The 56,937-nt window shown below is 69.6% G+C and carries 50 protein-coding genes, 2 tRNA genes, 1 pseudogene and 1 riboswitch (2 of these 54 cut by a window edge); of the genes and pseudogenes, 31 read left to right on the top strand and 22 right to left on the bottom strand.

All coding sequences use genetic code 11. The features are described 5' to 3' along the window. Window positions 1-610, bottom strand: partial view of an adenosylcobinamide-phosphate synthase CbiB gene (gene cbiB, locus PROPJV5_RS01770; RefSeq protein WP_119714598.1) — the 5' portion only. 443 nt of this gene lie to the left of the window's left edge; the window shows 610 of its 1,053 coding nt (coding positions 1-610); it begins with the start codon at window positions 608-610; its stop codon lies beyond the left edge, outside the window. 29 nt (window positions 611-639) lie between these two features. Here cbiB and PROPJV5_RS01765 point away from each other — a divergent pair, with 29 nt between their 5' ends. After that, a complete protein-coding gene (locus tag PROPJV5_RS01765) occupies window positions 640-1,221 on the top strand; it encodes a histidine phosphatase family protein (protein ID WP_119714597.1) in 582 nt (193 codons plus the stop codon). A 226-nt stretch (window positions 1,222-1,447) separates the two neighbouring features. Beyond that, window positions 1,448-1,506: riboswitch (cobalamin riboswitch) on the bottom strand. A gap of 140 nt (window positions 1,507-1,646) precedes the next feature. On the opposite strand, the gene PROPJV5_RS01760 is transcribed toward PROPJV5_RS01765, so the two are convergent. Then, the gene (locus PROPJV5_RS01760; protein ID WP_119714680.1) at window positions 1,647-3,056 is read right to left on the bottom strand and encodes an alpha,alpha-trehalose-phosphate synthase (UDP-forming); all 1,410 of its coding nucleotides are present in this window, start codon (window positions 3,054-3,056) and stop codon (window positions 1,647-1,649) included. A gap of 167 nt (window positions 3,057-3,223) precedes the next feature. Here PROPJV5_RS01760 and otsB point away from each other — a divergent pair, with 167 nt between their 5' ends. From otsB to lysX, 7 genes are all read left to right on the top strand, one after another. Further along, window positions 3,224-4,096, top strand: coding sequence for a trehalose-phosphatase (gene otsB / locus PROPJV5_RS01755; protein ID WP_119714596.1), 873 nt, complete (start codon window positions 3,224-3,226; stop codon window positions 4,094-4,096). Between the two features lie 47 nt (window positions 4,097-4,143). After that, window positions 4,144-4,220, top strand: a tRNA-Ile gene (locus PROPJV5_RS01750). Between the two features lie 448 nt (window positions 4,221-4,668). Then, window positions 4,669-5,334 (top strand): T6SS immunity protein Tdi1 domain-containing protein, encoded by a 666-nt coding sequence (locus PROPJV5_RS01745; RefSeq protein WP_119714595.1) that lies wholly within the window; start codon window positions 4,669-4,671, stop codon window positions 5,332-5,334. A 308-nt stretch (window positions 5,335-5,642) separates the two neighbouring features. Next, window positions 5,643-7,340, top strand: coding sequence for a ribulokinase (locus PROPJV5_RS01740; protein WP_119714594.1), 1,698 nt, complete (start codon window positions 5,643-5,645; stop codon window positions 7,338-7,340). 75 nt (window positions 7,341-7,415) lie between these two features. Continuing rightward, on the top strand, window positions 7,416-8,477 hold the full coding sequence (locus tag PROPJV5_RS01735) for an NAD(P)H-dependent glycerol-3-phosphate dehydrogenase (protein ID WP_119714593.1): 1,062 nt from the start codon (window positions 7,416-7,418) through the stop codon (window positions 8,475-8,477). Between the two features lie 547 nt (window positions 8,478-9,024). Continuing rightward, window positions 9,025-10,185 (top strand): alpha/beta hydrolase, encoded by a 1,161-nt coding sequence (locus tag PROPJV5_RS01730; protein WP_182858523.1) that lies wholly within the window; start codon window positions 9,025-9,027, stop codon window positions 10,183-10,185. Then, the gene (gene lysX, locus PROPJV5_RS01725) at window positions 10,182-13,490 is read left to right on the top strand and encodes a bifunctional lysylphosphatidylglycerol synthetase/lysine--tRNA ligase LysX (protein WP_119714591.1); all 3,309 of its coding nucleotides are present in this window, start codon (window positions 10,182-10,184) and stop codon (window positions 13,488-13,490) included. Before PROPJV5_RS01730 ends, lysX begins: the two co-directional genes overlap by 4 nt. A gap of 84 nt (window positions 13,491-13,574) precedes the next feature. Here the strand turns inward: lysX and PROPJV5_RS01720 are convergent, their stop codons facing one another. Then, complete coding sequence (locus tag PROPJV5_RS01720) at window positions 13,575-14,561, bottom strand: iron-siderophore ABC transporter substrate-binding protein (protein ID WP_119714590.1); 987 nt, start codon at window positions 14,559-14,561, stop codon at window positions 13,575-13,577. 234 nt (window positions 14,562-14,795) lie between these two features. Between PROPJV5_RS01720 and PROPJV5_RS01715 the strand changes: the two genes are divergently transcribed. Genes PROPJV5_RS01715 through PROPJV5_RS01705 form a run of 3 tightly spaced genes read left to right on the top strand, consistent with a single transcriptional unit; the run spans window position 14,796 to window position 17,634 of the window. Further along, on the top strand, window positions 14,796-15,860 hold the full coding sequence (locus PROPJV5_RS01715; protein WP_220474289.1) for an iron chelate uptake ABC transporter family permease subunit: 1,065 nt from the start codon (window positions 14,796-14,798) through the stop codon (window positions 15,858-15,860). Continuing rightward, the gene (locus PROPJV5_RS01710; RefSeq protein WP_239018349.1) at window positions 15,857-16,837 is read left to right on the top strand and encodes a FecCD family ABC transporter permease; all 981 of its coding nucleotides are present in this window, start codon (window positions 15,857-15,859) and stop codon (window positions 16,835-16,837) included. Before PROPJV5_RS01715 ends, PROPJV5_RS01710 begins: the two co-directional genes overlap by 4 nt. Further along, on the top strand, window positions 16,810-17,634 hold the full coding sequence (locus tag PROPJV5_RS01705) for an ABC transporter ATP-binding protein (protein ID WP_239018348.1): 825 nt from the start codon (window positions 16,810-16,812) through the stop codon (window positions 17,632-17,634). The genes PROPJV5_RS01710 and PROPJV5_RS01705 overlap by 28 nt, the downstream gene beginning before the upstream one ends. 52 nt (window positions 17,635-17,686) lie before the next feature. On the opposite strand, the gene PROPJV5_RS01700 is transcribed toward PROPJV5_RS01705, so the two are convergent. Continuing rightward, window positions 17,687-18,535: an HAD hydrolase family protein gene (locus PROPJV5_RS01700; RefSeq protein ID WP_119714588.1), complete on the bottom strand. Its 849-nt coding sequence runs from the start codon at window positions 18,533-18,535 to the stop codon at window positions 17,687-17,689. A 2-nt stretch (window positions 18,536-18,537) separates the two neighbouring features. Then, the gene (locus tag PROPJV5_RS01695) at window positions 18,538-19,515 is read right to left on the bottom strand and encodes a hypothetical protein (protein ID WP_420812705.1); all 978 of its coding nucleotides are present in this window, start codon (window positions 19,513-19,515) and stop codon (window positions 18,538-18,540) included. A gap of 172 nt (window positions 19,516-19,687) precedes the next feature. Here PROPJV5_RS01695 and PROPJV5_RS01690 point away from each other — a divergent pair. The 5 genes and pseudogenes from PROPJV5_RS01690 to PROPJV5_RS01670 all read left to right on the top strand — a co-directional run. Further along, window positions 19,688-20,734, top strand: a pseudogene (locus PROPJV5_RS01690) (AAA family ATPase); the annotation flags it as partial. Between the two features lie 51 nt (window positions 20,735-20,785). Beyond that, window positions 20,786-21,838: a DUF58 domain-containing protein gene (locus PROPJV5_RS01685; RefSeq protein WP_420812707.1), complete on the top strand. Its 1,053-nt coding sequence runs from the start codon at window positions 20,786-20,788 to the stop codon at window positions 21,836-21,838. After that, a complete protein-coding gene (locus PROPJV5_RS01680; protein WP_239018346.1) occupies window positions 21,835-22,806 on the top strand; it encodes a VWA domain-containing protein in 972 nt (323 codons plus the stop codon). The genes PROPJV5_RS01685 and PROPJV5_RS01680 overlap by 4 nt, the downstream gene beginning before the upstream one ends. Then, window positions 22,806-23,762 (top strand): VWA domain-containing protein, encoded by a 957-nt coding sequence (locus PROPJV5_RS01675; protein ID WP_119714675.1) that lies wholly within the window; start codon window positions 22,806-22,808, stop codon window positions 23,760-23,762. Before PROPJV5_RS01680 ends, PROPJV5_RS01675 begins: the two co-directional genes overlap by 1 nt. Before the next feature lie 6 nt (window positions 23,763-23,768). Next, entirely contained in the window at window positions 23,769-24,524 is a 756-nt protein-coding gene (locus tag PROPJV5_RS01670) for a YggS family pyridoxal phosphate-dependent enzyme (RefSeq protein ID WP_119714585.1), read from the top strand. Between the two features lie 10 nt (window positions 24,525-24,534). On the opposite strand, the gene PROPJV5_RS01665 is transcribed toward PROPJV5_RS01670, so the two are convergent. Beyond that, on the bottom strand, window positions 24,535-26,511 hold the full coding sequence (locus PROPJV5_RS01665; RefSeq protein WP_147385313.1) for a S9 family peptidase: 1,977 nt from the start codon (window positions 26,509-26,511) through the stop codon (window positions 24,535-24,537). 125 nt (window positions 26,512-26,636) lie between these two features. Between PROPJV5_RS01665 and PROPJV5_RS01660 the strand changes: the two genes are divergently transcribed. The 6 genes from PROPJV5_RS01660 to PROPJV5_RS01635 all read left to right on the top strand — a co-directional run bounded on the left by PROPJV5_RS01660 (window position 26,637) and on the right by PROPJV5_RS01635 (window position 31,321). Further along, entirely contained in the window at window positions 26,637-27,296 is a 660-nt protein-coding gene (locus tag PROPJV5_RS01660; RefSeq protein ID WP_220474288.1) for an ATP-binding cassette domain-containing protein, read from the top strand. Beyond that, window positions 27,293-28,081, top strand: coding sequence for an ABC transporter permease (locus tag PROPJV5_RS01655; protein ID WP_119714582.1), 789 nt, complete (start codon window positions 27,293-27,295; stop codon window positions 28,079-28,081). The genes PROPJV5_RS01660 and PROPJV5_RS01655 overlap by 4 nt, the downstream gene beginning before the upstream one ends. A 45-nt stretch (window positions 28,082-28,126) precedes the next feature. Then, complete coding sequence (locus tag PROPJV5_RS01650) at window positions 28,127-29,173, top strand: ABC transporter substrate-binding protein (RefSeq protein ID WP_119714581.1); 1,047 nt, start codon at window positions 28,127-28,129, stop codon at window positions 29,171-29,173. 70 nt (window positions 29,174-29,243) lie between these two features. Beyond that, entirely contained in the window at window positions 29,244-29,585 is a 342-nt protein-coding gene (locus PROPJV5_RS01645; protein ID WP_119714580.1) for a cupin domain-containing protein, read from the top strand. Window positions 29,586-29,753: 168 nt separating this feature from the next. Beyond that, on the top strand, window positions 29,754-30,254 hold the full coding sequence (locus PROPJV5_RS01640) for a DUF3145 domain-containing protein (RefSeq protein ID WP_119714579.1): 501 nt from the start codon (window positions 29,754-29,756) through the stop codon (window positions 30,252-30,254). A gap of 80 nt (window positions 30,255-30,334) precedes the next feature. Next, the gene (locus tag PROPJV5_RS01635) at window positions 30,335-31,321 is read left to right on the top strand and encodes an alpha/beta hydrolase (RefSeq protein ID WP_119714578.1); all 987 of its coding nucleotides are present in this window, start codon (window positions 30,335-30,337) and stop codon (window positions 31,319-31,321) included. A gap of 66 nt (window positions 31,322-31,387) precedes the next feature. Here the strand turns inward: PROPJV5_RS01635 and fabF are convergent, their stop codons facing one another. From fabF to PROPJV5_RS01600, 7 genes are all read right to left on the bottom strand, one after another. Continuing rightward, complete coding sequence (gene fabF / locus PROPJV5_RS01630; protein ID WP_119714577.1) at window positions 31,388-32,647, bottom strand: beta-ketoacyl-ACP synthase II; 1,260 nt, start codon at window positions 32,645-32,647, stop codon at window positions 31,388-31,390. 59 nt (window positions 32,648-32,706) lie between these two features. Beyond that, window positions 32,707-32,955: an acyl carrier protein gene (locus PROPJV5_RS01625; protein WP_275403686.1), complete on the bottom strand. Its 249-nt coding sequence runs from the start codon at window positions 32,953-32,955 to the stop codon at window positions 32,707-32,709. 68 nt (window positions 32,956-33,023) lie between these two features. Further along, window positions 33,024-34,028: a beta-ketoacyl-ACP synthase III gene (locus tag PROPJV5_RS01620; protein ID WP_119714576.1), complete on the bottom strand. Its 1,005-nt coding sequence runs from the start codon at window positions 34,026-34,028 to the stop codon at window positions 33,024-33,026. Between the two features lie 5 nt (window positions 34,029-34,033). Beyond that, window positions 34,034-34,984 (bottom strand): ACP S-malonyltransferase, encoded by a 951-nt coding sequence (locus tag PROPJV5_RS01615; protein WP_119714575.1) that lies wholly within the window; start codon window positions 34,982-34,984, stop codon window positions 34,034-34,036. A 147-nt stretch (window positions 34,985-35,131) separates the two neighbouring features. Next, a complete protein-coding gene (locus PROPJV5_RS01610) occupies window positions 35,132-36,328 on the bottom strand; it encodes a PucR family transcriptional regulator (protein WP_119714673.1) in 1,197 nt (398 codons plus the stop codon). Between the two features lie 67 nt (window positions 36,329-36,395). Then, a complete protein-coding gene (locus PROPJV5_RS01605; protein WP_119714574.1) occupies window positions 36,396-37,469 on the bottom strand; it encodes a sugar kinase in 1,074 nt (357 codons plus the stop codon). Between the two features lie 143 nt (window positions 37,470-37,612). After that, window positions 37,613-38,815: an amino acid aminotransferase gene (locus PROPJV5_RS01600; RefSeq protein WP_119714573.1), complete on the bottom strand. Its 1,203-nt coding sequence runs from the start codon at window positions 38,813-38,815 to the stop codon at window positions 37,613-37,615. Between the two features lie 368 nt (window positions 38,816-39,183). Between PROPJV5_RS01600 and aceE the strand changes: the two genes are divergently transcribed. The 3 genes from aceE to PROPJV5_RS01585 all read left to right on the top strand — a co-directional run bounded on the left by aceE (window position 39,184) and on the right by PROPJV5_RS01585 (window position 43,187). After that, window positions 39,184-41,937, top strand: coding sequence for a pyruvate dehydrogenase (acetyl-transferring), homodimeric type (gene aceE / locus PROPJV5_RS01595; RefSeq protein WP_119714572.1), 2,754 nt, complete (start codon window positions 39,184-39,186; stop codon window positions 41,935-41,937). A 125-nt stretch (window positions 41,938-42,062) separates the two neighbouring features. Next, complete coding sequence (locus PROPJV5_RS01590) at window positions 42,063-42,491, top strand: DUF3052 domain-containing protein (RefSeq protein ID WP_420812704.1); 429 nt, start codon at window positions 42,063-42,065, stop codon at window positions 42,489-42,491. A gap of 246 nt (window positions 42,492-42,737) precedes the next feature. Continuing rightward, window positions 42,738-43,187: an Hsp20/alpha crystallin family protein gene (locus tag PROPJV5_RS01585; RefSeq protein WP_119714570.1), complete on the top strand. Its 450-nt coding sequence runs from the start codon at window positions 42,738-42,740 to the stop codon at window positions 43,185-43,187. Window positions 43,188-43,516: 329 nt separating this feature from the next. Here the strand turns inward: PROPJV5_RS01585 and PROPJV5_RS01580 are convergent. From PROPJV5_RS01580 to PROPJV5_RS01560, 5 genes are all read right to left on the bottom strand, one after another. Beyond that, window positions 43,517-43,590, bottom strand: a tRNA-Val gene (locus PROPJV5_RS01580). Between the two features lie 185 nt (window positions 43,591-43,775). Continuing rightward, entirely contained in the window at window positions 43,776-44,717 is a 942-nt protein-coding gene (locus PROPJV5_RS01575) for an ABC transporter substrate-binding protein (protein WP_119714569.1), read from the bottom strand. A gap of 26 nt (window positions 44,718-44,743) precedes the next feature. Beyond that, window positions 44,744-45,430 carry an ABC transporter permease gene (locus PROPJV5_RS01570; protein WP_119714568.1) on the bottom strand — a complete coding sequence of 229 codons (687 nt, stop codon included), beginning with the start codon at window positions 45,428-45,430 and terminating at the stop codon, window positions 44,744-44,746. Next, a complete protein-coding gene (locus PROPJV5_RS01565) occupies window positions 45,427-46,092 on the bottom strand; it encodes an ABC transporter permease (protein ID WP_119714567.1) in 666 nt (221 codons plus the stop codon). Before PROPJV5_RS01565 ends, PROPJV5_RS01570 begins: the two co-directional genes overlap by 4 nt. Then, a complete protein-coding gene (locus tag PROPJV5_RS01560) occupies window positions 46,089-46,901 on the bottom strand; it encodes an ABC transporter ATP-binding protein (RefSeq protein WP_119714566.1) in 813 nt (270 codons plus the stop codon). The genes PROPJV5_RS01565 and PROPJV5_RS01560 overlap by 4 nt, the downstream gene beginning before the upstream one ends. Before the next feature lie 299 nt (window positions 46,902-47,200). Between PROPJV5_RS01560 and PROPJV5_RS01555 the strand changes: the two genes are divergently transcribed. Then, entirely contained in the window at window positions 47,201-48,184 is a 984-nt protein-coding gene (locus PROPJV5_RS01555; protein ID WP_119714565.1) for a zinc-binding alcohol dehydrogenase family protein, read from the top strand. Between the two features lie 40 nt (window positions 48,185-48,224). Here PROPJV5_RS01555 and PROPJV5_RS01550 read toward each other — a convergent pair whose 3' ends face one another. The 4 genes from PROPJV5_RS01550 to PROPJV5_RS01535 all read right to left on the bottom strand — a co-directional run bounded on the left by PROPJV5_RS01550 (window position 48,225) and on the right by PROPJV5_RS01535 (window position 51,503). Further along, window positions 48,225-48,992 (bottom strand): amino acid ABC transporter ATP-binding protein, encoded by a 768-nt coding sequence (locus PROPJV5_RS01550; protein WP_147385318.1) that lies wholly within the window; start codon window positions 48,990-48,992, stop codon window positions 48,225-48,227. A gap of 18 nt (window positions 48,993-49,010) precedes the next feature. Continuing rightward, window positions 49,011-49,817 (bottom strand): amino acid ABC transporter permease, encoded by an 807-nt coding sequence (locus PROPJV5_RS01545; protein ID WP_275403690.1) that lies wholly within the window; start codon window positions 49,815-49,817, stop codon window positions 49,011-49,013. Window positions 49,818-49,999: 182 nt separating this feature from the next. Further along, window positions 50,000-50,899 carry a transporter substrate-binding domain-containing protein gene (locus PROPJV5_RS01540; protein WP_220474287.1) on the bottom strand — a complete coding sequence of 300 codons (900 nt, stop codon included), beginning with the start codon at window positions 50,897-50,899 and terminating at the stop codon, window positions 50,000-50,002. 142 nt (window positions 50,900-51,041) lie between these two features. Beyond that, window positions 51,042-51,503, bottom strand: a complete 462-nt coding sequence (locus tag PROPJV5_RS01535; protein ID WP_119714562.1) for a GatB/YqeY domain-containing protein — start codon at window positions 51,501-51,503, stop codon at window positions 51,042-51,044. A gap of 163 nt (window positions 51,504-51,666) precedes the next feature. Here PROPJV5_RS01535 and prfB point away from each other — a divergent pair, with 163 nt between their 5' ends. The 5 genes from prfB to PROPJV5_RS01510 form a co-directional block, all read left to right on the top strand. Further along, window positions 51,667-52,782 carry a peptide chain release factor 2 gene (prfB, locus tag PROPJV5_RS01530; protein WP_119714671.1) on the top strand — a complete coding sequence of 372 codons (1,116 nt, stop codon included), beginning with the start codon at window positions 51,667-51,669 and terminating at the stop codon, window positions 52,780-52,782. Window positions 52,783-52,935: 153 nt separating this feature from the next. Next, window positions 52,936-53,622 (top strand): cell division ATP-binding protein FtsE, encoded by a 687-nt coding sequence (ftsE, locus tag PROPJV5_RS01525; RefSeq protein WP_119714561.1) that lies wholly within the window; start codon window positions 52,936-52,938, stop codon window positions 53,620-53,622. Window positions 53,623-53,667: 45 nt separating this feature from the next. Continuing rightward, complete coding sequence (gene ftsX / locus PROPJV5_RS01520) at window positions 53,668-54,585, top strand: permease-like cell division protein FtsX (RefSeq protein ID WP_119714560.1); 918 nt, start codon at window positions 53,668-53,670, stop codon at window positions 54,583-54,585. A 162-nt stretch (window positions 54,586-54,747) separates the two neighbouring features. Next, complete coding sequence (smpB, locus tag PROPJV5_RS01515; protein WP_119714559.1) at window positions 54,748-55,227, top strand: SsrA-binding protein SmpB; 480 nt, start codon at window positions 54,748-54,750, stop codon at window positions 55,225-55,227. Next, window positions 55,224-56,937, top strand: partial view of a DUF2207 domain-containing protein gene (locus PROPJV5_RS01510; protein WP_119714558.1) — the 5' portion only. It continues 233 nt past the right edge of the window; 1,714 of the gene's 1,947 nt are visible here — the first part of the coding sequence; its start codon is at window positions 55,224-55,226; its stop codon lies beyond the right edge, outside the window. Before smpB ends, PROPJV5_RS01510 begins: the two co-directional genes overlap by 4 nt.

Below are 56,937 nucleotides of genomic sequence, written 5' to 3'. Positions count from 1 at the left end.
CGTTGTGGTGGCCGACCATGGCGTCGAGCGTGTTGACGGCACGGTGAACGAGCATCGCCGGGACGCCGCCGACGGCGCCCCAGAACAGTGAGGCGACGGCCGAGTCGGCGGTGTTCTCGGCCATCGACTCGACGGTGGCGCGGGCCAGCTCCGGTTCGTCCAGCCCGGCCGCGAGTCGCCCGCACAGGTGCGGGAGCTGCTCGCGGGCGCCGTCGAGGTCGCCGTAGACGAGCTGGTCGGCCATCGTGAGGCCCTCGCGGGCCAGCGAGCCGGCGCCGAGCACCACCCACGTGGCGGCACCCGTGGTGACGATGCGTGCGACGAGGCCGCGCCGCCCGGCCGCCTCCAGCAAGAGTCCGGCGGCCGCGGCGGGGGCGCCGGCGATGAGGCAGTAGGCGGCGCCGCGGGGCGCCGTGTCGGCCCACATGCGTTGCTCCAACCAGCCGGCCCACCGGCCGAACCAGGCCACCGGGTGGGCGGCGTTCGGCGGGTCGAGCAGAACACGGTCCGCGAGCAGCCCGGCGACGAGACCCAGGCCCCTGCCCAGTCCTTCGGTCGTGCGACCCGGGTGACCGGCCACGTGCCCGCTGGGGTGTATGCGCTGCCTCATGATCGTCCGGCCCCCACTAGTCTGCTGACATGAGGCAGGCCCGTATCGAATTCGCACTGGTGCGTCACGGGGAGTCCGAGGGGAACCTCGGAGGGCGCGTCCTCGGCGGGCAGATGAACCCCGATCTCACCGCGCGCGGCCGCGCGCAGGCCAAGGCCGCCGCCAGGCAGCTCGCGGGCTGGGGCGCCGACGCCCTGTGGAGTTCCGACATGGTGCGCGCCCGCCGCACCGCCGAGCAGATCGCCCTCGTCACCGGCCTGCCGGTGAAGACCACGGCCCTGCTGCGCGAGCAGAATCACGGTCGCCTCGACGGCGCCGAGGCGGGAGAGCTCGCCGCCGAGTCCACCCCGCCGGGCCTGGACGTCACCGAGGTGCGCTGGGGCGGCGGCGAGTCGGTCGTCGACGTCTACGCCCGCCTTCGTGTCTTCCTCGGACAGGTCGCCGCCGGCGTGAACAGCCGTGTCATCGTCGTCGGCCACTCCGACATGGGCTGCTGCTTCACGTCGATGCTCGGCGGGCTGGGCCACCGCCGGGTGCGCTGGGACCGGCTGCGTCACGGCCAGGTGGCCTACCTGACCTGGATGCCCGGGCAGCAGAAGCTGCCCGCCTGAGGGATTCGCCGGCAGAGGCCGCCCCGAGGGGGCCACCGGCAGGGACCGCCCGTCGGCCGTGGAGGATTCCCCGGCGCCTGGACCGAGGGCGGACGGCGCGCGGAGTGCAGCCGCACCGCAGGAGCGAGAGCCGATCACCGGGCCGTCCTTCACCGAATGGGGTCAAGGGGACACGGCCGGGGCCGTTCTCCTCAACCGGGAGCCGATTACCGCCACGTTCAGGCGACCGGGCTCGGGGCCCATGGCCCCATCACCGTTGCGGGACAGCGCCGGATTCGCACCGGCTTCGCTGAGAACGCGGCATCAGCCGTGGCCGGCTGACCCCGTAGACCCTAGTACACGCGCGGGAAGAATCCAGCATGGAGCCGGTTCGGTCCGCCTGGGAGGCCGGAATCGTGCAACTGCCTCCCCGGGGCGTTCAGCAGTCACCCCTGCTGGGTGGGGACGCCCAGGTCGCGGAGGAAGTTGGCCGCCCACTCGTCGATGTCGTGCCGGAACACGTGCTTGCGCATGGCCCTCATCCGGCGCGCGTGGTTGGCGTGGTCGTCGCCGCTGGCGCGCAGCAGCTGGTTCTTCAAGCCGTTGAGGTCGTAGGGGTTGACCAGGTAGGCCTGTTTGAGTTCGATGGCCGCGCCCGCGAACTCGCTGAGCACGAGCGAGCCGTCGTCGGAGTCGTGCGCGGCGATGTACTCCTTGGCCACCAGGTTCATGCCGTCGCGCAGCGGCGTGATGACCGCCACGTCGGCGGCTCGGTACATGGCGGCCAGGGCGGTCTTCGGGTAGCTGGAGTGCCGGTACTCGATGGCACTGCGCCCGATCCGTCCCACCGAGGAGTTGATGCGCCCGACCATCTCGTCGAGCTGGGAGCGAAGCTCCTTGTACTGCTCGACGTTCTCCCTGGTCGGCGTGGCGACCTGCAGGTAGACGTTGCGTTCGGGGTCGAGCTGGCCGGAGGTGAACAGCTCGCCGAAGGCCCGCACCCGGTGCCGCAGCCCCTTGGTGTAGTCGAGTCGGTCCACACCCAGGAAGATGTGGTCGGGGTCGCCGAGATCGCGGCGCAGCTGGGCGGCGGCCTCCCGCACCTGGGGGGTACGGGACATGTCGAGCATCTCCTGCGCGTCGATGGAGATCGGGTAGTCGCGGGCGATGACGGTGCGTCCGTCGGGCAGGTGGATCTCGCCTCGCCGCGGCCGCCCGCTGGTGATGAGACGGGACAGGCTCGCGAAGTTGTGGGCCGAGCCCGGGTCCTGGAAGCCGACGAGATCGGCGCCGAGCAGTCCCTGGATGACCTGGGTCCGCCAGGGCAGCTGCCGGAACAGCTCCGGCGGGGGGAAGGGGATGTGCAGGAAGAAGCCGATGCGCAGGTCCGGGCGCATCTCGCGCAGCAGCTCCGGGACGTTCTGCAGCTGGTAGTCCTGCACCCACACGGTCGCGCCGGGGGCCGCGACCTCGGCGGCGGCGTTGGCGAAGCGCTCGTTGACCCGCAGGTACGAGTCCCACCACTCGCGGTGGTATTCGGGGTGGGCGACGCAGTCGTGGTAGAGCGGCCAGAAGGTGGTGTTCGACATGCCCTCGTAGTACTCGGCGACCTCCTGGCTGCTGAGCGGCACGGGCTGCACGCCGAAACCGTCGAAGGTGAAGGGCTCGATGTCCTCGTCGGCCGAGCCGCCCCAGCCCACCCAGGTGCCGCCTTGCTCCTTCATCACCGGGATGAGGGCGGTGACGAGACCGCCGGGGGAGGCCTGCCAGCCCTGCGTGCCGTCGTCCTCGGTCGTGCGGTCGACCGGCAGACGGTTCGCCACGACGACGAACTGGGCGTCGCCGCGGGTGCCCATGTCGGCGGGTCCGACGGGTGAGGGCGCATCCGAGGGCGCGGGTTCGGGTGAACTGCTCGCTGGGTCGAGTGACATGGGCGAAGACCCCCTTGACTTCGACTGATTTTCCTCAAGGCTACCAAGGCGGGTCCGCGCCGGGTGTGCACGCCTTCTGGCACAGTGAACCCATGAGCAGTTCACACGTCCCGCAGCACCCGGCCGCGCGGCCCATGACACGCTGGGCCCGGAGCGTCCAGCAGGCGGTCATCGACAGGCCCGAACGGGCCGTGGTCTGCCTCGACTTCGACGGCACGCTGGCACCGATCGTCGAACGGCCCGAGGACGCCCGGCCCCTGCCCGCCGCCCTGGACGCCGTGGACGCCCTGGCCGGGCGGATCCGGTGCGTCGCCGTCGTCACCGGCCGCCCCGTGCGCACGGTGCTCGACCTGGGCGGCCTCGACCGTCTTGCGCACGCCAAGCGGCTGCGCATCTTCGGCCAGTACGGCGCGGAGCGCTGGGACGGCGCCACCGGCGAGGTCACCGTACCCCCCGTTCCCGAGGCCGTGCGGGCGGCGAGGCGCCGGATCCCCGAACTCGTCGACCGCGCGGCGGCCGCGGGCCGCCAGGTCGAGGGGGTGCGGCTGGAGGACAAGGGCCTGGCGATCGGCGTGCACACCCGCTCGTGCACCGACCCCGATGCCGCGCTCGCCGCGCTCGAACCGGGGCTGCGTGCCCTGGCGAGCGAACTCCGTCTGGGTGTCGAACCGGGGCGCGACGTCATCGAGCTGCGCGCCAGCGCCCTGACGAAGGGCGACGTGGTGCGTGAACTCGTGGCCGGACTGGACCCCGCCGCACTCGCCTTCTGCGGGGACGACAGAGGCGACATCGCGGCCTTCGACGCGGTGCGGGCCTGGCGCGACGAGGAGCACCCGGGCGCGGTGGTCGTCTCCGGTTCGGCGGAGGTGCCCGAACTCGCCGAACGCGCCGACGTGCTGTGCGACGGCCCGGCCGGGATCGCCGCATGGCTCGGCGCTCTGGTCGATGGGCTGTGCCCGCGCTGAGCAGTTCATCGGCTAGCCTGTGAGGAGTCTGGCACCGAGCCGGGCAGGGGGCGTTAGCTCAGCAGGTCAGAGCAGGGGACTCATAATCCCTGGGTCGTGGGTTCGAGCCCCACACGCCCCACCAGGAGTTCACAACCCCTGATTTCTGTGCCTGACGGTTGAGTGTGATGAGTATCTGTTGCCGGCGGCCGAGCCGGCAAGTGGAGGTTTGCTCAAAACCCCACGCCATGGTTCTTCTGGCTGCGTCTTTGTCTGGCATCTTCAAGAAATTGCGGGTTGACCTCACGCCCTGGATTGTTGCCGGAGTCCGTCCGTTCTCGTGGGGAGGGGAGTGTATTTCGATGGGGATCGGGTAAGAGAGTCGGTCGTTGCGCCTTCCGGGAAATCTGATGTATGATGGCACTCGTGCTGGCCGCCCCCGGAGGCTGACGAGTTAATGCTGACCCAGTCATCTCCACGACAGGACCCTTTCTCGGGGTAATCGGGTGAAAACGGCAACAATCCTGTCCGGGTAAATTTTTTGTGTGACCATCGTTGGGTGGCGACAAAAAGAAACGTTGAGGTGAAGATTCATGGGACTTTCTGACAAATCCAAGAGGAATGCCGAGAACTCACTTCCGGAGGAGGTCCTGGAGGCACTCGTCAGCATTGACAAGCCACCCTCGGAAGAAATGTGGGAGGCGTTCCTCGAGAAGTACCAGCCCTCGGGTGACCTGGTGGAGCCCTCAGAGCGTGCAATACAGGCATGTGAGAATGCAGGGCTCCCGGACGGATTGCTTGACTTCATCAAACGACATGGCCTTGGAAATTATGGGGACGGCATCCTCAAGTTGATAGATCCAGAGGAATACGCGGAGATCCTGTACTCATGGATCGGGGGCAGGGACTCGTCGAGGATTCCATTCATGATGACCGGCTTCGGGGACCTTTTCTATTTCCGTAATCTGGGTGGTGGGATTTACGATGTCTCGCTGTTGGACATCCACTACCGCAGGGCAACCGTTCCGGCGTACACGATCAGTGAGTTTCTGACCTATCTGCTGGATCCCGAGGTGGAGGAAGAAGTCCTCAGGAGGAGCCTGTTCGACAGTGCAAGGAAGAAGTGCGGCTCCTTGGCTGCGGATGAGATCTACTTCTTCGCGCCGGGACTGGCCATCGGAGGATTGGAGGACATTCAATATGTCACCAAGGGGAAAGCCGACGTCCATCACCAGCTGCTGATCCAACTCGCAAGCTAGAGGTGTTGGAATCGGCCGTCCGGGCATGGTCGAGTCACTTCGGGGCAGAACGGTGACCCGTGACGGGCAACCACCAGTGGGGATCAGGGTTGTCTCCGTGTGAACCCTGGTCTCGTGGCAGGGGCTGTGCCGGCCGTCCGGCCCTTCTCGCGCCGTCGGCCTGCGGCTGATACCGTCGGATGCGACATGCTCACCGCGCCGACGGGCCCGTGAGTCGTGAACACCGTGGTCACTGCCTCCAGCCCCGCTGGCTCCATTCCCGAGTGTGTCTGGAACCGATCCCGCTCATCATGAGGAGGGCGAGGCCAGTGTCTGACAGGAAATACCTTCTCGGCATCGACTTCGGCACGCTGTCGGGCCGGGCCGTCGTCGTGGACGCCGCGAACGGCGAGCAACTCGGCACGCACGTCACCGAGTACCCCCACGGCGTCATGGACCACGCGCTGACCGCTGGCGACGGCCGGACCCTGCCGCCGGAGTTCGCCCTGCAGAACCCCGGCGACTACATCAAGGTGCTGCGCGAGTCCGTTCCCGCCGCCATCGCGGCCGCTGGTGTCGATCCCGGCGACATCGTCGGGATCGGCGTCGACGCCACCTCGGCGACGGTGCTCCTCGTTGACGCCGACGGCACGCCGCTGTGCGAGAAGCCCGGGTTCGAGAACGAGATCCACGCCTACCCGAAACTGTGGAAGCACCACGGCGCCCAGAACCAGGCCATCCGCCTGGTGAAGATCGCGGAGGCCCGCCGGGAGCCCTGGCTCGCCCGGTACGGCGGTGTGCTCTCCTCGGAGCTGTTGCTGCCCAAGGTGCTGGAGGTCGTCGAAATGGCCCCCACGGTCTACGCGGCCGCCGGGGTCATCGTCGACCTGGTCGACTGGCTCACCTGGCGGTTGACGGGCAGGCTCGCAGCCGCCGCCGGAGACTCGGGCTACAAGCGCATGCTGCAGGACGGCGCATACCCCTCCCGGGAGTACCTCGAGGCCGTCAAGCCCGGTTTCGGAGACGTCTACGAGACGAAGATGAACTACCCGGTCGTCCCGCTGGGCAGCCGGGTCGGTGGCCTGACAAGGGAGTTCGCCGAACTCATGGGGCTGCCGGCCGGCATCGCCGTGGCGGCGGGGAACATCGACGCCCACGTGGTCGTCGCCGGTGCCAACGCCGTCCGCCCAGGACAGCTCACGGCGATCCTCGGCACATCCTCCTGCTACATCATCAACGACCGGCGGTACCACGACTGCCCGGGCGTGCTGGGGATCGTCGACGGCGGCGCCGTGGACGGCTACTGGGGTTTCGAGGGCGGTCAGACCGCTGTCGGTGACATCTTCGCGTGGTTCATCGACAACTGCGTACCGGCGGCCTACGAGAACGAGGCGGCCGAGCGGGGGATCTCGGTGCACGAACTCCTCGTCGAGAAGTCGAGGGGCCAGGAGGTCGGCGAGCACGGCCTGGTGGTGCTCGACTGGCACAACGGCAACCGGTCGATCCTCGCCGACGCCAGGCTCTCCGGCCTCGTTCTCGGCCAGACGCTGGCAACCCGCCCCGAGGACGTCTACCGGGCGCTGTTGGAGGCCACCGCCTTCGGCTGCCGTGTCATCATCGAGAACTTCGAGGAACACGGCATCGGCGTCGACGAGATCGTCGCCGCGGGCGGCCTGCTGCGCAACGCCTACTACATGCAGATGCTCGCCGACGTCACGCGCCGACCCATCTCCGTCTCGCTGGTCGAGCAGACCGGCGCTCTCGGGGCGGCTGTCTTCGCCGCCGTGGCGGCCGGCGTGTACCCGGACGTGTTCGCCGCGGCCGACTCGATGACCTCGGTCGAGCGGAACGCCTACGTGCCGAACGAGGAGACGGCCGAGCAGTACGACGCCCTGTACGGCATCTACAAGCAGCTGCACGACCTCTTCGGCCACTACAACGGCGTCTCCCCGATGCACCAGCTCAAGGACATGCGGGCGCGCATCTTCCGGGACCGCGCCGAGGCAGCGGGACAGTCCCGAACATGACCCACCCCGGCCCTGTACGGTCTGGGGCCACGCAACCGAGATAACGCACAACCGAACTGAAGGGAAACCACTCACATGGCAGTCATCGCTGCGCTGGGCTCGGGCATCATGGCCACGGCCCTGTCCTTCCCGACCTCCGAGAACGGCAACGACGTCCGGCTCGTCGGCACCTTCCTCGACCGGGAGATCATCGACTCGATTCAACGGACAGGCGTGCACCCCGACCTCGGGCTCAAGGTCAACGACGGCGTCCGCGCCTACCAGTTGGAGGACGCGGCCGAGGCCATCGCCGACGCCGATGTCGTCATGTGCGGCGTGAACTCCTTCGGTCTCGAGTGGGCCGGTGAGCAGCTGGCCGGGCTGATGAGGCCCGGGCAGAAGCTCCTGTGCGTCACCAAGGGCATGCGGGCCGACGAGGACGGCACGATGCACATCCTGCCCGACGTGCTGCGCTCCTACTTCGACCCCCAGCTGGCCGAGCAGGTCTCGTGGAACGCCGTCGTCGGCCCCTCCATCGCAGGCGAGGTTGCCGTCCACCACGACACCTGCGTGGTCTTCTGCGGCCAGGACAAGCAGGACCTCGAGTACATCGCGGATCTCTTCCGCACCGACTACTACCACGTGTGGACGTCCACCGACTTCGTCGGACACGAGACCGGCGCGGCAACGAAGAACGTCTACGCCTTCGCCGCAGGCTTCGCGCAGGGCCTGCTGCGCAAGGCCGGCAAGCAGGACGACCGCTACGTCATGTACAACTACGGCGCAGCGGTCTTCGCACAGGGGCAGAAGGAGCTGCGCTCCTTCATCAAGCTCATGGGCGGCGAACCGGAGACCGGGGACGGCCTGGGCGGAGTGGGCGACATGTTCGTCACCTCGATGGGCGGACGCAACGTCAAGGCCGGCGGTTTCGTCGGCGAGGGTATCCCCTTCTCACAGGTGCAGGAGGAGCGCATGAAGGGCGTGACGCTCGAGGGCGTCGCGGCCATCAAGGTCATCGGCAAGGCGCTCGGACCGCTGACCGAGCGGGGTGTCATCGGCGCCGACGAGTACCCGCTGTGCCGCTTCCTCTACTCGGTGGTCGCCGAGGACGCTCCCCTCGAGATGCCCTGGGACCGGTTCTTCCGCGACCTGAAGTGAACCGGTGCGTGGGCGGGCTGGCGGGGGAGTCGCCGGGCCGCCACGCGCAGCTGGGCGGCCGCCACCTGAACGCAGGGCGATCTCGACGGGACCGCCAGCGCCCCCCTCGTTGACGACCACGAGGTCGTGGTCGCCGGTCAGGGCAGTGGAGGCCGACGATCTCCTGTTGCGTACACCGCCGATACCAAGTTCTCCAGCAAGTGGGTCCAGGAGGGCGATGAGCCCCATGATGACCCTGTGGGGTGCCGGGTAAAGCCACTGGTTCAACAGGCCAGATCAGGCGATTCGTCATCCCCGGGTCGTGGCTTCGACCCCATGCGCCCCACCATTGCGACCGTGGCCGAATAAGCAGAAGTCCGCCCCGGGAATGACCCGGGTCTCCACTGGCCGGTTGAAAAACCGGCGACGAGTCCTTCGCGAGTCCTGAACAGGGCGTCAACGGGCCAAAACCGTCTCGCGGCCTAGGTAGTTTTCCCTCTCACCCGAGCATACGAACGCTGGGATCCGCTCTTGGCGCGTGACCCAGGTGATGGAAACGAGACATGCAATGCCTCAATGGTTGGAACTCGGCAGCCCGGTGCCCGTCGGGGTGGCTGCCGCCGCGCTGATCGCGGTGCTGGTCTGGGTACTCATCCGGGTGCCCCTGCGGCCCGCTGTGAAACCCTGGCGGGCGGTCGTGCGCCAGGTCGTGGGGGTGCTGTCCAGCATCCTGCTGAGCATCCTCGTCCTGGCTCTCGGCCTCAACGCGACGCAGGGCTGGTACCCCACATGGGCGAGCCTGGCGGGGGCCGGTGAGGTCGTCGACGTCTCGACCTCCGGCCGGGTGGAGGCCGAGTCGACGACGACGGCGCCCTGGGCCACTGGACAGCCCAGCGCCCTGCAGGAGGATCCCAGGCAGAACCCCGCGTTCGGCTCCCAGGACTGGAGCGACCCGGACCGGAGCCGCTATCTCACCGTCACCATCCCGGGGCAGCAGGGACAGGCCGGGCACCAGGCCCTGGTGTGGCTGCCGGCCAGCTATCTGTCCCACCCCGAGCGGTTCTACCCGGTGGTACTCGCCTTCGCCGGCGTGCCCGGATCGATCTCCACCTACCAGGAGGGGGACATGGCGATCGGGCAGCGCATCGAGGACCTGGTCGGGGAGCAGAAGATGCGCGAGGCCATCGTCGTGGTGCCCGACGTCTTCCCCGGCAACCTCGACACCGAGTGCGTGGACGCCTCCGACGGCAGCGTCCGCACCGAGAGCTGGGTGACGTCGAGCATCGTGCCGTGGATCACGGCCAATCTGCGAGCGGTCGCCGACCGGCAGGGCTGGGCCACCCTGGGGCTGAGCGCCGGCGGCTGGTGCTCGACGATGCTCACCATGCGTCATCCCGAGCTGTTCGGCCACTCCGTCTCCATGGCGGGCTACTTCCGGCCCTTCTTCGTCGGCGAGGCCTACCGTCCCGAGGACGACGCAGAGTACGACCTGGCGCGCATAGCCGAGCAGGACGCGCCCGACGTGCGGCTGTGGGCCTGGACGGCCATGGACGACGAGATGCCCTATACCGAGCTGAGGCGTTTCGAGCCGCACGTCAAGGCCCCGACGTCGCTGACCACCACACTGCTGGAGAGCGGCGGGCACGCCCCGTCGGTGTGGGCATCGGGGCTGCCGGTCGGGCTCTCCTGGCTGGGCGAGTCCTCGCAGTTCTCCTGGGTGGCGGCATGAGGGCCCTGCGGCGGCAGCGGGCCGCGAACGCGCTCAGCTGGATCTACGCGATCGGCACCGTCTGCGCCTTGGTGCTGTGGTGCAGGTACCGGCTTCTGCACCGCGACGAGGCGCCGTGGTGGGTGGACTTCGCCATCGCGCTGCTGAACCTGCCGGTGGGGGCGTCACTGGTCTCGGTGGCGCTCATGGCGGTCATCACCCACGGCCTGGTGCACCGCAAGCGACTGGCCCTGCTGCTGGTGCTGCTGTTCCAGCTGCTGGGCGTCCTGCGGGCGATCACGATCCTCGTGCTGATGATCTGGTTCAGGGACTCCGTGGAGATCACCGCCGGAACCGTGGAGGGCCCCGCGGAGACCTCGGTGCTCTTCGTGCCGACCCTGGTGCTGGCCGTCGTCCTGGTGGCCGTCTCGGTGGCGGCCTGCGCCCTGGTGATCTGGCTGTGGCCGGCGTTCCCGGCACGCTTCGCGCCGGGCTCGTGGCTGCGTGCCGTCCTCGTGCTGCTGTGCGGCGGGCTGCTCGCCACGGCGGTGGCCCACCTGCTCGTCCTGCTGCGCGACGACTCCGGCGAGCCATGGCGACAGACCCTTGCCGTGCTCGCGAGATCGGTCGACATCACCCTGCCGCCGGCCTGGCAGGGCACCCAGGTCGGTGGCGTCGTACCCTTCATCACCTCGCTCATCCTCGGCGCCTCGGTGATCGGGGCGGTCGTCGTCTTCATCCGGACGGCGCGTCCGGCGGGCTCCTGGGAGCCGGGCAACGAACTGCACCTGCGGAGGCTGCTGCTCGATCACGGTGAGGACGACTCGCTGGGCTATGTGAGCACCCGCCGCGAGCGGCTGCTGTACTTCGACGAGTCACGGCGGGCCGCGATCGGCTACCAGGTCTTCGGCGGGGTGGCGCTGGCCTCCGGCGACCCGATCGGCGACCCAACGTGCTGGGGGAGGACGATCGAATCCTGGCACGCCGAGAGCCGCCGCTACGGCTGGACTCCCGCCGTGCTGGCGTGCAGCGAGGCCGGCGCAAGGGCCTACGCCCTCGCTCTCGGTTTCACCGTACTGCGTCTGGGCGACGAGGCCGTCCTCGACACCGCAGCCTTCCAGCTCAACAGCACCGCGATGGGCGAGGTGCGTCGCGCCTGGGCCCGGGCCAGACGCGACGGACTGCGCGCCGTCATCGGTTTCCAGGGCGAGCTGGCCCCCGAGCAGATCGACGAGGTGAGGGCGCTGGCCGAACGCTGGCGCGGCGACGAGACCGAGCGCGGCTACTCGATGGAACTCGGACGCCTCGGCGACGAGGCCGACCCCCGCATCGTGGTGGCCACGGTGCGGGACGAGTCCGACCGCCCGCTGGCCATGATGACCTTCCTGCCCTGGGGCCGCTACGGGCTCTCACTGGACCTCATGCGGCGCGACCCGCAGGCCCCCAACGGGGTCAACGAGTTCCTGCTCGCCGAGCTCATGGTCTGGGGCAAGGGGCATGCCATCCGCCGGGTCTCGCTGAACTTCGCGTTCCTGCGCCACGTCTTCGCCCAGGCCGAGGACGTGGCCGCGGCGCCGATCAACCGGGCGGGCTCGAGGATGCTGGGCGCCCTGGACCGGTTCTGGCAGATCCAGCGTTTGTACCGTTCCAACGCGAAGTACCGTCCCGAGTGGCGGCCGCGTTACCTGGTGCTGCCCACCCCGCTGACGGCGCCTCAGGTCGTCGGGGCCGCCATGCTGGCCGAGGGCTTCCTGCCGGACCTGTTCTGGCTGCACCGGGGCGCGCCGTCGTCCGCGACACTGGGGCCGGCGGAGCTGGCCGAGCTGAGGGAACTCACCGAGGCGCGGCCCCCCGAGATCGACACGGTGCGCCGCAGCGACCAGTCCCGGCAGCGGCTCGCACACCTGGAGGCGCTGCGCGCCGTCGGCGAGCCGGGCTACCCGGTCGGGAACCGGAACGCCGTGTGGCTGCGCGACCTGCCGGCCGATGCCGCAGTCGACCCCGGTGTCGAGATCGTCGGCCGGGTGCGGGCCGTCCGCCACCACGGCGGGGTCTGCTTCGTCGACCTGGTCGACGCCGGGGCATCGCACCAGCTCGTCCTCGAGGCCGACGTCCTGGGTCGCGCCGAGGTGGCGAGGGCCGCGCGGCTCCTCGACCGCGGCGACCTGGTGGGCGTGCACGCCGCCGCGGGACGGTCCCGCAACGGGACCCCGTCGCTGCTCGTGAGTTCGTGGCAGGTGCTGGCGAAGGCCCTGCAGCCGATCCCCTGGGGAGGTTTCGACGACCCCCGGGCGAGGGTGCGCAACCGCTGTCTCGACCTCATCGTCCACCCCGACCAGCTGGAACTGCTGGCCGCCCGCAGCCGGGCCATCGCCGCGGTGCGGGGCTGCCTGTCCGAGGCCGGCTTCCACGAGGTCGAGACCCCGATGCTCAACACGGTGCACGGCGGCGCGAGCGCCCGCCCCTTCCGTACCCACATCAACGCCTACGACACCGACCTGGTGCTGCGCATAGCCCCGGAGTTGGCGTTGAAGAGGCTCGTGGTGGCCGGTTTCGGGGCGGTCTTCGAGATCGGGAAGAACTTCCGCAACGAGGGCGCGGACTCCTCCCACAACCCGGAGTTCACCGTGGTGGAGGCATACCAGCCCTTTGCCGACTACATCGACATGCTGCTGCTGACCCAGCGCATCATCCAGCGGGCCGCGGCGGCCGTGCACGGCCGCGAGGCGATGCCGCTGCCCGGCGCCGACGGGGCGATGCGGCTCACCGACATCTCGGGCCAGTGGCCCCGGGCGAGGGTGTGCGACGCCGTCTCGCAGGCGCTCGGCCGTGAGGTCTCGTTGAGCACCGATCTGGGTGAGCTGGTCGACCTGGCACACGCCCACGGCATCGAGACCGGAGCGACCTGGGGGCCGGGGAGGGTGCTGGAGGAGCTCTACGGCGAACTGGTGGAGCCGATGACCGTGATGCCCACCTTCTACCTCGACTTCCCGGCCGAGACCTCGCCGCTGACCGCGCCCCACCGCAGCGAGCCCGGGCTGGTGGAGCGCTGGGACCTGGTCGCCGGCGGCATGGAGCTGGGCACCGCCTACTCCGAGCTCGCCGATCCGCTCGTGCAGCGCAGCCGCCTGGTCGAGCAGTCCTGGCAGGCCGCCCAGGGGGATCCGGAGGCCATGGAGGTCGACGAGGAGTTCCTCGCCGCCCTCGAACTCGGCATGCCCCCCACGGGCGGGCTGGGGATCGGCCTGGACAGGCTGGTGATGGCGCTCACCGGCGCCACGATCCGCCAGGTGCTGAGCTTCCCCTTCGTCCGGCCCCAGCGCTGAGCGGGCGACGGCAGGGTCCCCGCCGTCAGGGGCCTCCGCGCGCCCGCCATGGTTGCGCGGAAGCCCCCTGATGACCCGGCACCGTCAGGAGGCGAGCGCCTCGCTGATCCTGGGGGTCAGGTTCTCCAGCGCGTACTCGATCGAGCCGACGGTGCCGAGGGAGAAGGCGCTGGACAGGTCGCCGTCTACGACCACGGCACGGCCGTCCCGCACGGCCGGGATCGCCTGCCACGCGGCGTCACCGGTGAGCCGGCTGGTCTCGACGTAGATCGGGAAGGCGACGATCAGGTCGGCGTCCAGGGAGCCCAGCTGTTCCGTCGACAGCTCCACGGAGAAGCCGGTGCTGGCGGTGGGCATCGCGGCGATGGCCGGGTTCTGCGTGAAACCGAGCTGCTCGAGCAGCCCCAGACGGGTGTCGCCGTCGATGTAGGCGCCCCAGCCGGTGCTGGTGAGGGCGGCCACCGACACGGTCTTGCCCTGCCAGTCGGCGTTCGCGGCGTCACCGATGGCCTGGTCGAGCTCGGACTGCAGCTGCCGGCCCTTCTCGGGCACGCCGAGGGCCGCCGCGATGGTCGACAGCTGCTTCTCGGTGCTCGTCAGGTAGTTGAGCGAGTCGGCATCGGGGACGCCGACGGTGGTGGCGATCTGGGAGAGCCGGTCGTACCGGTCCTGGTCGCCGGAACTCTTGACGTCCAGGATCAGGTCGGGTTCGAGCGCGGCGACCTGCTCGTAGGACAGCTCGGTGGTGCCCAGGATGGTGGGGCTGGTCGTGTACTGGCCGCTGGCCCAGGGGCCTACGCCGTCGCCGCCGAAGGCGAGCCAGTCGGAGGCGCCGACCGGCTCGTACCCGAGGGACAGGACCGTCTCGGCGTCGCCCCAGCCGAGGGCGACGATGCGTTGCGGGGTGGACTCGATCGTCACATCGCCGAAATGGGTCTGGACGGTCGCGGGGAAGGAGCCCGCCGACGACTGGCCGGAGGACTGGGAGTCGGAGGATGACGTGCCGCTGCAGGCGGTGAGGAGGCCTGTGAGCAGCACCATCACCGCAGCGAGGACGCGGAAGTGTTTCATGGGGTTCCTTCGTTCGAGTGATCGGTACCCGGGCTTGGCCGTGCGCCCGCCGGGTGCGTGCGGTTCGGACCCGGACGGTCTGACCGCGTCGGCCCGTCCGGCCCCTCAATCCTTGATGCATTGCGGCCGGATGTAAAGCCAAGGCTGTCCTTTGTAGGATTCTGTACGGTTGGGAGGTTCGACACCCCTGGGCGCAGGCGTCGGAGGTGTCAGGCGCAGGAGAGGAGCGACCGGGTGGAGACGACGCTGCGCCGCGCCCCCGCGGGGGGCCACCGGGCGAGTGCCCCCGCACGAAGGATCACCGGTCTGGCGGCGGGGCTCGTCGCCCTCGTGGCGATGATCCTGGCCAGTTTCCTCATCGGCTCGCAGCCCATCGCCCCGGACGACATCGGCGCGGGACTGTCCGCCTACCTGGGGCTGGACTCCGGCCGGGACGTGGCGCCCGACGTGGTGAACATCGCCGGCCTGCGCTTGGTGCGCACCCTGCTCGGGCTGCTCGTCGGGGCCGGGCTGGGGGCCGCCGGGGCCCTGATCCAGGCCATCACCCGCAATCCCGTCGCCGAACCCGGCGTGCTCGGCATCAACGCGGGCGCCTCGTTCGCCGTCGCCCTGGCCATCTCGCTCGGCGGGGTGGGCTCGCCAGGCGGCCAGGTGGCCTTCGCCGCCGTGGGCGCCCTGGCCGCCACCGGCATCGTCCTGCTCGTCGGGCACGGCACGGGATCCACCGCGGACCCGGCGCGCCTCACCCTCGTCGGAGTGGCCTTCGGCGCCATCCTGTCCGGTGTCGTCAAGGCGCTCGAGTTGCTCGATCCGGCCGGGTTCACGGCCATGCTCGCCTGGGAGTCCGGCTCGTTCGAACAGCGCGACATGGGTGTCGTCGCGGCCTGCGCGCCGGTGGTCATCGCCGGGCTGGTCGCGGCCTGCGGGCTGTCGGGCCGGCTCAACGCGCTGGCCCTGGGCGACGACCTCGCCACCGCGCTCGGCGCCAATCTGGTGCTGGTCCGGGCCGCCGCCATCGTCACCATCGCGGCGCTCGCCGGCGGCGCCGCGGCCATGGCCGGGCCCATCATGTTCGTCGGCCTCATGGTGCCGCACATCGTGCGCTGGTTCACCGGGCCCGACTACCGCTGGATCATCGCCTACGGCATCGTCGCCGGGCCCGTGCTCATGCTCGCGGCCGACGTTGTCGCCCGGGTGGCGGTCTGGCCCGGCGAGATGCCGGTGGGCATCACCACATCGTTCATCGGGGCGCCCGTGCTCATCTGGCTGGTGCGCCGGGCGAAGGCGGTGGCGCTGTGAACGCCCGGCGTGCTCGCGGGGTCGGCGTCCTGGTCGGCCTGGTCGTCGTGGTCGTCCTGCTCGGGCTGGCCGCCCTCTCGCTCGGGGACTACCCGCTGAGCCTGCCGCAGGTCGTGCGGGCCCTGGTCACCGGCGACGGCTTCGCGGGGACGATCGTGCGCGACTGGCGCGCACCGCGCGTCGTGGCCGCGATCTGCTTCGGCGCCGCGCTGGCGCTGTCCGGAGCAGTCTTCCAGTCGCTGACCGACAACCCGCTCGGCTCACCGGACGTCATCGGTTTCACCACCGGCTCCTACACGGGCGTCATCGTCGCCGTCGCGGTACTCGGCGCCGGGACCGGTGAGACGACGGTGGGGGCGCTCGCCGGCGGTGTCGTGACGGCCCTCGGCGTCTATCTGCTCGCCTACCGGCGCGGTATCCAGGGTCACCGGCTCATCATCGTCGGCGTCGGTGTCACAGCCATGCTGACCGCCTTCAACAGCTGGCTCCTGCTGCGCACGAGAACCGAGCTGGCCATGACGATCTCGATCTGGGGTGCCGGCTCGCTCGATCTCATCGAATGGTCCACGCTGGTGCCCGCACTGGCCGTGCTGCTGGCCGGCACGGCCGGTCTCGCCGTGCTCACGCCGCACCTGCGCCAGCTCGAGCTCGGTGACGACGCCGCCGCGGCCCACGGCGTGCGGCTGGAGGCCAGCCGGCTCGCCCTCATCGTCGTCGGCATGATCCTCATCGCCGCCGCCACCGCGGTGAGCGGGCCGATCGGTTTCGTGTCGCTCGCCTGCCCGCAGATCGCCCGCCGGCTCCGTGCCGGGGCCGGGCTGCCGCTGGTCGACACGGCGCTCGTCGGCTCGGTCGTCCTGCTCACCGCCGACCTCGTCGCCCAGTACGCCCTGCCGGTGGTGGTTCCGGCCGGCGTCATCACCATCGTCTTCGGAGGGGGATACCTGCTGTGGATGCTCATCGCCCGGAACACCTGACCGAGGCGCCGGCGGCCGGCTCCCGGCTGAGCGCCAAGGACCTGACCCTCGCCTACGACAGGCACGAGATCTGCCGCGGGCTGAGCCTGGACATCCCGGACGGCTCGTTCACCGTCATCGTCGGGCCAAACGGCTGCGGCAAGTCGACTCTGCTGCGCTCGCTGGCCCGGCTGCTCGTGCCCCGGGCCGGCGCCGTCCTGCTGGACGGCCGCTCGCTGCGCCAGGTCGCGCCGAGGACCGCCGCCCAGACCATCGGCCTGCTGCCGCAGGGCGCCACCGCTCCGGACGGCATCACCGTCGCCGACCTGGTGGCCCGGGGCAGGTTCCCGCACCGCCGGCTGCTGCGTGACACGCGCGCCACCGACCGTGCCGCGGTCGAGGGGGCGATGCGCGCCACCGGCACCACGGAACTGGCCGATCGCGCCGTCAACGAGCTGTCCGGAGGCCAGCGCCAGCGCGTCTGGGTGGCCATGGCCCTCGCCCAGGAGACACCCATGCTGCTCCTGGACGAACCCACCACCTACCTCGACATCGCCCACCAGATCGATCTGCTCGAACTCTTCGCCGGCCTCAACCGGCAGGGCAGGACGATGGTGGCGGTGCTCCACGACCTCAACCAGGCCGCCCGCTACGGGACACACCTCGTGGCGATGAGGGACGGCGCCATCGTCGCCCAGGGCGCCCCGGCCGAGGTCGTCACGCCGCAGACCGTCGAGGACGTCTTCGGGCTGGAGGTGCTCGTCGTCGACGACCCGGTGACCGGCACGCCGATGATCGTGCCACGGGGCAGGACCTGAAGGCCGCCGTGCCGGGCGTTCGCTGCCGGGCCGGCCGGGGCGTGGCGAGCGCTCAGAGCCGGTCGAGCACCTCGCGTTCGACGACCGCCCCGACCGCGCCCTCGGTGTTCGCCCCGGCGATCGGGTAGCGCCCGTCCCGCAGGCTCAGGTGCGCGTTGGCCATGACATAGGGGCGTCCGACCAGGTCGAGCATGTCGACGTCGTTCGGCATGTCGCCGAAGGCCATCGCCTCCGAGGGGTCCACGCCCATGCGGGCCAGCACGTCGGTGAGCATCGCGGCCTTGCTGACCCCCGGCGCGCTGCACTCGATGAGGCCCTGCTCGCGCATCATCGAGAAGGTCACGGTGATGCGGTCACCGGCGATGTCCCGTGCGGTGTCGGCCAGGGCCTCGGTGTTGGTGCCGGGGGAGATGACGAGCACCTTCACCGCGGCGTCGATCCCGAGCAGTTCGTCCAGCGGGGCGATGCTCGCCGGGCGGACACGTCCCTCGGCGAGCAGGGTCTCGTACCGCGGGTCGGTGCCCCACTCGGCGTGTACGTACTCGACGGCGAAGCAGACGTCGGGCACGCGGGCCGCCAGTTCCGCCGCGAAGTCGAGGGTGTCGGTGACGTCGAGGTCGTGGTGGTCGAGCACCCGGCGGCGGGCCAGGTCGTACAGGACGGCGCCATTGGTAGAGATGACCACCGGTTCGATGTCGGCAAGCGGGTCGAGGACGTCGACCCAGCGGGGCGGGCGGCCGGTGGCGAAGACGATGCCGACACCGGCCTGCGCGGCACGGCGGAACGCCCCGACGCTGCGCGGGTGCAGTTCGCCGGCGCTCTTGAGGAAGGTGCCGTCCAGGTCGGTGGCTATCGCCCGGACCGGCCGGTCATCAGCGGCACGTGGGGAACGCTCGGTCATGACTACAGTCTCGTCTGCTGCTGGGTGGGCTCGTCGGTCGACGTGGCAGTGCCCGAACCGGAGACGTTCATCGACGGGGTCTTCGTTGGTGAGCCGTCATCGCCGGGGGTGTCGGAGCTGCCTGCGCCGGCGGACGAATCGGACTCGCTGGGCGAGCCGGAGCTGGACGAGTCGGACTCGCTGGGCGAGCCGGAGGCGGACGAGTCGGACTCGCTCGGTGAACCGGACCCGGACGAGTCGGACTCGCTCGACTCGGAGGAGGAACTGGCCGAACCGGTCACCGGGGCGTCCGGGGACTCCGGCGGCTGGTTCTGGAACAGCAGCACCGTGATGAGCAGGGCGGTCGTCGCGAGGAGGATCATGAGCAGCCAGCTGGCCAGCACCGGCACCCAGCCGGCACGGTCGCGCCGCCCCGGCCAGGGCAGCGGCCACAGCCGCCAGGCGCCGGGACGCGTGTCGGACGACCAGGGGATCGAGAAGCCCGGGCCGCGGCTGGTACCCAGCTGCGGGCTGGCCGACAGGTCCACGCTGCGCAGCAGCCTGTCCGCCTCGGCGAGGGCGTGCGTCGAACCGTCCCACACGAGCGCGACCCAGGGGGCCAGCGGCGCGTGGTCGGGCCCCACCGGGTCGTCGTCCTCGCTGCGGAACAAATGGCCGAGGCGGCCCTCGTCCTGATCCTGGCCGCCGCGGGCGACGACGGTGTCGGCGCTCATCTTGTTGACCTCGCCGGCCAGTCGGTCGCGGGCCGCCGCGTCGCCGGCTGCGCCGGCCGCGAGGATGATCAGCATCACCTGGTGCTCGGTGTCGGCGTGCGCCAGGTAGGCGACGCCGGCCTCGGTGGCGGTCAGTCGCGCGTCGATCCAGAAATCACCGATCTTCGGCGGATCGGCGGGCAACAGGGGGAAGGCCTCGACGCTCATCGGCGCCGTGGTCTGCTGCGCGCTCACGGGCTCACCCGGTGCTGACTGGTCCTCGGACATCGCGCACCATCTCACCACAAAACGCCCGCGCATCGAAGCGGCGTTGCCGTCGCCGCGGCGGCGGTCGCCCGGTGGGTGCCGCGCCTTTCAGGTTGCGGTACGGGTCGTGCGGACCGGGAAAAAGACGAGGCGGCCAGATGGGGCGGGGTAAGGTGGCCCCCGACGCCCCGAGGTGCACCGCACCCCCGTAGCGAACTGTTTCAGGAGACGACGCGTGAGTGAACAGACCCAGGCCCCCTCGAGCGCCGAAGAGACGGCGACGCTTCTCGGCCGAGCCATCAGCCAGGTCCAGCAGGTGATCGTGGGCCAGGAGCACATGGTCGAGCAGCTCATGGTCGGCCTGCTCGCCAGGGGACACATCCTGCTCGAAGGCGTGCCCGGAACCGCCAAGACGCTGGCCGTGCGCACCTTCGCCACCGTCGTCGGCGGCACCTTCTCCCGCGTGCAGTTCACCCCCGACCTGGTGCCCTCCGACATCGTCGGTACGCGCGTCTACCAGGCGAGCAGGGAGATCTTCGACGTCGAACTCGGCCCGGTCTTCACCAACTTCGTCCTCGCTGACGAGATCAACCGGGCCCCGGCCAAGGTGCAGGCCGCCATGCTCGAGCTCATGGCCGAGAAGCAGGTCTCGATCGCCGGGACGACGTACCCCATGAAGGACCCCTTCATCGTCATCGCCACCGAGAACCCCGTCGAGTCCGAGGGCGTCTACCCGCTGCCCGAGGCGCAGCGGGACCGCTTCCTGCTCAAGGTCGACGTGCCCTATCCCAAGGGCAACGAGGAACTCGAGATCCTGCGCCGCATGTCGGTCAAGGCCCCGGTGGCCACCCAGATCCTCAACCCCGAGCTCACCAAGTCGCTGCAGGACCAGGCGTCGAACGTCTTCGTCCACAACCTCGTGGCCGAGTACATCGTCCGCCTGGTCCTGGCCACCCGCAACCCGGCCGACTTCAACATGCCCGACCTGGCGCAGGTCATCTCCATCGGCTGCTCCTCGCGGGCCACCCTGGGGCTGGTCTCCGCCGCCCGGGCCGTCGCCCTCATCCACGGGCGCGACTACGTGCTGCCCACTGATGTCCAGGCGATCGCCCCCGACGTCATGTCCCACCGCATCGTGCTGAGCTTCGACGCCATCGCCGACAACGTCAGCGCCGGTCAGGTCGTCGAGCGCATCCTCGCGATGGTGCCCGCACCCACCCCGGTCTGGAACAACAAGCAGGCCGTCGTCCCGGGAGGCCGCTGAGCAGTGGCCTCATCCGCACCACAGTTCCTGCCGCCGCAGCCGGGCGCCCAGGCGCCCTCGCGGCAGAGCGCAGCAGTGCTCTCGGTCGTCAGGGAACCAGGCGGCCCGACCCTGTCACTACGGCACCTGGCGCCCGAGGCCGCCCTGCGGCGCCTGGAGCTGACGATCGTCCGCCGGCTCGACGGCTACCTTCAGGGCGACCACCTGGGATTGATGCCGGGGCCGGGTTCGGACCTGAACGACGCACGCCAGTACGTCCCCGGCCAGGACGACGTGCGCCGCATGGACTGGGCCGTCACCGCGCGGACCACCGTGCCGCACGTGCGCGACACCATCGCCGACCGTGAACTCGAGGTCTGGGCGCTGCTCGACGCCACCCCGTCGATGAACTGGGGCACCGGCGCCGTCACCAAACGAGACCTGGGCATCGCCGCGGTGGCCACCTTCGGGTTCGTCTCGCAGAAGATGGGTGACCGGTTCGGCGGCATGATGCTGCACGGCGACGGCGTGACCCGCATGCCGGCTCGTTCGGGGCGCAACGCCCTGTACGCTCTGCTCAGGAAGATGCTCGAGGACCCGATCGAGACGGACCGGCCCAAGGGCGAGTACGACCTGGCCGAGGGCATCGAGGCCATGGTCCGTACCCAGCAGCGCCGCGGCCTGCGCGTCGTCGTCTCGGACTTCCTCACCGCCGGCGACTCAGAGATCAGCCACACCCGCCCGCCCGCCTGGGAACGCCCGCTGCGTCGCCTCGGGGTGCGCAACCAGGTCATCTGCGTCGAGGTCATCGACGCCGCCGAGGTCGAGTTCCCGAACCTCGGCGAGGTGCTCGTGCGCGACCCGGAGTCGGACTTCTCACGTTTCATCAACACGGGCGACGCCAGGGCCCGCCGGGCGGTCGACGCGGCGACGAGGGCACAGCGCGAACGCACCGCCGCAGCGATCCGCCGCGCCGGCGCGGGACACGTCGTGCTGCGCACCGACCGGGACTGGGTGTCCGACATCGCCCGCTTCGTGCTGACCTACCGCCGGACCGCGGCGGTGATCTCACAGCCGCAGAGGGCAGGGGGCGCAACGTGACGACGACGCACGTGCTGCTGTGGGACTTCTCCCAGCCGGGGCGGCTGTGGGCGCTGCTCATCATCCCGGCGCTCCTCATCGCCTACATCATCGTCATGCAGTTCTCGAAGAACCGGGGCATCAGGTACACCAACACCGGCATCGTCGGCGCCGTCGTGCCCCGCCAACGCCAGTGGCACCGCCACGTCTGCGTGGCCCTGACCCTCTGCTCGCTGGCGACGATCACCGGCGCCTGGGCCACGCCGGTCGGGGACACCCGGGTGCCCCGTGAGCGGGCGACCATCGTGCTGGTGCTCGACGTCTCCCAGTCGATGATGGCCACCGACATCTCCCCGAGCCGGTTCGAGGCGGAGAAGAGTTCCGCCGTGAGTTTCGTGTCGAGCCTGCCGGCCGCCTACAACGTCTCCCTCGTGACCCTGTCGGGGCACCCGAACACACTCGTGCCGCCGACCGTCGACAGGGGGGTGCTCACCCAGGCGATCAACTCGCTGACCCTCCAGGACGGCACAGCCATCGCCGACTCGATCACCGACGGACTGGCCGCACTCCAGCAGGCCCCCGTCAGTGACGACGGCACCCAGGCCCCCGGCCTCATGGTGCTGCTCTCGGACGGTTCGGAGACCTCCGGCGGCGACCCACTGGCCGCGGCGCAGCAGGCCGCCGACGCCTCCGTCCCGATCTACACGATCGCCTTCGGCACCCAGAACGGCTACGTCGACCTGGACGGCGAACGCTACAACGTCGCCCCGGACACGAATCTGCTCGCACAGATCGCCTCCACCACCGGCGGCAAGGCGCTCGACGCGTCCAGCGCAGGCGAACTCAACGACGTCTACAAGGACCTCAGCTCCGACATGGGCTACGAGACGCAGAAGACCGAGGTGACCGCCCAGTGGGTGCTCGTCTCGCTCATGTTCGGTGTCGTCGCGGCCTTCGGCGCCGTGGGCATGGCCGTGAGGTGGTCGTGATGGTCGTGATGCTCAGCTTCATGAGCCCGCAGCGGCTGTGGTGGCTCGTCGTCCCAGCGATCGTCGCGGTGCTCTACGCGCTGCTGCTGATCCGCCGCAGCTCGGGCGAGGCCGCGAACAGTCTGCTGTCCTCGATCCTGCCGAAGGACACGAAGATCAAGCGTCACGTCGCCGTCGGCGCAGCGATCATGTCACTGGTGGCGCTCGTCATCGCCTACGCCCAGCCGCAGGCCATGACGCGGGTGCCGCGCGACCGAGCCACCGTCGTCGTCGTGATCGACGTGTCGCGCTCGATGATGGCCACCGACGTGAGTCCGACGAGGCTCGACGCGGCGAAGGAGGGCGCCAAGGAGTTCGTCGACTCCCTGCCCGAGAGCTTCAACGTGGCCCTCGTCGCCTTCGCCGCCACCGCCGACATCAAGATGCCGCCCACGACCGACCGGTCGGCGCTCAACAACGCGATCGACGCCCTCGAACTGGCCCCGTCGACGGCCATCGGCGAGAGCATCTACACGGCCCTCGACGCCCTCAAGCTGGCGCCCGAGGACCCGGACCACCCGGACGAGACGGCGCCCGGCGCGATCGTCCTGCTCTCCGACGGCGCCACCAACATGGGCCGTTCCTCCACCGAGGCCGCCACCGAGGCGAAGAACCAGGACGTGCCGGTCTACACGATCGCCTACGGGACCTCCGGCGGCTACGTCTACGAGAACGGCCGGCGCCAGTCGGTGGCCGTCGATCACGCGGAGCTGTCCGAGGTCGCCAAGGCCTCGGGGGGTAAGAAGTACTCGGCCGACTCGCTGAGCAGCCTGCAGGCCGTGTACGAGACCATCTCGCACCAGATCGGCTACGTGGAGGAGTACCACGAGATCACGGCACGGTTCGCGGGGATCGCGCTGATCTTCGCCGTCCTCGCCTCGGCGGGCGTCATATCCTTGGCTGCACGGTGGCCATGATGACGGATGACTGAGGTGAGTTCGGTGGACGAGGGCGAGGATGCGGTCCGGGAACGCGTTCGTCGGGTCTGGGATCGCATCGGCGCGGCCTGCGAGGCGGCCGGGCGCGACCGTGACGAGGTGCGGCTCATGCCGGTTAGCAAGCTGCACACCGTCCAGGAGATCCGCGCCGTCCACGCCGCACTGGCCGAGGCGAGCGGGGACGCCGGGCGGCGTGCCTTCGGGGAGAACCGCGTGCAGGAGATCGTCGCCAAGACCGGGCAGATCGCACCCGACGAGGGCATCGACTTCACCCTCATCGGCCATCTGCAGACCAACAAGGTCAACACCGTGGTTCCCCTCATCACCGAGTTCCAAGGGCTCGACTCCCTCAGACTGGCCGCCAGGCTCGACCGCAGGCTCACCGAACTGGGCCGCACCCTCGACGTGCTCGTCGAGGTCAACACATCGGGTGAGCCCGCCAAGCACGGCGTCGCGCTCGACGAGGCCTTCGGTTTCTGCGAGGCCCTCGCCGACTACGAGACCCTCGACGTGAAGGGCCTCATGACGGTGGCCGTGAACAGCCCCGACGAGCAACGCGTCGCGGCCTGCTTCGACGCGCTCGTCGACCTGCGCGACCGGCTGCGCGGACAGGCGATGCTGGGCTCGACCTGGTGCGAGTTGTCGATGGGCATGAGTGGCGACTTCCCGCTGGCCATCGCCCACGGCGCCACGACGGTGCGCATCGGCACCGCCCTGTTCGGCCCCCGGCCCGCCCCCTGATCCGTCGAGGTCACCAGGCGTCGAGGTTCTCGATCCGCAGTGCCTCGACGTCGTCGGCGGGCTGGAAGCCGAACAGCTGGGCGTAGAAGCTCAGCTGGCACTCCAGGACCCGACGGTTCGTGGCCGGCAGTCGGAAACCATGCCCCTCGCCGGCGAAGGTCACCAACGCCACCGGCAGTCCCCGAGAACCGATCGCCTCGGCCAGCGCCCGCGACTGGTTCGGCGGGACGATCGGGTCGTCGGTGCCCTGGAAGATGAGCATCGGCGTGTCGAGCTCGTCGAGATGGTTGATGGGGGAACGGTCCTCGTACACCGCCCGTGCCTGCGGCCACGGCCCCAGCAGGCCGTCGTTGTAGCGGGCCTCGAACTTGTGGGTGTCCGCCTGCAGGGCGACCAGGTCGGCGACCCCGTAGCGGGAGACCCCCGCCGAGAACAGCGCCGACCGTTCGAGGGCGCGCAGCACGGTGAACCCGCCGGCGCTGCCGCCCGTGATGACGATCTGCTCCATGTCACCCAGGGCGGCGCTCATGGCGTACCGGGCGGCGTCGACGCAGTCATCAACGTCGACGATGCCCCACTGGCCGCGCAGGCGTTCCCGGAAGGCGCGTCCGAAGCCGGCCGAACCGGAATAGTTGACCGCCATGACGGCGAAACCACGGCTGGTCCAGAACTGTGTCGCGATCGAGTAGTCGTTGACCGCCATGCCCGTCGGGCCGCCGTGGACGGTGATGATGAGCGGCGGCAGCGTGCCGGCCGGGGCCCGCCAGGCCGGGTTCCGCGGCGCCCAGTAGAAGCACTGGAACCGGCCGTGGCGGTTCTCCTCGACGACGTGGGACACGCCCACGCTGGTCAGTGCGGGATCGGGCGTGGTGCCGGGGCAGTGGACGACCCCCAGCCCGGCTGCCACGTCGACGATGGCCGGTGGCGCGTCGACCCGGTGGACGAGCGCGAGGACGCGCCCGCCGGTTGCGGTGATCTGCTCGAGGTCGGCGACCTGGGCGAGCCGTTCAACCGGTCCGCCGGTCAGGGGACACCGGGCGAGCTGTGCGGCGCCGTCGACGTAGAGCGCGAACCAGACCTGCCCCTCGTGGACGGCGTAGGCGCTGCGCGCCAGCTGCCAGACGGGCAGGTCGGCGTCGTGGGCCTCGGTGAACACCGGCTGAGGGGCACGGCGCCGGTCGCCCGTCCAGCGCTGCAGGTTCCAGTAGCCGCTCGCATCACTCATGAACAGCAGCGACCCGTCAGGCGCCCAGCTCGGGTGCTGCACCGCGGTGCCCTCCGCCGGCTCCTCGCTGAACCCGTCGACGAGGACCTGCTCACCGGTCAGACGCAGCCCGCCCTCGTCGTCCCTGTCGAGCCGGGCGACGACCAGCCGGGCGGCATCCCACGGCATGGCCGGCTGGTCCCAGCAGATCCAGGCGCAGGCGCCGTCGGAGCGCACGGCGGGATCGGCGTAGAAGTCGTGCCCCGAGGCCAGGACCACGCCCTCACCCGGTTCCGCACCGGGCCAGGGCAGGGCGACGAGGGTCGTGGTGACGTGCCCAGGGTCGGTGTGGTCCTCACGGACGGCCAGGACCGCGCCGAAGGCAGCGCAGGGCGCGAAGGCGGCGAACCGCATGGGGCAGTCCGCCGGTGTCAGCGGCGCCGGGTCGTGACCGTCGACGAGACCGAACACCCGCCCCGACGTCGCATCGGTCCACACGACGACGCCGTCGGCGGCGGCCCAGGACCCGCCGCCGTACTCGTTGACCCGTGCCCGCACGCTGGTCGGCGCCGACGTCAGCTCGGTGACCGTGTCGCCGTCGAGGCGCACCAGGGTCATGCGGGAGTCCTCGTCCGGGCGGGACTCGAGCCAGTACGCGTTGTCGCCGTCGCCCCCGAGTTCACGCACCGTGACGCCCGCGGCCAGGACGTCGTCCAGTCCGATGGGGGAGGTCCATGATCCATAGGGGGCGGTCGTCACGTCGCCAGTGCCCGGTGAACTCATGGGCACAAGCGTACGCAGCAGCGCAGACCATCGCAGGATGACCCGCACGGTGCGCTGCAATAAGGCAAGGCCTGTCCATGGAAAATACTTGAGGGAGACCTCAGGATTCCATTAGCCTACCCTTCGTGAATTCAGGGACGGATGAACGGGCGCCGGCGCTCGCCGCGGGTGCTGTTCCTCTCCGCGTGAACGACCTGACCCTGTCACGACGGGGACTGACCCTGGTGCGCGGGCTGTCGCTGGAACTGCTGCCCGATCAGGTCCTCGCCGTCTCCGGGATCTCGGGCGCAGGCAAGACCACCCTGCTGCGGGCCATCGCGGGAACCGCCGCCGACGCGATCACCGGAGGCACCATCGACCGCGCAGGCAGACTCGGATACGTCTTCCAGGAACCCCGCCTGCTGCCCTGGTACACCGCGCACCGCAACGTCGCCCTCATGGCGGTCGACCGCGACCGTGCCGGTGACCTCGCCGATGAGTGGCTCGACCGGGTCGGTCTGGGCGACGCGAGGGGGCTGTACCCCCAGCAGCTGTCGGGCGGCATGCGCCAGCGCGTGGCCATCGCCCGAGCCATGGTCACCGTCCCGGAACTGCTGCTCGTCGACGAGCCCTTCTCGGCTCTCGACCGGGCGCTGGCGGCGGACCTGCGCGGCCAGCTGACCGGGATCATCGCGGCCGAGCACATCGCCGCCGTCTGGGTGACCCACGACCCGCACGAGGCCGAGACGGTCTCGAGCCTTCGGCTGCACCTGACCGGCGAGGACGGGGGGTGGCTGATCACATGAGGCGGAGGAATCTGACCACCACCACCCGCCACGTCGTCGGCGCCGCCGGCCTGGGCTGCCTGCTCGGCCTGTGGGCCTGGGCCTCCGGCCGCCAGCCCGCCTACGTCCTGCCGAGCCCGGCCGACACCTGGCGCGCCCTGGTGTCCATGGCCGGCGCCGGCACGCTGTGGGGGCCGCTCGCCGTCACGGTGTGGCGCGCCGCCCTCGGGCTGGGGCTGGCCTGCCTCATCGGCGTCGCCTGGGGCTCGCTCAGCGCCGCCAGCCGGCTGTTCGACGCCTTCACCAGGTCGTGGCTCTCCCTGCTCATGGCGGTGCCGCCCATCGTCATCGTCGTCATCGGCATGCTCGCCCTCGGCCCGACGGCAGGTGTCGTCCTGCTGGTCGTCGTCCTCGTCTCGGTGCCGCTCATCACCACCTCGACGCGCGACGCCATCGGCCAGGTCGACCCCGACCTGCTCGAGATGGCACACGCCTTCGGGCGGGGCCCCGTCTGGCGTGGCCGTCATGTCATCGGCCCCGCCGTCGTGCCGCCGGTGCTGTCGGCCATCACCGTCGCCGCGGGCCAGTCGGTGCGCGTGTGCGTCATGGCCGAGCTGCTGTCCACCTCGACGGGTCTCGGCGCCCGCATGCAGATGGCCCGCACCGCCATCAACACCGACCAGGTCTTCGCGATGGCCGCCGTGCTCGCCGTCCTCTCGCTCCTCGTCGAACTGGTCGTTCTCGCCCCGGTGCGCTCGCGCGTCAACCGTACCCAACGCGCCGCCGAGCCCGTGCCGGCGGCCTGATCCCCGTTCCCCACCCATCTGATCCCCAATGAAGGAGATGCACCCATGAAGACGACACGACGAGAGCTCATCGCGTGGAGTGCCGCCGCCGCGGCCCTCGGCCTGGCCGGCTGCTCGACGGACAGCGGCGGGGACGCGGGTTCCGCCGCGCCCTCGGACTCGTCCTCACCCACCCCGATCGAGAACCTGCGGGTCTGGGTGCCGACGACACTGGCGTTCATGGCGCCCATGGCGGCGTTCGGCGACCGGCTCACGAGCGAGGGCACCGTCCGGGAGGTCACGGTCGACAACTGGGCCACCGTCGACGTGCTCACCTCGCTGCTGCTCAACGGCGAGGCCGATGTCGCCGCGACCCCCTCGTACGTGAGTGCCAACCTCTACAACAAGGGCGCCGGCATCAAACTCGCGGCGATCACCGTGTGGGGCATGCTCTACGTCATCGGCCCGAAGCAGGACGAGGGGTCCAACGACCTGGCCCTGCTCACCGGCCAGCGGGTCGGGGTGCCGCTGCCCGGCAACATGCCAGACCTGATCTTCCGTTATCTGGTCGCGCAGAAGGGCATCGACATCGAGGACATCGACGTCGTCTCATACAACGACTCCCAGGAACTCATGAACGCCTTCGTGAGCGGCCAGCTCGACTGGGCGGTGCTGCCCGAGCACCCCGCCACCGTGGCCATCGCCCAGTCGACGCAGCAGGGCCGTGAGGTGGGTCGTGTCGTCGACATGCAGCAGGTGTGGGCCGAGGTCACCGGCTCGGACGCCCGGTTCCCGATGGCCGGCATCGCCGTGCCGGACGCCGTGGCCGCCGACACGGCGCTGCTCGGCGCCATCCTCGACGACATGGAGCAGGCCGTGGAGACGGTCAACGCCGCCGACGACGACATCTGCGCCAGGATCAACGAGTTCACGCAGGTGGATGCGGCCATCGTCAAGCAGGTCATCCCGCGCCTGCAACTGCAGATGATGCCGGCGGCCCAGTGCAAGGACGAGCTGACGGACTTCTATGAACGCCTGGCCACGGTGAACCCCGAGATCATCGGCGGCCAGGTGCCCGACGACGCCTTCTTCCTCACCGATCCCCGCGAGTGAAGCGGGCCCGGCACGGTGCAGCCGGCCGCGGCGTTGACCGGCCACCCTGGTACGGCAAGGATGGAACACCATGGAGGCAACACCCGTGGGGCAGAGTGTCACCAGCCTGGGGCTGGCGGCGGCACTGCCCCTGCTCACCAAGTCCACGCTGTCGCGCGTGGTCGTCGACAACCCGGCGGTCCGCGTCATCTGCTTCACCCTCGACGCCGGCCAGTCGATCGACCCGCACGACGAGCCCGACGCCGAGGTCATCACCCTGCTCGACGGGGAACTCGAGATGACGGTGGGGGAGCGGACCAGCACCGCCGTCGCCGGGGACGTCATCTACCTGGCCCCCGGCGAGCGGCAGGGCTGGGTCGCCACCAGGCCCAGCCGGCTGCAGCAGATCATCGTGTCCCCGGGCCGGGTCTGACCGGGCTTGGACGACATCGGTCGGGCACGGTTTGGCGTGTCGGCCGGAACTGGGGCACAATCGCACCGACAAGACACCGGCCCCCGGTCGGTGACCACAAAGAAGCCATGAGGACCGTCTCGGACAGGCTGCAGGGGAAGGCACACCTGATCAACGAGAGGAACCGACATGGCCCGGAACGCACGTGGCGAGATCTTCATCCACTCGGCCACGGCCGCGCTGTGCCCGCACATCGAGTGGGCCATCGGCGCTGTCCTCGGCGTCCCCGTGACACTCGAGTGGACACCCCAGGGGGCTCAGCCCGGCACGATGCGCGCCGAGGGCATCTGGGAGGGCGACGAGGGCACCTGCGCCCGGATTGTCTCGGCCCTCATGCGCTGCCGGGCGCTCCGGTTCGAGGTGACGAGCCAGGCCGGGCCGGGTGGTTTCGGCGAGCGGTACTGCTACACGCCCTCGCTCGGCGTCTTCCGCGCCACCACCGACGAGTTCGGCGACATTCAGGTGAGCGAGAACAGACTGCGGGCGGCCGTGGCCAAGGAGGCCCTCGGCGGCAAGGACATCCATGAGGCGATCAGCGACCTGCTCGGCACCGCCTGGGACGACGAACTCGAGATCTTCCGGCACGCCGGCGATGACGCGCCCGTGCGGTGGCTCCACCGGGCCGTCTGAGCCCCGGCCATGTCCGCCGGCACGCCGGTGGGCTATCCGGACCGGTTCCAGCGGGGGCCCGACGCCGATATGCTCGGGGAATGGCAACCACCAAGCACAACGAACCAGGCGGGCCCGGAACCGAGGGGCCACGCGTCGAAGCAGGACGCATCACCCGCCCCGATGGTGAACGCGTCTTCGTGCGTGCATGGCTGCCGCCCGCGGAGCCGCTGGCCGTCCTGCAGATCAGCCACGGCATGGCCGAGCACTCCAAACGGTACGACCGGTTCGCCCGCGCCCTGACCGGGGCCGGCTGGGCCGTCTACGCCAGTGACCATCGCGGCCACGGCGGCACCGCCGGTCACCTCGAGCGGGCCGGCGTCTGGCCACGGGGCGGCTGGTCCGTCGTCGTCGAGGACCTGCACGCCGTCCACGAGCTGGCCGTCCGCCGCCACCCCCGCGTCAAACAGTTCCTCTTCGGCCACTCGATGGGCTCGATGCTCGCCCGCGAGTACGCGATGCGCTGGTCCGAGGGCATCGACGGGCTCGTCCTGGCCGGGACCGCTGCCGACATGGGGGCGACGGCCGTCGTGGGCCGCCAGGTGGCCCGTGCCGAGGCGAGACTGCGCGGGCGCGACCACACCAGCGCCGTCATCAGCCGCGTCAACACGAAGACCTACAACCGGCCCTTCGAGCCGGCCCGCACCCCGTTCGACTGGCTGAGCAGGGACGAGGCCGAGGTCGACGCGTACATCGCCGACCCCTGGTGCGGTTTCGACTGCAGCGACGGCTTATTCGACGAGATCCTGACGAACCAGTCCCGGGCCCACTCGCGCAGCCACGTCGCCCTGGTCAGGCGGGAGCTCCCGGTACTCGTCACGAGTGGGAGCGCCGACCCGGTCGGCGGTCGGGACGGCGTGGTCGACCAGGTCGTGGGGGAGTACGGCATCGCCGGTCTCACCGACGTCGTCGGCAGGGTCTGGGACGGGGCCCGCCACGAGCTGCTCAACGAGACGAACCGGGACGAGATCACCGCCTACCTCATCGACTGGCTGGAGCGGCGTCGCACCGGAAGGATCTTCGACTGAGAGTGGCCCGGCCCGGCGTGAATCACGCCGGCCGGGCCACTCGAGGTTCTGGTCGGGGCCTCCCGCTCACCTGGTGATGTGGTCGTTGGTGAGGGCCAGGGCGACGTTGTGCCCGCCGAAACCGAACGAGTTGTTCAGCGCGGCCAGGCGTCCCTGCGCGGGCAGCTCGACGGCCTCGTTCGCCGCGATGGTGACGCGCAGGTCGTCCTCGGGGTCATCCAGGTTGATCGTCGGGGGCACGATGCGGTCGCGCAGGGCCATGACGGTGGCCAGCGTCTCCAGGGCACCGGCGGCACCGAGCAGGTGGCCGGTCATCGACTTGGTGCCCGTGACGACGACGTGGTCGGTGTCCTCACCGAGCAGGCCGCGGATGCTGTGCGCCTCGGTGGTGTCGCCGGCCGGGGTCGAGGTGGCGTGCGCGTTGATGTGATTGATGTCGGCGGGCGCCAGACCGGCATCGGACAGGGCCTTGCGCATGGCGCTGCTCTGGCCCTGACCACTCGGGTCGGGCTTGACCATGTCGTAGGAGTCGGCGCTGATGCCCGAGCCGGCGAGGGTGCCGTAGATCGTGGCGCCGCGCTGTTGGGCATGGTCGAGGGTCTCGAGGACGAGCATGACGGCCCCCTCGCCCATGACGAAGCCGTCGCGGCCCTTGTCCCACGGACGTGAGGCCCGCTGCGGCTCGTCGTTGCGCTTCGACAGCGCCTGCATCTGGGCGAACGAGACGATGGGCAGCGGGTGGATGAGTGCCTCGGTGCCGCCGGTGAGGGCGATGTCGGCACGGCCGGCGCGGAGCATGTCGAGGGCCAGGGAGAGCGCCTCGTTCGAGGACGCGCAGGCCGAGACGGTGGTGTGGACGCCGGCGCGGGCGCCGATGCGCAGACCCACGTTGGCGGCCGGCGCGTTCGACATGAGCATCGGGACGGTGAAGGGGCTCACGCGGCGCGTGCCCTTGGTCCGCATGACCTCCCACTGCGAGATCGTGCTCTGCAGACCGCCGATACCGGTGCCGACGACTGAGGCGAGACGATCGGGATCGGTCTCGTTCTCGGGGGCGAAGGTGAGGCCGGCGTCCTCCCAGGCCTGGCGGGCCGCGATGACGGCCAGCTGACTGGAACGGTCCAGGTGACGGACCTCGACGCGCGACAGCTGGGAGTCGACGTCCACGTCGACCTGCCCGGCGAAACGCACGGGCAGGTCGGCAGCCCACTCCTGCTCGATGGTGCTGATGCCGCTACGGCCGTTGCGGAGCCCCTCCCAGGTACTCGCAACGTCGTTGCCGAGCGGGGTCAGGGCCCCCAGTCCGGTGACGACGATGGTGCTCATTTGTCCTCCATGTGGGTTCGAGTGGTGTGGGATGCGTGGATCGGTTCGATCGACCCGCCTCAGGCGTTCTGGGCCTTCTCGACGTAGTCGACGGCCTCTGCGACGGTGCTCAGGCCCTTGACGTCCTCGTCGGGGATGTCAATGTTGAAGGCCTCCTGCAGGGCGTAGACGATCTCGACCATCGACAGGGAGTCGATGTCGAGGTCGTCGACGAAGCTCTTGTCCGGCTGGATGTCCTCGACGGGGACACCGGCGACGTCGTTGACGATCTCGGCGAGCTTGGTCAGGATCTCTTCATTGTTAGCCATGATCGGCCCTTTCTTCTCGTGGTGGTTGTCGGGGAAAGAATTGCGTGTCGGCTGGGTCGCCGGTGCGGTCAGGGTATGACGATGATCTGGCCGGCGTAGGTGAGACCCGCGCCGTAACCGATGAGCAGCGCGGTCTGGCCGCTCGTCGCCCTGCCCTCGCGGATCATGCGGTCCAGGGCGATCGGGATGGACGAGGCCGAGGTGTTGCCCATCTCGGCGATGTCGCGGCAGACGGTCACGTTCTCGGGCAGGTGCAGGTGGCGCACCAGCGCGTCGGTGATGCGGTTGTTGGCCTGGTGGGGCAGGAAGATGTCGAGTTCCTCGGGGGAGATGCCGGCCTGCTCGATGGTGCGGGTGGCGTGCCCGGTCACCTCTGCCAGGGCCCACTTGAAGACCGTGCGGCCGTCCATCGTGATGAACGGGTAGCCGGTGTCGTGGTCGGCGCCGGACAGCCAGTTCTCGATCTCGATGGTCTCGACGTTCTCCGGCTTGGAACCCCAGACGGTCGGGCTGATGCCGGGCGTCTGCGACGGGCCGACAACGGCTGCTCCGGCGCCGTCACCGAAGATGAACGCGGTGCCCCGGTCGTTGATGTTGATCATGTCGGACAGGCGCTCGACGCCGACGACGAGCACCAGCCCGTCGTCGCCGGCCTGGCCGGCGCGGATCAGCGAGTCGGCCAGCGCCACCCCGTAGCAGAAGCCGGCGCAGGCGGCCGAGATGTCGAAGGCGGCCGGGTTGGGGCAGCCGAGTTCGCGGGCGAGGTAGTCAGCCAGGGACGGGGACGGGTGATGGTGCGAGACGGTGGACAGGATGATGGCGCCGATCTGCTCGGGGCGGACGCCCGCCATCTCCATGGCGTTGCGGCACGCCTGCGCGGACATCGACAGGGGCGTCTCGCCCTCGGTCGCCCAGCGGCGCTCCCTGATGCCGGTGCGCTGCTCGATCCACTCGGGGGTCGAGTCGATCATGGTGCACATCTCCTCGTTGGTCACCACGCGGGAGCCGCGGTAGGAGCCGGTGCCGAGGATACGTGCGTACTGCGCGCCGGTCGAGGTGTTCAGTGTCGTCATGATGGTCAGGCCTCCTCGGCCGCTGCACCGGCGTGCTCCTGGCAGAAGGCCAGGGCGTCGTCGATCTGATCGGGTGTGTTGAGGTTGAAGAGCTCCACGCCCCGCAGGTTGCGCTTGGCGATGCCGGTCAGGGTCTTGGCGGGAGGCAGTTCGAGTAGACCCGTGACGCCGAGTTCGCGCATGGTGTCCATGCACAGGTCCCAGCGGACCGGGGTGGTGACCTGGTCGACCAGGCGCTGCAGGTACTCGGCGCCCGATGCGACGACCTGGCCGTCGCGGTTGCTGAGCAGCCGGGTGGTCGGGTCTGCGGTGCTCATCGTGGCGGCCAGCTCGGCCAGCCTCGGCTGGGCCGGTGCCATGTGGCTCGTGTGGAAGGCCCCGGCGACGGACAGCGGGACGACGCGGGCACGACTCGGGGGGTTGTCCCGCAGGGACTGGAGCTGCTCGGCCGTCCCGGCGGCGACGATCTGGCCGGAACCGTTGTGGTTCGCCGCCGTCAGGCCGCACTCGGCGATACGGGCCAGCACCTCGTCACGGTCGCCGGCGATGACCGCCGCCATGCCCGTGGGTTCGACCGCGGAGGCCTCGGCCATGCCCCGGCCGCGTTCGCGGATGAAGACCGCCGCCTGTTTCGGGTCCAGGACACCCACCCCGGCGGCCGCGGTGATCTCGCCGACGCTGTGGCCGGCAGCGGCATCAGCGAGGGAGAACAGGCCGAGTTCGTGCTCGGGTGCCGCCACGCGCGCCGCGTACAGTCCAGCGCCCATGAGGAGCGGCTGGGCCACCGCGGTGTCCTTGATCGTGTCGGCATCGGCGCCGGTACCGAGCTCGGCGAGGTCGAGTCCGGTGACCTCCGAGAGCTGGGAGAGGCCCTGCGCGAAGGCGTCGATCTCGAGCCAGGGGGCCAGGAATCCGGGGGTCTGTGCTCCCTGTCCGGGGGCGACGATCACAAGCATGGCACCATCCTGCCCCGGCGGCGGCGTGCCCCGCCGCTGTCATCCCGACGAAAAATGGCCATGGGTTCTTGTGGAAACCCTACAAATCATGTCGGAGATGGCGGGGCCGGGGTGCATCGGATTTTATGGGGATCGGGAAGTTGCCCCTCACCGTTGGGCCTCACCGGAATCGGTCACCACGAGGCGCCCCAGGGTGATCGCCAGGTGCAGCGCATAGGCCTGGCGCGGATCGAGGGGGTTCATCGTGGTGAGTTCCGCGACCTTGCGCAGGCGATAGCGGACCGTGTTGGCGTGCACGAACAGGGCCCGGGCGGTGGGTTCGACGGCGCATCCGTTGTCGAGGAAGCCGATGGTCGTCGCGAGCAGCTCGCCACCCGCCCCGGCCAGCGGCCGGTAGACGTCGTCCACGAGCTTGCGGCGGGCTGCGGGATGGCCGGCGAGCACGCGCTCGGGCAGCAGCTCGAAGGAGGCGACGACCCGCGGCGCCTCGGGCCAGGCGTGGGCGACGCGTGCGGCGGACAGCGCGCTCTGGGCCGACTCGGCGGCCTGGGGGAGGCCCTTGACGAGCGGGCCGACGACGATCGTCCCCGGGCCGAAGAACTGCTCGAGGTCCAGCGCGGCCTGCACCGAGGCCTCGAGGTCGCTCAGCTGCCCTCCACCGAGGATGACGATGATGCGTCCGCCCTGCTCGGAGGCCAGGACGGCGAGGTCCCGGGCGCCGGCGGCACCGCGCAGCGCATCCAGGTCGGTGTCGTCCGGCCGCGGCCCGGCGATGACGCAGACGGGCCCGAAGGTGTTCCAGCCGAGTGCCGAGGCGCGCGAGACGACCATGTCGTCGGCCTCTGCCCGGACGATCGCGTCGACGATGAGGGCCTCCATGCGTTCGTCCCAGCCCCCGCGGAGCTCGGCCGCCCGGGCGTAGACCTCGGCGGTGGCGAAGGCCACCTCCCGGGAGAAATGGGTGATCGCCAGTTCGAGGGGCGGCTGGTCCTCGGGAGGGACGAGCTCCCCGACCTGTTCGGCGACGACGTTGACCGTGGTCCGCACCAGGTCGACCGTCTGGTGGAGGGAGATCTTGCGGGTGAGCGCGCGCGGCGCGGCGTTGAACAGCGTGCCGGGATCGGCCGCGCGCTCGGCGTCGGCGAACCACGCCATGAAGTTGTCGATGCCGGCACGGGCCACGATGGTGATCCAGCTGCGGTCCTCGGCCCCCAGCCGCCGGACCCAGTGGTGACGGGTCTCCATGGCCTCGACCACTTTCGTCGTCAAGGAGCCGACGTGTCCGCGCAGCGCCGTGACGATCTCGTCACGGCGCTGCGCGGACAACGTCAGGGACAGTCCCATGCCGTCCCGATCGGCCGCCGCGGTGTGCCCCGCGGGCCGCTGACCGGGTGACTCGACGGGGCCGTCGTCAGCGCTTGATGCGGGCGTTGCCATTCCAGATGGCCCAGATCTGATCCTCATCGGCCGGGACCGCGTAGTCGGTGAGGAAGGTGGTGGCCAGCGCGCCGGACGCCCAGCCGAACTGCATGCACTTCTCGGCGTCCCAGCCCCTGAGCAGGCCGTGAAGAATGCCGCCGACGGTGGCGTCGCCGCCGCCGATCCGGTCGAGGACGCCGATCGGGCGGGGCTCGGCGACGTGGAAGGTGCCGTCGTTCCACACGATGGCGCCCCACATGTGCTCGTTGGTGTTGACGACCTCGCGCAACGTCGTGGTGAAGTACTCGACGCCGCTGAAACGCTCGTGGGCCCGTTCGATCATGGCCTTGAAACCGTCGATCTTCCCGGCCAGGCCCTTGCCGCCCGCCTCCGGGCCCTGCAGCCCGAGCGCCAGCTGGAAGTCCTCCTCGTTGCCGACGAGCACGGTGCACAGTTCGGCGATCTCGGTGAATGCCGCGCGCAGCTCCGCCTCGCGGCCCTCCCAGAAGGAGGCGCGGTAGTTCAGGTCGAAGCTGACGGCGGTGCCGTACTTCTTGGCGGTGCGGGCGATCTCGAGGCAGAACTGGCAGGTCTGGGGACTCAGCGAGGCGATCAGGCCGGACATGTGGACGATCTTGACGCCCTCGGATCCGAAGATGCGGTCCAGATCGAAGTCCTTGGCGTCCAGCGTGCGGCCGACCTCGCCGGCGCGGTCATTCCAGACGCGTGCCCCGCGGTTGCCGTAGCCCGAGTCGGCGATGTTGAACTGGTGACGGTAGCCCCAGGCGCCGCCCTGCGGCACGTCCGGGCCCTCGTAGGCCATGTGGCGACTGGCGAGGTTGGCCTTGATGATCTGGGCGATGGGGGAGCCCTCGACGAAATTCGTGAGGACCTTCACCGGCTGACCGAGGTGACTGGGGATCGAGCCGACATTGGTCTCGGCGCTCGTCACGTGGAGCGCGAACTGATCGGCCGCCTGCACCGGTTGGCCGGCGGCCGGGGTGATGCGTACCCCCATGCTGGTCGGGGTGACGAGGCTCCACTGGGCGTCCTTGCGCAGCTGCATTGCGTTGTGCCTTTCGTAAAGGTTCCACCTCGGGGCCGGAACTTCCGGGAGAAGTGCCCGAGTGGCGCCAGCCTAATCGGCGCGTGGGGGACCGGCCCGCGAGTGCACTGTGTTGCCCGGCCGCGGGCCGGTCCCGGGGCGCGTCAGCGTTTGTGGACTGCGGCGATCGCGGATGCGACGTACTCGACGTTGCGCGTGTTCAGGGCCGCCATGCACAGGCGCCCGCTGTCGAGCCCGTAGACGTGGAACTCTTTGCGCAGACGGATCATCTCCTGGCGGGTCAGGCCGGACAGGCTGAACATGCCGGCCTGGCGGGTGATGAAGCCCATGTCGTCGACACCCTCTGCCTCCAGGGCCCGGAGCAGGAGGACGCGCATCCTGGCGATGCGTTCGCGCATGGTGGTCACCTCGTCCTCCCAGGTGGCGCGCAGCTGTGGGTCGTTGAGGATCGTCGCGGCGATCGTGGCGCCCTGGAAGGGCGCGTTCGAGTAGAGGCTGCGGACGGTCCGGGCGAGGTGGTTCTTGACCCGGAACGCCTCGTCGGCGTCGGCGCACACCGCGTGGATCGCCCCGGTCCGGCCGCCGTACATGGCCATGTTCTTGCTGAAGGAACTAGCCACGAAGAAACTCAGGCCGGCCTCGGCGAACGCCCGGGCCATACCCGCGTCCTCCTCGAGTCCTCGGGAGAAGCCCTCGTAGGCCAGGTCGACGAAGGGCATGAGCCGCCGGTCGGCGAGTACGTCGATGAGCGGTCCCCACTGATCGGGGGACAGGTCGTACCCGGTCGGGTTGTGGCAGCAGGCATGCAGCAGGACGACCGTGCCGGGCTCGGCGGCCCGGATGTCGGCCAACATGCCCTCGACGTCAATGCCATGGCTGGTCGCGTCGTAGTAGCGGTACGAGCCGGTCTGGTAGCCGGCGTAGCGGAACAACGAGTGATGGTTCGACCAGGTCGGGTCCGAGGCGATCATGCCCGCGTCCCGGTTGACCTGGTGATGGTAGAAATCAGCGCCCAGCAGGAGCGCGCCGGTGCCGGACAGCGACTGGATGGTGGCGACGCGGCCCGAGAGCACGGGCTCGGAGTCGGCGCCGAAGACCAGTTTCTGGGCCGCCTCGTTGAAGGGCTCCCAGCCCTTCAACGGCAGGTAGGTCCACGGGTCGGGGTCGTCGGCCATCTGCTTCTGCACGATCTCGACGGACTTGAGCAGCGGCACCTTGCCGTTGTCGTCCTGGTAGACGCCCACCCCGAGGTTCACCTTGCGAGGATCGTTGTCCTGCTTGAACAGATCGGTCAGGTGAAAGATCGGGTCGTACGGGGCCGGTTCGAGTTCGGCGAAGATGGACATGCCTGTGTTCCCTTCTTGTCGCGCGGGATGTTAGTGAGCCCCGAATGATGTTCCTGACGGGCTGTCCCGCCATGAGATGAGCCTCCGACCGGTCGGCCACTGGTCACCTGGTGGTCGCACCGGTCAAGCCATCCGCGCGGTGCCACGGCCCGGGGCGTGCCAGGCCCGGTGAACGGCGTGTAGCCTGCTCGTGACGGGCCCCGCAGCCCGGCGCAGGGCCTGCCCCACTGGTGCGGCGGGTGATGGTCGGGCCAATTACGCTAAGGGCTGGTTTCGTTTTGGCACGCGGGATCACCTGCGGGTTGGAAGATGGGGACAACCCGTCGGCATCGTTCGCCGTCGAACAGCTGAGGTGAAAGGACGACAGCGTGATTCCTCGCCAGGAACGTGGCCCCATCTTCAATGGTCTGCCCACGAATCTGCCCGATACCGATCCGGAGGAGACCCACGAGTGGGTCGACTCCCTCGACGCGATGATCGACGCGGACGGCCAGAACCGGGCGCGCTATGTGATGCTCCGGCTCAACCAGCGGGCCCGCGAACGCTACATCGGCCTGCCCTCACTGGTCTCCACCGACTACGTCAACACGATCCCCGCCGAACTGGAGTCGCCCTACCCCGGTGACGAGAAGCTCGAGCGGCGGATCCGCCACATGCTCCGCTGGAACGCCGCGGTCACCGTGCACCGCCAGCAGCGCCCAGGCATCGGGGTCGGCGGCCACATCTCCACCTATGCCAGTGCCGTGCTGCTCTACGAGGTGGGCATGAACCACTTCTGGCGCGGAAAGAATTCCGAGGACCGCGGCGACCAGATCTTCTTCCAGGGGCACGCCAGCCCGGGCATGTACGCGCGCGCCTACCTGGAGGGCCGTCTTACCGAGGCCGACCTCGACGGGTTCCGTCAGGAGTACTCCCGTCCCCGGGGCGGCCGCGGCCTGCCGAGCTATCCGCACCCGCGTCGCATGCCCGACTTCTGGGAGTTCCCGACCGTCTCGATGGGGCTCGGCCCGATCAATGCGATCTACCAGGCCCAGTTCAACCGCTACCTGGAGAACCGCGGTATCAAGGACACGAGCCGCCAGCACGTCTGGGCCTTCCTCGGCGACGGCGAGATGGACGAGGTCGAGTCGCGCGGTGCTCTTCATCTCGCGGCGAATGACGGTCTGGACAACCTGACCTTCGTCGTCAACTGCAACCTGCAGCGCCTGGACGGCCCGGTCCGCGGCAACGGCAAGATCATCCAGGAACTCGAGGCGTTCTTCCGCGGCGCCGGCTGGAACGTCATCAAGGTCATCTGGGGCGAGAACTGGGACCCGCTGCTCAAGGCGGACACCGAGGGCGCCCTCGTCAACCTCATGAACGTCACCAATGACGGCGACTACCAGACCATGAAGGCGAACGACGGGGCCTGGGTGCGCGAGCACTTCTTCGGCAAGGACCCCCGTACCGCGGCCATGGTCGAGGACTGGAGCGACGACGACATCTGGGCGCTGCGGCGCGGCGGCCACGACTACAAGAAGATCTACAACGCCTACAAGGCGGCCATGGAGTTCAACGGCGCCCCGACGGTCATCCTCGTCCACACCATCAAGGGCTACGCGCTGGGCACGCACTTCGCGGGGCGCAACGCGACCCACCAGATGAAGAAGATGGCGCTGGACGACCTCAAGGCGCTTCGCGACCGGTGCAACATCCCGATCAGCGACGCCCAGCTCGAGGCCGATCCCTACCAGCCGCCGTACTTCAAGGAGCCCGACGACTCCCCGGCCATGACGTACATGTTCGAGCACCGCCGGGCGCTCGGCGGTTTCCTGCCCGAACGCCGAACCGACGGCAAGAAGCTCGCCCTGCCGGGGGAGAAGGCCTACAAGTCGATCAAGAAGGGGTCGGGCCATCAGAAGATCGCCTCGACGATGGCCTTCGTGCGCATTCTCAAGGACCTCATGAGGGAGCGGGACTTCGGCCCGTTCGTCGTGCCGATCCTGCCCGATGAGGCCCGCACCTTCGGCATGGACTCGTTCTTCCCCACGAGCAAGATCTACAACCCGAATGGGCAGAACTACACGCCGGTCGACCACGACCTCATGCTGAGCTACCGCGAGGCGGTCAACGGCCAGCTGCTGCACACCGGCATCAACGAGGCCGGATCGGTGGCGGCATGGACCGCCGCCGCCACCAGCTACGCCACGCACGGCCAGCCGATGGTGCCGGTGTACCTCTTCTACTCGATGTTCGGCGCCCAGCGCACGGGCGACGCCATGTGGGCCGCCGCGGACCAGCTGGGGCGCGGTTTCTACATCGCCGCGACCGCCGGCCGCACCACCCTGACCGGCGAGGGCACCCAGCACATGGACGGCCACTCGCCGATCCTGGTCAGCACCAACACGGCGCTGGTCAGCTACGACCCCTGCTACGGCTACGAGCTCGCCCACATCGTCGAGGACGGCCTGCGACGCATGTACGGTGACGATCCCGAGGACATCGCCTACTACATCACGACCTACAACGAGCCGATGGAGCAGCCGGCCGAACCCGAGGACGTCGACGTCGAGGGCATTCTCAAGGGCATGTACCTGCTCCGCCAGGGCGTGACGGAGGGCGCCGACCCGGCCGCGCCGCGCGCCCAGCTGCTCGCCTCCGGCCCCGGCGTCCCGTGGGCCCTGCAGGCGCAGGAGATGCTGAAGAACGACTGGGGCGTCATCGCCGACGTGTGGAGCGTCACCAGCTGGGGCGAACTGCGCCGTGACGGCCTGGAGTGCAACGAGCAGGCCTTCCTGCATCCGGAGCTTGAGCAGCGTGTTCCGTTCGTCACCCGGAAACTGTCCGACCGCCCCGGCCCGGTGGTCGCCACGAGCGACTACATGAAGGCCGTCCAGGACCAGATCCGCGAGTGGGTGCCCACCGACTACGTCGTGCTCGGGGCCGACGGCTTCGGCTTCTCCGACACGCGTCCGGCTGCACGGCGCACGCTGCACATCGATGCCGTGTCCATGGTGGTGGCCACCCTGCAGGCCCTCGCCCGCCGCGGCGAGGCGCCCGGTGAGTGGGCCCAGCAGGCCGCCGAGAAGTACGGACTGCTGGACGTCTCGGCCGCTGCCGTCGTCCCCGGCGAGGAGGACTGACCTGGCGGGCCCCTCGTCCCGGGGGCGGACCGCCTGTGGCAGCCGCCCCGGGGCGAGGGGCCCTGGTGCTCACAAGATCGCGTCCCGGTGAGCGCTGAGAGGGCCTCATGTGGTGAAGTAGTGCCATGGCAGGCAGTACTGACAAGTCATCCACCTCGATGGGGGGAGCCGAACTACTCAAGTTGCATCCCGGCATGATCGTGCAGGAGCTGGGCTGGGACGATGATGTCGACGAGGATCTGCGCGCCGACATCATGGACGAGATCGACGCAGATCTGATTGAGGACGCGGTCGAGGCCGTCGACGCGGTGATCCTGTGGCAGCGTGACGACACCGACGTAGCCGACGCCCTGGTCGATGCGTTGCGCGACCTGTCCGATACGGGTTACATCTGGCTGCTCACCCCCAAGATCGGCCGGCCCGGGTACGTCAAGCCCATCGACATCTCGGAAGGCGCCTCGGTCGCCGGACTCACCGCGACAGGTGTCGTCGAGGTCTCACCCGACTGGCAGGCATGTCGCATCGTCCACTCCCACACCGCGCATCGTTCCTGAGTCGCCGGATACACGCCACGCACGTCGAGGGGTCCTCCAAGGCCACGGGTCCTGGAGGGCCCCTCTGCTGTGCCCAGGGCGTCACAGAATGACTCCGGAAAAAAGTTGAGTGGATGCGACTCAAGGTGGAATAATCTAAGTTGAGTCAAGGTTACTCAAGGTGAACGCGATGATTCGGGTGATCGCGCGAAACGTGTCGGCCCGGGAGACTCCCGGGCCGTGAGGACTCACTAAGGACGGCGCACAATGAGCACCATGTTGTACAACCCCTTCCACGAGCTGGATCGTTTCTTCGAGCAGGCCGCCAGGACTGTGGCGCGCGACGCACGACTGATGCCGATGGACCTCTACCGTGAGGGCGACAACTTCATCGCGAAGCTGGATCTGCCCGGCGTCGATCCGAGCACCATCGAGGTCGGTATCGACGACCGCACCCTGACCGTCACCGCTGAGCGCAAGCCGGTCGAGATCGAGTCCGGGGAGAAGAACCGCTGGGTGAGCCGTGAGCGCACGACAGGCAGCTTCGCTCGTCAGCTGACTCTCGGCGGCGGTCTCGACCTGTCCAATGTCAACGCCGACTACGCCGATGGCGTGCTGACGCTGACGATCCCGGTGGCCGAGGAGGCCAAGCCGCGCAAGATCGCCATCAGCGGCGTGGACGCACCGGCTGAGGTCGAGGGCTCCGACCAGGCCTGAGCAGCAGGGGTGAAGGACCACCCGGCGGGAATCCCGCCGGTGTGAGGTGATGAATGGGTGGCCCCGTCGAGTGATCGACGGGGCCACTTGCCGTGTTCTCACCCGTCGAAGCGCCGTGAGCCGTCGAAGGGCGGACCCGCCGAGAACCTCCCGGGCCGCTCCAGCTGGGTGACCCTGTTTTCCGCGCGGCACCGGTTGCGGCGCCCCGGCCCTGGCCGTACCGGGTACAGACCGGAACTCCCGTCCCTCCGGTCCGATCCGATCCGCTACCCCGCGGAGAGACTATCGACTGGGCTCTGACAAGCACCGATGTGCTCCCGACAAGCCGGTGGGCGCAGACGGACTCGAACCGACGACATCATCCTTGTAAGGGATGCGCTCTGACCAACTGAGCTATGCGCCCTCGCCCAAGCGATTGTAGCGATGGTTCGCCAATCCACCCCCGTGCCCTCGGGCGGCCCGGAGCGGTGCTCTGGGCGTGGCCCTCGAACCCCTCGCCCGGGGCGTGCGGTATCAAGGCGTTGCATTCGCCGGGACGTCGGGGCGGGGGCGTCCGGCGCCGGCGCCCCGCGCCGCTGTCGCGCTTGCTCAGCCGAGGTTCTGCTGCGCGAGCCAGTCCGAGGCGATGGTGGCGGCTGGGAGCTCCTCCTTCACGCTGCGGGCATTGAGGGCGATGAGGTCCTCGGGGTTCATCGCGGCGCTGATCTTGTTGATGATCGCGGCGGCCGCGTCGTCCACGTTGTCGCTGACGAGCGGCACGACGTGGGAGGCGATGAACAGGCCCTTGGGGTCCTCCAGGGAGACGAGCCCGTTCTCGGCGATGGAGGGGTCGGCCGTGTAGATGATGGCGAGCTGGATGTCGCCGTCCTTGAGCGCCTTGACGGTCAGCGGGCCGCCATCGTCCTCGATGGGGGTGAAGGCGACCTCCACGCCGTAGGTCGTGGCCAGCCCTTCGGGGCCGTAGGGGCGGTGCTCCCCCTCGGAGTTGGCGCCGAGCGTGAGCGGGGTGGTGACCTTGGTGAGGTCGCCGATCGTGGTCAGATCCCATTCATCGGCGAACTCCTGGGTCACGGTGTAGCCGTTCTGATCGGTCGCGGGCGACTGGTCGAGGAGGCGTAGGCCGTCTGGTGTCGTCTCGAGCAGTTCGGCGTACACGTCCTCCGACAGCCTGGACTCGGTGTCGGGCTTCCAGTACTGGAGCAGTGGGCCGGTGTACTCGGGGAACAGGTCGATCGCGCCCGCCTCGATCTCGGGGGCATAGGCCTCGCGCTGCCCGATCCGGAACTGCCGATCGACCGTGTAGTCGGCGTCCTCGAGTGCTTGGGCGTAGATCTCGGCGATGATCTCGCTGGAGTAGTAGTCCTGCGAGCCGATGACGATCGTCCTCGACGACGCAGTGCCGGCGTCGTTCCCGGCGTCGGTGCCGAGCGGGTCGCTCCTGCTGCAGCCCGCCAGGGCGAGCGCGCCAGCGGTGGCCGCGGTGGTCAGCCCCGCGAGGATGCTGCGACGGGAGATGGTGCGGTAGGTCATGAACGGCTCCTGTTCTTCGTGATGGGTCAGGCCGGGGTGCGTTGCGTCCTCGACGCGGGGTCGACGATGCGGCGGGCGACGGACTGGCAGATGGCCAGTGCGACCTCCAGGACCAGGGTGAGTGCGACGACGACGAGCGCGCCGCCGAGCATCTCGGTGTAGTCGCGGGACTTGAGCCCCGCGAACAGGTAACGGCCCAGGCCGATGTCGGCTGTGTAGGCGGCCAGCGTCGCGGTCGCGACGACCTGCAGCGTCGCCGACCGCAGCCCGCCGATGATGACCGGCATGGCCAGGGGTACTTCGACGGTGAGGATCACCTGGGCCGGGCTCATCCCGATCGCGCGAGCGGCGGCCGGGATGGCGGGGTCGATGGCCTGGATGCCGGCGTAGGTTCCGGCCAGCAGCGACGGGATCGCCAGCACGATGAGTGCCAGCAGCGGTGCTGTCAGGCCGATGCCCAGGCCGAGCCCGAACAGGGTGAGCAGGCCGAGGGTGGGGATCGCCCGGGCCGCTCCGGTGAGTGCGCCGACGATTCCGGCCCCGCGGCGGGTGTGCCCGATGAGGACGCCCGCGGGCCACGCGATCAACCCGGCGAGGAGGATCGTGAGCGCGGTGATCGCGAGATGCTGACCGGTCCGGGCGGGGATGCCGCCAGGACCGGACCAGTTCGCCGGTTCGGCCAGCCACGCCAGTGCCTCTGCGATGAGGTTCATGCCGTCACCGCCGTGCCTCGGGCCGGGCGTGCGGCACGCGTCCAGGGCGCTGCGACGCGGCCGGTGAGCAGCAGGAGCCCGTCGAGCAGGAGGGCCAGCAGCACGGTGGCGATCACGCCTGTGGTGACCTCGGCCGGGATGCTGCGCTGGAATCCATCGGTGAGCAGCGTGCCCAGGCTCGACACCCCGATGAGGGCGCCGATGGTGACCAGTCCGATCGTGGAGACGGTGACCACGCGCACCCCGGAGAGCAGTACCGGAAACGCCAGGGGGAGGTCGACCTGCCAGAACACCGCAAGCGGCGAGTGCCCGACCGCGACCGCGGCGCCGCGGGTGTGGTCATCGACCGCCGTGAAGGCGTCGGCCGCGGTGCGCACCAGCAGTGCAACGCCGTAGACGGTCAGGGCGACGATCATCGTCGTGGCAGAGCGCAGCGGGGTGCCCAGCAGCGCGGGGATGACGATGAGCAGTGGCAGCGCCGGGATCGCGTACAGCAGGGACGCCGCCCCCAGCAGCGGCCCGCCGACCCGGGGATGGCGGTAAGCCAGCCGGCCCACGGGGACGGCGATCACGACGCTCAGGAGGATCGCGGGGACGCTCAGCAGCAGATGGGCGCGAGCCAGGTCGATCACATGCGGCCAGTTCAGCGACAGCCAGGTCATGACTCCAGCACCCCCACGGGAAGCCCGGTCCCGTCCACGGCGACCAGCCGGCCGCCGATGGTCTGCGTGTGCAGGACACGCTCGGCGCGTCCCGCGCCGACGAAATCGTGCACGAACTCGTCCGCTGGGGCGGCGAGGATGTCGCTCGGAGTGCCCTGCTGGGCGATCGCGGCCCGTTCACGCAGGACGACCACCTCGTCGCCGAGCCGGAACGCCTCGTCGACGTCGTGGGTGACGAACACGATCGTCTTTCCCAGCTCGGTCTGCAGCCGGGCGAGCTCGTCCTGCAACTCGCGCCGCACGATGGGGTCGACCGCCCCGAAGGGCTCGTCCATCAGCAGGATGTTCGGATCCGGAACCAGCGCACGGGCCACCCCGACGCGTTGCTGCTGCCCGCCCGAGAGCTGCCCCGGGTACCGGGAGCCGAGGGCGGGGTCCAACCCGACCCGCTCCAGCATCTCGGCGGCCCGAGCGCGGGCTGCCTGGCGGGTGACGTGGTTGAGGCGCAGCACGGTGGCGACGTTGTCGAGCACGGTGCGGTGCGGCAGCAGCCCGCCGGCCTGGAGCACGTACCCGATGGACCGGCGCAGCTCGACCGGGTCGCGGTCCTGCACGTCCTGATCGTCGATCAGCACCCGCCCGGAGGTCGGCTCGACCATCCGGTTCACCATCCGCAGCAGCGTCGTCTTCCCCGACCCCGATGACCCGACCAGCGCCACCGTGCGGTGCGAGGGCACCACCAGGGAGAATCCCTCCACGGCGACAGAGCCCCCGGGATACGTCTTGGTCACCTGCTCGAACTCGATCACCCTGCTGCCTTCCTGTGCCGGGTCCTGCTCATGATCCATGCCGCACACGCCGAACCAGCATGACTCTCCCAAAGAGAGTATCGTAGTTTCTTGAGCGCCGTGAGGGTGTTCCGGACTGAGGACCGATCCACGGGAACGAACCGCACACGACGATGTCCCAGCGCCCCGGGGACGACCTGGCTAGTGTGGGGACGCCACCGCTGCGGCCCGGCGCCTCGCCCCTCGACGCGACAACGACCGCCGAGCCCTCGTGAGGGCACGAATGGCCCGGTCCGCCCCGCACCCGAGGAGGAGAAGCAATGACCCCGACCATGCGCGCAGTCGTCCTGGACGCACCCGGGCCTCCCGAGGCGCTCCACCTGCGGGACATTCCCGTCCCCGAACCCCAACCGGGCGAGGTGCTCATCAGGGTCCGGGCGTTCGGACTGAATCGCTCGGAGCTGCACTTCCGGCAGGGCCTCGCCTACTCGGGTTCGTTCCCACGAGTGCCCGGCATCGAGGCCACGGGCACTGTCGCCGACGCCCCCGGGGGCGAGTTCGCGCCCGGCACGCAGGTCGTCACGATGATGGGCGGCATGGGCCGGGAGTTCGACGGCGGCTACGCCGAGTACGTGTGCGTGCCCGCCGCGCAGGTCGTCCCGTTCCAGTCCGATCTGGACTGGGCGACCCTGGGCGCGGTCCCGGAGATGGTGCAGACCGCCAACGGGTCACTGACGACGGGCCTTCGCGCCCGTGCCGGCGACACCATCCTGATCCGAGGCGGCACGTCATCGGTCGGTCTCGCGGCCGCCGTCCTCGCGCGGCTCCGGGGGATGACCGTGTACGCGACGACCCGACGTGAGGCGGGTCGCGCACTGCTGGAGGGCGTCGGAGTCGATCACGTCCTCATCGACGACGGCAGCGTCGCCGACCGTGTCCGCGAGATGGTGCCCGCCGGCGTCGACGGCGCGATCGAGCTGGTGGGCGTCAACGTCCTGAAGGACACGCTCCGCTCGGTTCGCAGCGGGGGGACGGTCTGCTTCACGGGCATGCTGTCGGATCAGTGGACGATCGCCGAGTTCTACCCGATGGACTGGCTGCCCAACGGCGTTCGTCTGACCGCCTACTCCGGGGAGGCCGCCGATCTGCCCGCCAGCACCCTCCAGGACTTCCTCGATGCCGTACGCGACGGGCGCGCCGTGGTTCCGGTGGGCCGCACCTACCGGCTCGACCAGATCGTCCAGGCACACCGGGACATGGAGGCCGGGGTGGTGGGCGGCAAGGGCGTTGTCGTCGTGCCCTAGCCCGCTGTACTCCGCTGCGACGAGCGGCCCGGGGGCTCGCTCACTCGGTGTGGGAGAGCACCTTCTGGAGGAACTCCCTGGTGCGGTCCTGCTGCGGGTTGTCGAAGAGTTCGGCGGGGGAGCCCGACTCGACGATGACGCCTTCGTCCATGAAGACGGCCACATCGGAGACCTCACGGGCGAAACCCATCTCGTGGGTGACGACCATCATCGTCATGCCCGAGGCGGCCAGGTCCTGCATCACCGCCAGCACCTCACCGACCAGCTCGGGGTCGAGGGCGCTGGTCGGTTCGTCGAAGAGCATCAGATCGGGTTCCATGGCCAGCGCGCGGGCGATCGCCACGCGCTGCTGCTGGCCGCCCGACAGCTGGGCCGGGAAGTGGTGGGCGCGGTCGGCCAGACCCACGCGCTCCAGCAGCTCCATGGCCTGCTCCTTGGCCTCCTCCTTCGGCCTGCCGGCCACGCGCACCGGTGCGGCCATGACGTTGCCCAGGGCGGACATGTGGGGGAAGAGGTTGAAGCGCTGGAAGACCATGCCGATCCTCGACCGCTGGGCCGCCAGCTGCCTCGGCCGCAACTCGTGCAGCCTGCCATGATCGTCCTTCGCGTAACCCATGAGCGTGCCGTCGACCGTGATCGAACCCGACTGGATCTCCTCGAGCACGTTGACGCACCGCAGTAGCGTCGACTTGCCCGAACCGGACGGCCCGAGGATCGTGCAGACCTGGCCGCGCTCGACGTGCAGGCTCACGCCCTTGAGAACGTGCAGGTCGCCGTAGAACTTGTGCACATCGTGCACCTCAACCATCGCCATGTCCCGGCCTCCTCACGGGGTCCACTCGGCCGCCGTCGCGGCCGGGGTCGTATGCGCCGCATTGATGGCGGCCTGACGTGATGTGCGCTGCCTGCGCCTGCCGCGCAGCGACAGCCGGCCGGGGGTCGTGGAGTCGCCCCGGCCGTAGTAGGCCTCGAGCTTCGACTGGAAGAACATGAGGATCGAGGTGATGACCAGGTACCAGATGCCGGCGACCACCAGGAAGGGGATCGGCAGCAGCGTCTGGGAGCCGTAGTCGGTGGCGACCTTGGTGAGCTCCAGGGTGAACGGCACTGCGGTCACCAGGGAGGTGGTCTTCAGCATCGAGATCGTCTCGTTGCCGGTGGGCGGGACGATGACACGCATCGCCTGCGGCAGCACGATGCGGAACAGGATCGAGCGCGGGCGCATGCCGAGTGCCTGCGCGGCCTCCTCCTGCCCCTTGTCGACCGAGCCCAGCCCCGAACGGACGATCTCGGCGAGGTAGGCGGCTTCGTTCAGCCCCAGCCCCAGGATCGCCGAGACGCCGGCCGTGAAGACGTCGTAGGTGCGGAAGCTGAAGAACTCGGGGCCGAACGGGATCCCCAGGCTCAGACGCGGGTAGAGCACGCCGATCAGACCCCAGAAGATCAGCTGGGTGTAGATCGGTGTTCCGCGGAAGAACCAGATGTAGAAGGTGGCCACCGCGCGCATCACCGGGTTGGCGCTGCGCCGCATGACGGCCAGCGTCACGGCGAGGATGATGCCGATCGTCATGGCCGCGACCGTCAGGATCAGCGTCCAGCCGATGGCCCTGCCGATCTCGTAGGTGAACAGCATCGGGAACACGAGGTCCCAGTGGTAGTTCTCGTTGGTGACCAGGCCGTGAACCGCCATGGCCGCCAGGACGACGAGCACTGCGACGGTTGCCCAGCGCCCGTAGTGGGGCAGCGGGATCGCGCGGATCAGCTCCGGGGGCTCGTCCACGGCCGGTGCGTTCACGGCGCCGGGTGCCTTGCTGCTCATCCATCGACCTCCGGGTTCACGATCGCCTGATCGGCGATGTTGTCGTTGATGCCCCACGCCGCGAAGATCTGCACCAGCGTGCCGTCGTCCATGAGGGACTGCAGGGCGGCCTGCACGGCGTCGGTCATCGCCTGGTCGTCCTTGCGGACGACAACGCCGAACGGGGCCATCTCGGTGACCTCGCCGATCGCGGCGATCGCGCCATCGGTCTTGGCGACCGCGTAGTCGATGACGGGGGAGTCGGCCGACATGGCCTCGATCTTCCCGCCGGTCAGGGCCTGTGTGACGGCGTCCTGACTGTCGTAGCGCTGGATGGCCGGCTGGACGTCGCACTCCTGAGCCATCTCGGCCACCGCGTCGTCCTCCATCGTGCCGGTCTGCACGCCGACCGAGCGGCCGCAGATGTCGGCCGGGTCGAACTCGGTCGGATTGCCCGACTGGGTGGCCCAGGCTATGCCGCCGAAGTAGAACTGGATCATGTTGAAGTTGGCCTCGCGCTCGGACGTGATCGTGAACGACGAGGCGCCGACCTCGTACTTGGAGCCGATGGCCGGCATGATCGAGTCGAACTCGGCGTTCTCCACGTGCAGTTCTAGACCCATGCGCCGGGCGACCGCCCTCATCATGTCGATCTCGTAGCCGACCGGTGTGCCGCCCTGCTGGAACTCGGCGGGGGCCCAGTACAGGTTGGATCCGATGGTCAGCATGCCGTCCGCCGAGACGGTCTCCGGGACGAGCGCCTGGATGGCCGGGTCGGTCTGTACCGTCGACGCGTCGTAACCGGCGGCGTCCGCGTTGTTGTACTCGGCGATGACCTGGTCGGCCGATTGGCAGGCTGCCAGCGCCATCGCCGCGCACATCGCCGTCACAGCGGCGATGACTCCTCGTGCCCGCACGGGCCCTCCTCCTTGGTGGTGTTCTCCGGTCCGGGATGCCCCGACCCCGAACAACCCATAATTATGCTGATTCACTAATAATTATCAACCCAGTGGTCGGTGGCGGGCCGGGGCCGGGCCGGCGTGGCTCGGCGGCTGCGGGTCAGCCGGTGATGCTCCGCTTCACCAGGGCGGCGACGACCCTGCCCTCCGCGCGCCCGGCGGCACGGGCGTTGACGGCCTTGACGATGGCCCCCATGTCCCGCATGGTCGGGACACGATCACCGCAGACGCCCCGGATCTCCTCGGCGACGATGGCGGTCAGTTCCTCCTCGGACAGCTTCGGGGGCAGATACCGCGACAAGAAGGCGGCCTCGGCCGACTCCTTCTCAGCCAGCTCGGTGCGGCCGGCCTCCGCGTACGTCCTGGCCGACTCCTCACGCGTGCGGACCTCGCGGGTGAGGATCTGCAGTTCCTCCTCGTCGCTCAGTTCGTGGGCCGTGCCCGAGACCTCCGCGTTCGTCATGGCCGCGATCGCCATCCGGATCGTCGACTTGGCCCGGTCATCCCGGTTCTTCATGGCGGTCACCAGATCGGACTGGAGCTGGTTCTTCACTGTACCCATGGGGGACTCCTCGTTGACGTATCGGTTGCCCGGCCCCTTGGGACAGGGGTGTGTCCCGGGCGTGTTCAATCCTCCCACCGCCCGCGCCGGGCGCCTGGGCGCGTTCATCGGAGCCATCGAGCCGATCCCGCCCGCCGATGCCGTGCCCGGCGGTGCCGTAGACTTGTTCGACGTGGCCCTGGATGAATTGAAAGAACGGATCGCGCGGCTCGACACGTCCCTCACGTCGATCGAGGCCGTCATCGACGTGCCCGCCAAGAAGGAGCAGATCGCCGAACTCGAGGTGGAGTCCGCCGCCCCCGATCTGTGGAACAACCAGGAACACGCTCAACAGGTGACCAGCAGGCTCTCGCGCCTGCAGTCCGACGTCGAGCGCGTCGAGGGGCTGCGCGGACGCCTCGACGACGTCCTGGTGCTCGTCGAACTGGCGGCCGAGGAGCAGGACGGCGACACCGCCGACGAGGCGGCACGTGAGATCGACGCCCTGTCCGAGGAGATCGAGGCCCTCGAGGTCCGCACCCTGTTGTCCGGTGAGTACGACGAGCGGGACGCCCTGGTGACGATCCGCTCCGAGGCGGGCGGTGTCGATGCCGCCGACTTCGCCGCCATGCTGCTGCGCATGTACGAGCGCTGGTGCGAACGCCACGACTACTCCTACGAGGTCTACGACGTCAGCTACGCCGAGGAGGCCGGTATCAAGTCGGCGACCTTCACGGTGAAGTGCCCCTACGCCTACGGCACCCTGTCCGTCGAGCAGGGCACGCATCGCCTGGTGCGCATCAGCCCCTTCGACAACCAGGGACGCCGCCAGACGAGCTTCGCCGGCGTCGAAGTGCTCCCCGTCGTCGAGGAGACCGACCACATCGACATCCCCGAGCAGGACATCCGCGTCGACGTCTTCCACGCCTCCGGCCCCGGCGGTCAGGGCGTCAACACGACCGACTCGGCGGTGCGCGTCACCCATCTGCCCACCGGCATCGTGGTGAGCTGCCAGAACGAGCGCTCCCAGATCCAGAACAAGGCCGCCTGCCTGCGGGTGCTTCAGGCCAAGCTGCTCGAGAAGGCCCGCGCCGAGCGCGAGGCCGAGATGAACGCCCTGAAGTCGGAGGGGAACTCGTGGGGTTCGCAGATGCGTTCCTACGTGCTCCACCCCTACCAGATGGTCAAGGACCTGCGCACCAACCACGAATCCGGTAATCCAGACGCCGTCTTCGACGGCGACATCGACGCCTTCATCGACTCGGGCATCCGCTGGCGCCGCCAGGTCGAGCAGGCCTGATCGCTCCTGCCCGCCGGGCCGGCCGCTGCGACACGCCGGGGAGTCGAGGCCGGGCCTCCTTCACCGATCGGCCCCTAGACTCGTGGACGACCGGCGGCGGTTCCCCGCCGCCGACCGGCCCCTTCTCCCTCGTCCAGCCGGCAGGAAGCAGCTGTGATCACATTCGACAACGTCACGAAGATCTACCCGAACCAGACGACCCCTGCGCTGTCGGGGGTCGACGTGCACATCGACAAGGGAGAGTTCGCCTTCCTCGTCGGCGTGTCGGGCTCGGGCAAGTCCACCTTCCTGCGTCTCATCACCCGCGAACTGCGCGCCGACTCCGGCCGTGTCCTGGTCGACGGACAGGACGTCGGCAGGCTCGGCCAGTTCCGCGTGCCGAGACTGCGCCGCAAGGTCGGCATGATCTTCCAGGACTTCCGGCTGCTGCCCGGCAAGACCGTGTACGAGAACGTCGCGTTCGCCCTGCAGGTGATCGGCAGGCCGAGCGCAGAGATCCGGGAGCGCGTGCCCGCCACCCTCGACCTGGTCGGCCTGTCCACCAAGGGCGACCGTCTGCCCGAAGAACTCTCGGGCGGCGAGCAGCAGCGCGTGGCGATCGCCCGCGCCGTCGTCAACGATCCACTCGTCCTCACCGCCGATGAGCCCACCGGCAACCTCGACCCGGCCACCAGCGTCGGCATCATGAAGCTGCTCGACCGCATCCACCGGCGCGGCACCACGGTGCTCATGGCCACCCACGACGCGACGATCGTCGACCAGATGCGCCGCCGGGTCATCGAGCTCGACGCCGGGAGCGTCGTGCGGGACCAGGCCACCGGCGCCTACGGCACAGCATGATCCACGCGGCACAGCCGCTCGTCCAGACAGAACAGGAGTCCATCGATGCGTCACACCCTGCGTGAGACCTGGTCGGGTCTGCGTCGGAACATGTCGATGACCGTCTCGGTCATCATCACGATGTGGGTCTCGCTCGCCCTGTTCGGCGCCAGTCTCATGACCATCGCCGAGGTCGACGAGCTCAAGGGGGACTGGTACGACCGGATCGAGATCTCCGCCTTCCTGTGCAACCAGGACTCGGCGGCCAACGGCCTCGGCGGCAACTGCGTCGAGGGGGAGAACGTCACCGGTGAGCAGCGCGAGGCGATCCGTTCGGTTCTCGAGGCGGACCCCAACGTCGAGACGATCTACTACCAGACCAAGCAGGAGGCCTATGAGGAGTTCCAGGCCACCTACGGCGACAACCCCGTCGGGGACTCGCTGACCGTCGAGCAGATGCAGGAGGTCTTCCGCGTCAAGCTCAAGGACCCGCAGGACTACCAGGGCGTCATCACCAAGCTCTCGGTGCTGGAGGGCGTGCAGAACGTCCAGGACCTGCACACGATCCTCGATCCGTTCTTCCGCGTCATCAACGCGCTGAAGTGGGGGACCTTGGGCATCGCCTGCGTGCTGCTGCTGGCCGGCAGCCTGCAGATCGCCAACTCGATCCGCATCTCGGCCTTCACCCGCCGACGCGAGATCGGGATCATGCGTCTGACCGGCGCATCCACCACCTACATCCTGCTGCCCTTCCTGCTGGAGGCGCTGTTCTCCGGCGTGATCGGCTCGCTCCTGGCGTGCGGCGTCATGGCGGGCCTGCAGTACTTCGTCGTGGACACCCTCAGCTCGCACCAGACCCTGGCCTCGTTCGGCTGGATCGGCTGGGGCCAGACCTGCCCGGCGATGCTCGTCGTGCTGGCCGTCGGCGTGGTGCTGTCGGTGCTTCCGACGCTCGTCGTCACCCGCAAGTACCTGCGCGTCTGACCGGCCGGGCGCACTGGCTCGGCCGGAGGGTCGCGGGGGAGGCCCAGCCCCTTCCTCCGCGGCGCCCAGCTCCATGCCCTGCCCCTGTAGGGTGGTCGCAGTCGCCCTGGCAGTGCTAGTCTTACCCGTTCGACAAGGCGGGATGTCGAGGAGGGAGCGAGGATGCCGCGTGAGAAAGGCGAGAGGGTCGTCGCCCGCAACCGGAGGGCGCTGCACGACTACGCGATCGGCGAGCGTCTCGAGGCCGGTCTGGTACTCACGGGCACCGAGGTGAAGTCGTTGCGCGAGGGGCACGCCTCGCTCGCCGACGCCTTCGCCACCATCGACGACGGAGAGGTGTGGCTGCACCAGGCGAACATCCCCGAGTACTCCATGGGCAGCTGGCGACGCAGCCACACGGCCCTGCGCAAACGCAAGCTCCTGCTGCACCGCAAGGAGATCGCACGTCTGGAACGCCAGCTGGCCGCGGCGGGACGCACCCTCGTCCCGCTGTCCCTCTACTTCAAGGACGGACGGGCCAAGGTCGAGCTGGCCGTCGGCACGGGCAAGCGCGAGTGGGACAAGCGCCAGGCCATCCGGGAACGCGACATGAACCGCGAGGCGCAGCGCGAGCTCGCCGAGCGCTCCCGGAGGAAACGGTGAGCATCGCGCCGGTCGCAGGCGCCGCGCCCAGAACCCGCAGGGCGCCGGCCCTGCTCGTCCTGGGGCTGCTCGTCCTCGCCCTCACGTGGTCCATCCCGCAAACGGCCATGGCCGACTCCGATGACCGGGTCGACTCCTGGCAGATGAGCTACACGGTCGACTCCGATGGGCTGCTGCACGTGTCCGAGACACTCGTCTGGCGGTTCGGCTCGAGCTCTGGGCGTCACGGCATCGTCCGCGAGCTGGTCGTCCGCAGGCCCTGGGGCGACGGCGGCAAGCAGGACGCCGTCTACGAGATCAGTGACATCGCCGTGTCGAGCCCGGACGCCTCCGCCCAGTTCACGACGGACACCTCCGGTGAGAGGGAGGGCGAGCGGACCCGGCACCTGGTCGTCACCATCGGTGACCCCGCCAGGCGGGTCACCGGGGCGACCGCCACCTACACGATCAGCTACACCGTCTCGGGCGCGTTGCGCACCTCGGGCGACTACGACGAGCTCTACTGGGACGCGCTCGGCCCGGACACGCCACTGGTGGACGACCTGCAGGTGGACGTGGACGTGCCCGGCGGTGCGCAGCAGGCCGTCTGCTTCGCCGGCCCGACGGATTCCACGGACGCCTGCGACGCGGCGACGATCAGCAGCGGCACCGCACGCTTCACCCACCGCGGCAAGGCGCCCGGCGAGAACCTCACGATCGGCGTGATGATCGCCCCGGGACTCGTTGGCGACAACGAGCCCCACCTCGAGAAGGCGGCGATGAGCACGGCGGCGAGAACCGGGTGGCAGATGGCCCTGGCGGCAGTGGCCTCCTCGGCACTGGGCGCATACGGCGTGTTCCGTTTCGCCCGCGGCCGCCGGGACGAGCGGTTCGCCGGTGTCGCGCCCGGCACGATACCCGCCGATCCCGAGCGGGCGCCCACCGAGAAGGTGGCCCGGCAGGCGAGGAGCACCGTGATACCGGTCCAGTTCGCCCCGCCGCAGATGCCGGTGGCCATGGCCGGTCTGCTCATCGACGGCCGGGTCGGCGCGCGCGAGACGACGGCGACGATCGTCGACCTGGCCGTGCGCGGGGTCCTCCAGCTGCGCAATGACGGCGGTGAGATCCGCGCCAGACTGGTCAACCCCGGGCTGATGCGCGAGGACTACGAGCGTCGGCTCGTCGCCGACATCTTCGGCGAGGCGGCGCTGGTGAGCGATCCCCGTTGGGTCCTCGAGAGACGTCTCGACGAGGACGGTCGGCTCGAGACGGCCAACAAGAACCTCTCCCGGCTCGTCGCCGACAGGACCACTGCCCTCGGGCTGCTCAAGCACGCCGGGGTCGTCGGCGAGACGGGTCGCTCCGACAGCGCTGTCGCCTTCGCCGTGGTGCTGGTCGTCATGACCCTGCAGTGGTTCCTCGGCGTGATGCTGGTCCAGGGCTTCGAAACGCTTCTGGTCCTGCCCACGCTGCGCTACCTGTTCCTGGCCGGCAGCATCATCGTGCCACTGGCCGCCGTGTACCTCATCGGCCGCAAGGTGGTGAGCCGGCGGGGTCAGCGCACGGCGCTGGGCAGCGCACTCACCGACCAGGCGGAGGGCTTCCGCGAGTACCTCGGCACCGCCGAGGCCGATCAGATCCGGTTCGAGGAGGGCCAGGACATCTTCAGCCAGTACCTGCCCTGGGCGATCGCCTTCGACCTGACGGACCGCTGGGTTCGGATCTGTGAGC

This window comes from Propionibacterium ruminifibrarum (assembly GCF_900289195.1).
Classification (GTDB): Bacteria; Actinomycetota; Actinomycetes; order Propionibacteriales; family Propionibacteriaceae; genus Propionibacterium; species Propionibacterium ruminifibrarum.
The sequence above is the reverse complement of the archived record's forward strand: the minus strand, read 5'-3'. Positions and strand labels throughout refer to the sequence as shown.

Bases quoted from the DNA above. Each gene is read 5' to 3' on its own strand.
- PROPJV5_RS01765 (WP_119714597.1), top strand. From the start codon at position 640: ATGAGGCAGGCCCGTATCGAATTCGCACTGGTGCGTCACGGGGAGTCC.
- PROPJV5_RS01760 (WP_119714680.1), bottom strand. From the start codon at position 3,056: ATGGGCACCCGCGGCGACGCCCAGTTCGTCGTCGTGGCGAACCGTCTG.
- otsB (WP_119714596.1), top strand. From the start codon at position 3,224: ATGAGCAGTTCACACGTCCCGCAGCACCCGGCCGCGCGGCCCATGACA.
- PROPJV5_RS01745 (WP_119714595.1), top strand. From the start codon at position 4,669: ATGGGACTTTCTGACAAATCCAAGAGGAATGCCGAGAACTCACTTCCG.
- PROPJV5_RS01735 (WP_119714593.1), top strand. From the start codon at position 7,416: ATGGCAGTCATCGCTGCGCTGGGCTCGGGCATCATGGCCACGGCCCTG.
- PROPJV5_RS01730 (WP_182858523.1), top strand. From the start codon at position 9,025: ATGCCTCAATGGTTGGAACTCGGCAGCCCGGTGCCCGTCGGGGTGGCT.
- lysX (WP_119714591.1), top strand. From the start codon at position 10,182: ATGAGGGCCCTGCGGCGGCAGCGGGCCGCGAACGCGCTCAGCTGGATC.
- PROPJV5_RS01720 (WP_119714590.1), bottom strand. From the start codon at position 14,561: ATGAAACACTTCCGCGTCCTCGCTGCGGTGATGGTGCTGCTCACAGGC.
- PROPJV5_RS01700 (WP_119714588.1), bottom strand. From the start codon at position 18,535: ATGACCGAGCGTTCCCCACGTGCCGCTGATGACCGGCCGGTCCGGGCG.
- PROPJV5_RS01695 (WP_420812705.1), bottom strand. From the start codon at position 19,515: ATGTCCGAGGACCAGTCAGCACCGGGTGAGCCCGTGAGCGCGCAGCAG.
- PROPJV5_RS01675 (WP_119714675.1), top strand. From the start codon at position 22,806: ATGGTCGTGATGCTCAGCTTCATGAGCCCGCAGCGGCTGTGGTGGCTC.
- PROPJV5_RS01670 (WP_119714585.1), top strand. From the start codon at position 23,769: ATGACTGAGGTGAGTTCGGTGGACGAGGGCGAGGATGCGGTCCGGGAA.
- PROPJV5_RS01665 (WP_147385313.1), bottom strand. From the start codon at position 26,511: ATGAGTTCACCGGGCACTGGCGACGTGACGACCGCCCCCTATGGATCA.
- PROPJV5_RS01655 (WP_119714582.1), top strand. From the start codon at position 27,293: ATGAGGCGGAGGAATCTGACCACCACCACCCGCCACGTCGTCGGCGCC.
- PROPJV5_RS01650 (WP_119714581.1), top strand. From the start codon at position 28,127: ATGAAGACGACACGACGAGAGCTCATCGCGTGGAGTGCCGCCGCCGCG.
- PROPJV5_RS01645 (WP_119714580.1), top strand. From the start codon at position 29,244: ATGGAGGCAACACCCGTGGGGCAGAGTGTCACCAGCCTGGGGCTGGCG.
- PROPJV5_RS01640 (WP_119714579.1), top strand. From the start codon at position 29,754: ATGGCCCGGAACGCACGTGGCGAGATCTTCATCCACTCGGCCACGGCC.
- PROPJV5_RS01635 (WP_119714578.1), top strand. From the start codon at position 30,335: ATGGCAACCACCAAGCACAACGAACCAGGCGGGCCCGGAACCGAGGGG.
- fabF (WP_119714577.1), bottom strand. From the start codon at position 32,647: ATGAGCACCATCGTCGTCACCGGACTGGGGGCCCTGACCCCGCTCGGC.
- PROPJV5_RS01625 (WP_275403686.1), bottom strand. From the start codon at position 32,955: ATGGCTAACAATGAAGAGATCCTGACCAAGCTCGCCGAGATCGTCAAC.
- PROPJV5_RS01620 (WP_119714576.1), bottom strand. From the start codon at position 34,028: ATGACGACACTGAACACCTCGACCGGCGCGCAGTACGCACGTATCCTC.
- PROPJV5_RS01615 (WP_119714575.1), bottom strand. From the start codon at position 34,984: ATGCTTGTGATCGTCGCCCCCGGACAGGGAGCACAGACCCCCGGATTC.
- PROPJV5_RS01610 (WP_119714673.1), bottom strand. From the start codon at position 36,328: ATGGGACTGTCCCTGACGTTGTCCGCGCAGCGCCGTGACGAGATCGTC.
- PROPJV5_RS01605 (WP_119714574.1), bottom strand. From the start codon at position 37,469: ATGCAGCTGCGCAAGGACGCCCAGTGGAGCCTCGTCACCCCGACCAGC.
- PROPJV5_RS01600 (WP_119714573.1), bottom strand. From the start codon at position 38,815: ATGTCCATCTTCGCCGAACTCGAACCGGCCCCGTACGACCCGATCTTT.
- PROPJV5_RS01590 (WP_420812704.1), top strand. From the start codon at position 42,063: ATGGCAGGCAGTACTGACAAGTCATCCACCTCGATGGGGGGAGCCGAA.
- PROPJV5_RS01585 (WP_119714570.1), top strand. From the start codon at position 42,738: ATGAGCACCATGTTGTACAACCCCTTCCACGAGCTGGATCGTTTCTTC.
- PROPJV5_RS01575 (WP_119714569.1), bottom strand. From the start codon at position 44,717: ATGACCTACCGCACCATCTCCCGTCGCAGCATCCTCGCGGGGCTGACC.
- PROPJV5_RS01570 (WP_119714568.1), bottom strand. From the start codon at position 45,430: ATGAACCTCATCGCAGAGGCACTGGCGTGGCTGGCCGAACCGGCGAAC.
- PROPJV5_RS01565 (WP_119714567.1), bottom strand. From the start codon at position 46,092: ATGACCTGGCTGTCGCTGAACTGGCCGCATGTGATCGACCTGGCTCGC.
- PROPJV5_RS01555 (WP_119714565.1), top strand. From the start codon at position 47,201: ATGACCCCGACCATGCGCGCAGTCGTCCTGGACGCACCCGGGCCTCCC.
- PROPJV5_RS01550 (WP_147385318.1), bottom strand. From the start codon at position 48,992: ATGGTTGAGGTGCACGATGTGCACAAGTTCTACGGCGACCTGCACGTT.
- PROPJV5_RS01545 (WP_275403690.1), bottom strand. From the start codon at position 49,817: ATGCTGTTCACCTACGAGATCGGCAGGGCCATCGGCTGGACGCTGATC.
- PROPJV5_RS01535 (WP_119714562.1), bottom strand. From the start codon at position 51,503: ATGGGTACAGTGAAGAACCAGCTCCAGTCCGATCTGGTGACCGCCATG.
- ftsX (WP_119714560.1), top strand. From the start codon at position 53,668: ATGCGTCACACCCTGCGTGAGACCTGGTCGGGTCTGCGTCGGAACATG.
- smpB (WP_119714559.1), top strand. From the start codon at position 54,748: ATGCCGCGTGAGAAAGGCGAGAGGGTCGTCGCCCGCAACCGGAGGGCG.